This window comes from Halorubrum miltondacostae, assembly GCF_041379815.1.
GTDB lineage: Archaea > Halobacteriota > Halobacteria > Halobacteriales > Haloferacaceae > Halorubrum > Halorubrum miltondacostae.
Genome location: NZ_JBEDNY010000005.1, coordinates 169,323 through 226,993, shown reverse-complemented (window position 1 = coordinate 226,993; position 57,671 = coordinate 169,323). Strand labels below are relative to the sequence as shown.

The following is a 57,671-nucleotide window of genomic DNA, read 5'->3' as shown; positions in this document are numbered from 1 at the left end:
ACAGTTGATGGGCTCCAGTTGCGTGTTCTCGTCTGGAACGCGGCTGCAATCATGATGGCAATCGGTATTACTGGACTCGTCCTGCGAGCGCTTCAGAATCGACACTTATCCACCCACGGATGGCTCCGTAGTGGGGTCCTCTTTGCGCACGTTCTCGACGCAACGACCACGGGAATCGGACTCGAGCGCCTCGGGACGATCGAACGGAACCCGATCTCCGCGGCAATCATTCAGTTTGGAGACGGCGTCGGCCCATCCGGTGCCGTGCTCTTTCTTTTTGTGAAAATAACGGCTGCCATGCTCGTCTTAGCCGCTCTCGACACAAACAGAGACCAGCTAAGCCGAGAGTCAGTGGGCCTACTTGTCATCGCCGCTGGTGCCGGTCTCGTTCCTGCCGTCCACAATCTCACCCTGTTCGCGCTCACGATCTCCTAAGCGATTCCCTCCACGATCACTCCACGACAATAGTCGAGACACAACCACGCGTTCCTTCGGCAAGAGCATAATTAAGACGGAGGCTATTCGGCGGAGAGGTACACACTTCATTGTGACAATGGAGCGCCCAAGGAGCTGATAAACAATGACTACGGCGTTTGGGCCGTGGTTTCGTCAGCAGTCGGGAGCTCATCACGCTTGTGTGGTTGCTCGTAATCGAGTCCTGGGCCGATCGGTGTAATCACCCCTTGGTAGTAGCCGTCGTCTTTGATGTGCTCCATCCGCACCGTCTCTACAAAACCTGGCGTCTGATAGAGATCACGCAGGTACGGCCAGAGGTTGTCGTACTGGTGGAGATACTGCTTGTTACACTTGAACGCCGTGTGATAGCACTCGTCGAACCGAATGAGCGTCGGGAACAGTCGCACGTCGGCGAGCGTGAGCCGGTCGCCGGCGAGGTACCGCTGGTCGGCCAGCACCTCATTCCAGTGGTCCAGGGCGTCAAAGACGTCGGTGACGGCCTCGTTGTAGGCGGCCTGTGACTCCGCGAAGCCGGCCCGGTAGACGCCGTTATTGATGGAATCGTAGATCGAATCGATGATTCGATCGATCTCGTCACGGTATCCGTCGGGATAGAGGTCACGTCCCTCGTCGCCGTAGTCGCCAAACTCGGTGGCGAACATCTGCATGATCTCGATCGATTCGTTGTTGACGATGGTCTCGTGCTTTCGGTCCCACAGCACTGGCACAGTCACACGGCCGGTGTACTCGGGATCGCCCGCGACGTACACGTCCCGGAGATACGTACATCCATTAACCGTATCGGGTGTACACCCCTCCTTTTCGGGCGTGAACTCCCACCCATCGTCTTCGCGCCACGGATCAACGATGTCCATCGAAACAACGTCGGTCAGGCCAGCAAGTTGGCGCACGAGCGCAGCACCGTGTGCCCACGGACAGTTCCGCGCGATGTACAGGTGGTACCGATCAGTCGCCGGTTGGAAGCGGCTCTCAGGGGAGTCCTGAATCCAGTCACGGAACGAAGTTTCCGTGCGATCGAACGCACCACTCTCGTCGGTGTATGGTTCGATATCCGTCTTCCACTCGCCGTCGACGAGCATGTTCCGGCCCATAGCTCGGTATACGGGCTTCTCGCTTACAGTCTTGCCGCCCAGGCCCACCCACCGAACACAGCCGACGAATACCGCTCCCAGCGCAGTTAGATAAATTCGGAGTTCTGTGGACCGTTCGTGATGTGGACCTCGAACGGCTGTGTACTGACGTCGTCCTGTTCGACGAGGTGCCAGTACGTCTCGGCCATCTCGTCGGGGTCAAGGAACGTCTCTTCACCTCGGTCCGGGAAGCGCTCGCGGACGCCCGGCGTGTCAATCTGGCCGTCGATGACTACGTGGGCGACGTGGATACCCTCCGGACCGAACTCCTGGGCGATATCCATCGCCATCCCGCGGGCGGCGAACTTTGCGGCCGTGAACCCGATCGCGCCACCGAGGCTCCGCACCGCGGAGGTCGCACCCGTGAAAATAACCATCCCGCCACCGCTCTCAAGCATATCGCCGACAGCCTCTTGTGAGCAGACAAACGCACCGCGGCCATTGACCGCCCACGCCTCTTCGAACTCATCGACGCTCGTGTCCATGAGGCCCGTCCAGGAGGCGGCACTCGCGTGATTCACGAGAACGTCGATTGAGCCGAACTCCTCTCGGACCGTCTCGAACCCATCTTGGATCTGCTCGATGTCCGTCAGATCCGTCTGGACGGCAAGTCCCTCGCCGGGGTCTGGCAGATCGGTGGCGAGTTCCTCGATGTAATCTGCTGACCGCGCAAAGAGTGCGACCTGACACCCCTCGTCTGCGAATTTTCGGGCAAGCGATGCGCCGAGTCCCGGACCGACACCCGCAATAACAGCTGTTCGGGTCACACGTCCCACAGAGGGGAATCGTGTACACAACAGTGGTGGTATCGGTAACTGAGGATTTTACAAACCATCGTCGGCGAGCACTCGTTACGAGGGCCGGACGAGTCAAGACCCGAGGCGAGACTCTACCGATTGAATTCTGTTGAGACCTTATTATCCCAACGCTCGGGATTCCTCCGCCTTCAGACGGAGGAGGATGTCAATCATCAACACGTCGACGGCGAGCAAAAGTTCATTTCGGGTATCTTCGAAGCTACGTCTTCGAGTGTTCTGTTCCGACGACTGACTCCATCTCAGCGATGGTTGAGACCCTAACTAGCTGACCCCAATATCCTTGGCTGGTCCCGCGAACACGAAAAATATGACCGACTCGCCCGGTTCAAGTTCATCTCCGCTTTTTGACGCGAAAGAATTCGATGAGCCATCCGTTTTCACACCGGAAGCGCTGCTGGAGAACGCTCGACGGCAAAAGGATCTTCCGGAACGCTCAGTGCCTGATATCTGTCTCCTTGATCCGGATGGAGATATTGTGCGCCAACTGAAAGCCACCGGAGAAGCATATAAAGACGAGACTTGGCCCGGCTACCACACTGACCTCTATCGGTTCGATCGGAACGGTAGAGAGTTTGGTATTGTCGGATGCGCTGTCGGTGCGTCATTCGCTGTTCTCGTTGCGGAACAACTGTTCGCCGCTGGCTGTCGATTTCTCGTGAGTGTAACCTCTTCGGGACAGATTGTCCCGAAGGATGACCCACCGTACTTTGTTCTCATTAGCCGTGCGCTCCGCGACGAGGGAACGAGCCATCATTATCGTTCAACGAACAGCTATGCGACCCTCAATGACAAACTCAGCACTCCGGTTGAAGAAGCGTGTGAAGCTGTATCGCGTCCCGTGTACATGGGGACGACGTGGACGACAGATGCGCCGTTTCGCGAAACAGAGGCTGCGATTGAACGTGCGAGATCGGAAGGAATTCTTGCCGTTGAGATGGAAGCAGCGGCGTTGTACACATTTGCGGAGGTTCGAGAGGTGCCAGTCGTTTGTTTCGCCCATGTAACCAATCAGATGGGACAGACTGAGGAGGATTTCGAGAAAGGGGAAGCAGCTGGAAGTCGTGATGCGTTAGAAGTGATTGATGCGGCCGCTACCGCCTGGCAGTCCTTGGATTAATTGAAAATCCACCAGACAGCGAGTTATTTTATTACGAAATATATAAAGTGTATTTTATGTTTATATGTCTTCTCTGTACTGAATTCACCCGGAGTAGTAGTACTCGCCGTTGCGTTTCTGCTGGCTGTCGAGCTGTGAGCCAGGTTTGTTGATTCGGGGACGCCCCGTGCGCTCGTCCCGGCGAAACGTAATATCCAGGTCGGCGAGGAAGTCGTTCATTCCGTCGCGCATCTCTTGGGGCGGTGACGCCCGACCGCGCTCGGCCGGCTCGCCGTCGAACACCATCAACCGGTCGGCCAGCAGGTCAATCATGTAGATATCGTGGTCGATCACCATCACCGTCGCGTCGTGGTTCTCGGCGTACCGGCGGATTGCGGTCGTCGCCCGCACACGCTGCTCGACGTCAAGGTGTGCGGACGGTTCGTCGAGCAGGTAGAGGTCAGCGTCGTCGGAAAGACAGGCCGCGATGGCGACGCGTTGACGCTCCCCACCTGAGAGGTCCGTAAGATTCTGCTCCATAATTCGCTCCAACTGGAGCGGCTGCGCGATTTCGGTGTTCCAGTAGGAGGAGCCGAACTGATCCGCAATCGACGAGAGGAAGGCGTCGACACGCATCGGCTGGTCAATCTCAACGTACTGCGGCTTGTAGGAGATGTCGAGGGCGAAATCGAGTTCTCCTTCGTCGGGCGCGAGATCACCGGTTAACAGCTTCGCGAGCGTGGATTTGCCAATTCCGTTCGGGCCGACAGCGCCCAGCACTTCGGAGTGGTTAATTTCGCCACCCTCGACCCGGAGTTCGAACTCGCCGTCACCGTACGACTTCCGCAGGTCTGGGTACTCGACCAGCGTCTCACTGCGTGAGGTCACCCGCGGCGCGTGCTCCTCGAATGTAATTGCGGAGGGCCGGATCCGCATGTTCTCGTTGTCGAGGTACCCTTTCAGGTACTCGTTGATCCCGTTCCGAACCGACTTCGGGTCCGTGATGACCCCGTACGCGCCGGGCTCGCCGTACGCGACGTGGAGGGTGTCCGCCAACAGGTCAAGGATGGCGAGGTCGTGCTCGACGACGAGCATCGAGCGGTCACCAGTGTCATCGTCCGCCAGTTCTCCGATAAGCCGGGCGACAACCATCCGCTGGCCGATGTCGAGATACGGTGTAATCTCGTCGAGGAAGTAGAAGTCGGCGTCGCGGGCAAGACACGCCGCGATCGCGACGCGCTGGAGTTCACCGCCCGAGATGGAGTCGATGTCTTGGTCCATCACCGGGCCGATATTGAGTCGGTCAATCAGTTCGTCAAGCGCCCCGCGCTCGTCGGTCCGCTCTAACAGCTCACGGGTGTTGCCGTCGAACTGCTTCGGAATCTGATCGACATACTGGGGCTTCCGAGAGACGCTCACATCGCCGTCGCGCAGCGACTCAAGATAGTTCTGGAGACCGGTACCGCGGAAGCGGTCAAGCACTCGGTCCCAGTCACCGTCGCGCTCGTGGTCGCCGAGGTTCGGGACCATCTCGCCGGCGAGTCCGTGGACCGCGGTCGACTTCCCGATTCCGTTCGGTCCGAGGATACCGGTGACGTTGCCCGGCTCGGGCGTCGGCAGTCCATACAGCGAGAACGCGTTCTCACCGTAGCGGTGGACCGGCTCTTCATCAAGTTCGGAGGGAAGATTGATGATTTCGATCGCGTCGAACGGGCACTTATCGACACAAATACCGCAAGTCTCGCCGAGACAGATCTCCTCGGAGATACGGATCTGGCCCGGATCCCCCTCAACTGTGTCCTCGCCACGCTCGGTGATACACTCCTTGCCCGTTCGGTTTGGGGGGCAGTAGTTGGCGCACTCGTAGCTACACCGGTCGGGCTGGCACCGATCAAGGTCGACCACGGCGATACTATCGTCCGCCATCTTACGCCACCAGTGGGACGTCAGGTGTCTCGGGCACGGTACCACTGTTGAGCCCCAGCGAGAACAACAGCAGCGCGAGGGAGCGGTTGTCCGTGACGCTGAAGTCGCTAACGCCGATCCTCATCAGACCGCAGATCGTCGTAACGACCACGCTGGGCGCGTGGCTTGGTATTTCCAAGTCGTTGCTCACACTAGCGGATGCGGGAACACACATGAAAAGCCGTTCGTTCCACCCGACAGCCGTCACGTCTTTTTCCTGATGTGTGGGCTCTCAAGTCGCGCCGATTACAAAATCAAACGCAGCGGGGTCCCGCAACCGGATGGACGTTTCCCGCCTAATGCGAACTGATCTTAATTAACCAACAGTCTATTCGGATCACCTCTTTTTGTTGGTTAAGACAGATAGTCACGACCCAACTGCTGTTACGGGAGCTCTTCTGTTACGTCGACGAGCTCCTCCTCAGTCTGCCAGCGATACAGTCGCTCCTCCCGCTCGAATAGCTCGAAGACGCCGTCCTGCATCCAGCCGAAAGGGTGTTCCTCGCCCTCGTATACCCGTTTGAGGACGTGACTTTTCGCAAAGAACTCGGTCGTGCCGACGAGGAGACCCTGCTCGACAAGAAAATCACTTGGCTCCTTCTCAGCGACACCGACGAGGTAGGTCACGGTGTCGGCGATCAGGCAGAACTTCTGGATGCTGTTGTCCCACTCCCCACGGATGTCGACCATTCGGAAGGCGTAGGCGTCCTGCCGACGGTTGAGGCGATCGACTACAAGATTCAGTCGGCGAATCGGCTCCCGGTCGTAGTTTCCGAGGACAAAGTACGAACGCTCGTTTTCGTAGACAGGAGTCAGTTCGCTCAGGGTGTGGAGGATCTCCTCGTTATCCGCTAACGAGATCTCTTCGTCGTCGAGTTGGTCCTTCGCACTGGTGAGGACCTCTTCAGGGACGGGCGGCTCCTCATCGGACATACTCGACTCCTCTCAGCGTTGTGCGATATGGTTTATGGAGTAAATCACCTACTCAATCGAGTGTGGTTTACTTCAGAGTGATTTACTCAAGGGTAAACTACTTGCCGCCAGGCCGTGTATCGTCTCGTATGAGCACCGATCTGGGAACTGCTGAGGGGATGGAATCTCGTGAACTCGTCCACTTCGTCACTCAGCAGACGCGGTTCACGCTGGTCACCAACATCCTCCAACACCCCGACCAGCTGCCCTCGATGTACGAGCTTGAGGAGCTCAACCCTAGTGTGAGCGAGGCCACCGTCTATAAGCACGTCCAGAAGCTCATCGACGCCGGTATCGTCAAGGAGGTCGCTCTGGATGACGACCAGCGCCGGCAGGGCTACCCCTGGAAGTTCTACGGCCTCACGGCAGAGGGGCGGGAGTTCCTAGAGGAACACAACCTGCTCGCCGCAGAGAAGACCCTCCAGCAGATCTACGACACCATCTCAAATAAGCCCGAAAAGATGGTCAAGTACGAGAATTCCCCTCGCCCGGACGACGCGTAACCCTTACAGAATTAGCTCCGTCTCAGTACTCGATCATCATTCGATTTCGTACTCACCCGCTAGCTCCTGGAACTCGTCCCACGCCGGGAGCCGGTCGTCATCAACCTCGCCGTGCGTCTCGAGGTAGCGGAGCAAGGCGTCGATTTCGTCTTCGAGGCCATACTTCGCCGCCTGCTCTCGGAGGTCCGCCTCGTTGATCTCGACGTGGCTGAGCAGGAGGAGACAGTACTTACGGAGAATCGAGGAGAAAGCCTCGCGCTTTAGCGCGGGGATGAATCCGACAAATGCGCCAGAAACCACGTTCGGCATTTTCAACGGATGTTTTATGTGTTCGACTCTTGTATCGATAATTAACCGAGGCGGCCTGCCCGCCCACCTAATCGGACAATATCGGGATTGCCCTGGTCTCGCACAGACAGCACCCTTTCTGTTTGCGAGCTTGGGGTGCTGTCAACAAAAGTATCTCTGAATCCCACGCCGGGATAGGAGTAACGGCTGGTTGGCACAGCCAGTAGCCGTCCTTTGAGGCGACTACAAACCGTAAACATCCCAATCCAGCGGTGCGGTGCCGTGGGAATCTTCGCCCTTTAGGGCGGAGAGGATGTCAAGGTAGCGGCTGCCGTCGTCGATCAATAGCGTGTGACAGCAGAGCTCCGCCGGCGATACGACGTCGAGTTCCTCGAAGTAGACGTAGTAGCGGTGGCCAGTAAGCAGGAACTGGAGGTCGAAGGCCGCGAATCGAGCGAGGCCGGTTTCGTGGAACGCCTTTGCGTCGATTTCCGTTTCAGCCTGGGCAAGGAATTCGTCGTAGTCCTCCCAGAGAATCGTGCCCTTCGGGGCGACGGCTTCGAGGCGGTGACGATGTAGATGGTGTGCGAGTTCACGGGCGAACTCGTGGAGATGGTCGAAATCGGCGTTGAAGTCATAGTGACTGTCGTCCGTCCCGACGAGACCACGGTCACGAAACCGCTTGAGGACGCGGTTGACCGTGTTACGGTAGTTGTCACTCCGGTCGGCGATCTCGGAGACCGTCCGCGGCTGGTCGAGGTAGTACAGCACCTCGAGTGCCTTCCCGGTCAGCAGCTCGGGGAACTCGATATGGGAGTGCTGGCGGACGAGGTCCCGATAGAGTTCGACGGCGCGAGCATCCGACGGGACGACCCGTTTTCGACGGCCATCGCGTTCCGTGTAGACGAGCCCCTTCTCGACGAGGTCACCTACGGCACGAGAGAGGTAACTCTCGCTGTGGTCGAGCTTCGTCGCGAGTTCGGAGATCGTGTCGCCGCGGTCGACCCTGGCGAGGACCTCGAGTTCGATGCGCCGGAGCACGATGTAACATAGTACGAAACTACTTTATAAAGAAGTTTCAAGTAGTGTTACAGACAGCGGTGTGAGACCCGTCTCCGTCGAATTAACCAACAAAAGTACGAATTCGCGGGTCTGTTGGTTAACACGAGAGTACCCGATGTCCTACGAACCCCCGACCCCACCGACGACCCTCGCGACGGAGATTGTCAACACGCTCAACGAGTCGGACCCGGAGCAGCTCCGAGACGTTGCTACGTACGCAGAAGCACTCGCCGAGCACAAGGAACGAGAGGCCCGTCTCGAGGAGTCGGCAGATCAAGAGGAGGGCGAAGAGCGACTAGACGATCTTCCGGACGACGTCCCGGCCAAAGCGACGATCACGATCAAGGAGATCAACGATAATCGCTACTACTACTGGCAGTGGCGGGAAGGCGATTCGGTGACGTCGAAGTGCAAAGGGCCGGTAAATCCCGACGAGTAGCTGAATCGCGTCCCAGTAGAGTGACGAGTGATTCGGGGAGACACCCTATTTATGGAGTGAACAAAAGGAACGGTCAGCGTTCGGGTCGCGGCGCAGTTTTGTAGCGTTCGATATCGTCGGTCTTCTCCACACGGTCGTAGAGTTCACAGACTGACATCCTCCCACGGCTAAAGCCGTGGGGTTCCCCCACTGGGGGTTGAATCTACGAGTAGCGGGAGGTTCGCAGGTTCGTCGTCACGTTGGACGATGACCTGCGTTTCGGGCTGTGCCAGTACAGCCCCCGCCTCGGACAGCGGTTTCGAGAACTTGCCCAAGGCTCGTTTACCGATGTTCAGCGCACCATTCTTATCCGCGTTGTCGTCCAGTCCACACTCTTGACAGTTGAAGCGTCCCTGCGTCTCACGGACACCCTCGCAGGCACAGCGGTTACACGTCTTCGACGTGTCGTACTCCTCAATCAACTTCACGTCGACACCCGCGTCGTGGGCTTTGTACTCGATGTAGTTGAGTAGGCGGGCGAACGGCATCTTGTGGGTCTTATCGTTCACGTACCGTCCTTTGTCGTTGTCTTCGCGAATCCCGCCAAGATCGCCCACGGCAATGACCGCGTTCCGCTCCTCGGCGTCCGCCACGATTTGGCGAGCAATCTTGTGGAGGCGATCGTCTACCTTTCGCGATTCCGCGTCGCCGATACGCTCAACCACCTGCTGTCCCTGTCGAGGTTTCGCCTTCCCAATGGACTTCCGCAACTGATTGTAGTGTTCACGGATATGGCGAATCTCCTCGCCGTAGAACGTGGTATTGCGGTCGGAGAGAAACGCACAGGTGGCGACCCACCGTGCGCCCATATCGATAGCCAGCACGTCGTCGTACTCGTCAGCCACGGTCACAGACCGTTTGACGACGAGATGGACGTACCAGTCACCGTCACGGCGCACTAACTCGCTGTCCCGAATGTCGCCCTCGCGGACGAGTTGTTCGTCCTTTCGAGGGACGTGGGCGGGACACCAGATAGAGTTGCCTCGTCCATGTTCGGGATCGTAGACAGGGACTTTGACCCACCACGACGAGAGAACTGTCTCTTCGTCGTGAGCCACGTCGAACACGTCGTTGCGGAGTACGACGGGCTGTTCGGTATCTGGGTTCGGGTCTTTCTGTCGCTGGACTTTCGACGCCTGCTGGTCGGTCGCAGAGTAGAGGTCAGCGTCTCCACCGTGAACCGCCGTCTGGAACGCCTCACACTCACGAGCGAGCAGGTCGTCTTTCCTGTTGGTCAGCGAGTGGAGTTTGACTCGCACCGTGGTCGAGACGTTCCGTTGCATGACTACTCACCTGCTTGGGCGTCGATATACTCCTCGATGACCTCGCTGGATACATCGCCCGCACTTGAGACGAAGTACGAGCGCGTCCACAGCGACGGCAAGCCGAAATCGAACTCATCCCGGAGTCGGCGCGAGGAGTAGCCCTTGACCTGTTGTATTATTTTGTTCGGGGCGAGCGTCGGGTCGCCCGTGACGAACAGGTGTACGTGGTCGGGACGAATCGCCAACTCCAGTATTTCCAAGCCAAGTTCGTCGGCTTTCTCCTCAATGAGTTCTTCGAGACGGTCGCGTACCTCTCCCGTTAGCACCGATTTACGGTACTTCGGACACCAGACGAAGTGGTACTGAAGTTTGTGGATGTTGGTACGTTCTCTGTCGAACCCACGAGGCATCGTCAGTATATAGAAAGTACTCATCTAAAGATATTACGCAAGCATCCAACCCCAACCGTGGCTATGAACGTGGATTGGTTCCCAGTTGTTGGCTTCATCCCACCCCTGAAGGGGTGGGCTTTCGCCTCGCTACCGCTGTAACAAGGAAGCCCACGCTTCAGCCGTGAGAGGAATCCGACGGAGTGTATCCTGCGCCCGGAGGAGCGTGTGCTCTTTGAGGAATCGTCGACCACTCTGGCTAGTCCCGTAGCTCTTGTACAGAAGGAGTGTTGCCGACGGCCCTCTCAGAAGAATGCTTCCTCAAGGATGCCGGCACCAACGAGCTGCTGAAGGTGTTGACGAATCGTTGTCTGGTTCTTGCCCGGGTTGAGGTAATCGAGTTCTTTCAGCGTTGGCGGTTCCGACGGATGCCCGAAGTAGAGGTGTTTCCGACACCCCCCGGTTTTCACGAGTGTTGTGTTGAGATGTACCGGTTGGTTGGACACCCCCCACTTTTCATGAGAGTTCTATTGCCGCGTACCGGTTTATCAGACATGCCCCCCAGTTTTCACGAGAGTTCTAGTGAGAATCGAGGCGATGTAGAGAAGATCATGGGTGCTGTGGGGATTTTCTGCGCAGTACTCGGTTGCCAGTGAAACGCGTCGGCTATTCTCGTGTCCGTTGAGGGAAACACTCGTGTCGAGTTGTCTGTCTCTACCCCCTCCCCCCACTTTTCATGAGAGTTGAACAGAGGGAGAAGGCGAGTGAAAAGATGTCTGACGTTCTCTTACTACTCCTCTACAGCTCAATTAACCGCTGTAGTAGCCATGCGGGTATGGTTGCGAGTGTTGTATAATAAAGGTTCGCCTCCGTACAGCACATTTTCTTCCCCCTCCCATCCTATTTTCTACAAACACTCGTGAAAAGTGGGGGGAGGGGGTTCGTAATCTCCACGGTTCGAGCCACCTGAAGCACCGTGAGGTGTGTCATGCTCATATACTGTGTCAGTTTCTCGTGAAGGCGTGGTAGGCTCTCGTGAAACCGATGAGACTCATGAAGGTGTGGTTTTAAGTAATATCGTACTAACAGTTTGAGCAATAATGGGGCTGGAACGGTTTACACCCGATTCTACAATTTTTGCCGATGAAGCGGTGCTTCGAGACGGGTACCGCCCAGAGAAACTCATTGAGCGGGATAACGAGCTGGAACAGTACCAATCCGCGTTGAAGCCCGTGATTAACGGTGCGCCACCGAAGAATCTGTTTCTATATGGGCAGACAGGCGTAGGGAAGACGTTGTCCTCGCGAATGATTATCGAGCGGCTCGACGCAGATCAGGAAGATCTGGACGACGTGGAAGTGTCTTTCGTTGAGCTAAACTGTAAGTCACTCAATTCGAGTTACCAGGTGGCCGCGAATCTCATTAACAAGTTCCGAGAACCGGAAGACCAGATCAAACCGACCGGGTATCCGTCTGGTATGATTTTCACGATGCTGTTCGAGGAACTGGAGAAGCTTGATGCCACACACTGTCTAGTGGTGCTCGACGAAATAGATGCCATCGGGAATGATGACGACATTCTGTATAAGCTTCCGCGAGCGAACGACAATGGGAATGTTGCGAACACGGCTGTGGGGGTTATTGGAATCTCGAACGACTTCACGTTCCGCGACAACCTCTCTGCGCGTGTGAAGGACTCGTTGTGTGATGAGGAGATCCATTTCCCACCGTATGATGCTAATGAGCTCGGGAATATTTTGAAGCAGCGAGCGTCGGAGGCGTTCCACAATACGACTGTTCAGGAGCGTGACGATGGCGAATTTGAGCTGTCGTCCGAAATTTTGGAGGATGATGTGATCCCGCTATGTGCGGCGTTCGCTGCGCAGGACTCGGGGAGTGCTCGGCAGGCGTTGAAATTGTTATATAAAGCGGGGGATATGGCTCGCGATGAGGGGAGTGAACGTATCTCTGAAGGGCACGTGCGGAACGCCGATGAGGTGGTGGAGCGAGATAAGGTTCGAGAGGAACTATCGCGCTTGCCGACGCAGTCCAAGCTGACGTTGTACGGTCTGTTGTTGTTGGAAGAGGAGGATGTGTTGCCGGCGAAACGTAACCGTATCTATGAGCGGTATGTGTTGGCAGCGAAGCGTATTGATGCGGAAGTGCGGACAGACAGAACGATTCACGACCGGCTGAGTCAGTTAACGCTGAAGGGGTTTCTTGATGTTCGCGAGCAGAACAAGGGGCCGAAAGGAGGGAGTTATTACGAGTATGAGTTTTCGATTCGTGCGGATCTCGTGCGTGATGTGTTACAGGAGGATGGGCGGATGCAGGAACTGTTCGAAGGGACGGACGGATCGATGACGTTAGATTCGTTTTAGGATACAGCACGCGAGTCGATCGGAGGATCTGCCACCGCTCGTTTCGTGTCGATAAACCCCGCGAGCGAACACGTTGATTGCCTTGTGGCACTCGAACCGGCCGAAATTCGAATTGCTGAACCATTGACAACCGAAGCAGGTGACGAGGATCCACTTCAGCGCTCTCGACCACCCCTCGAGTTCCGTTAATCGGTCCTCGTCGGGGTGGTCCCATTCCTTCTCGCGACGGATGGCCGTATTAATCTCGTCACATGCGTCGATGAGCCACTGTAGCACATCGACGAGATAGCCCCGGTCGTCGCAGATCGAATACCCGGGGCCAGAGACATCGTCGCGGTCGCTGTGGCAGTCACACCGGATAGGGTCCGACAAGACTGGATCCCGGTGAGCAAGTTCCCGATCGGTGCCCATGCGAGCTCTTGAACGGGTTTTTTCGAGCGCGACACGAGGTCGAGGACACCGTCGGGGTTCGTTTCCCCGTAAAAGAACGTGCTCGACTCGTCGATGATCGCCCGATCGAGGATGTTGTATCGCGCCGCGGAGTGACCGACGCGGCCGTACTCGAGTACGTTGACCGGCTCGCGAGATGCTGATAATCGACGTTCGGCCACCGACTCAGTGAAAGTCGTCGACGCCGGCGTCCGTCGCCATCTCATATAGGGCCGGGACGATCTCGCTCGTCGAGCAGACCAAGACGCCCGGATCGTGTGCGTCGATCGGACCGCTGCTGGCGAACAGCAGGCGGCCTTGTGTGCGGTGTTGGACTTCTACTCAACGCTCATACTGTTGGCCAGTGTCTCAACAGGTGAGAGATAGCTCAGGAACCGCTGTTCCAGTACACACACGCCAAGGCCGGCCTCGCCGAGAAAGTCGTGCTTCGGCCGACCGACGACACCGAGACGTACCCCTCGGACTGGAAGTACACGCTCCACCTGGGCACTCTCGACGACCCACACTCGTCCGGTACGACAACTCCCACGAGGATACGAAAGGCCACGAACACCACACCGCAGCCGGCGATCTTGACGACGTCGATTTCCCCGGAATGGAGGACCGGCTTGTGTAGTTCTGGGCGAGCGCAGACGAGTACTGGGACGCCGTCTGCGGCAAGCCGCCCCGGCCTTACTGACCGAATACCAACACACGATACCCCGACCATACTACACTCCACATCACCGTCGGCGACCGAGAACAGCTCTGTGAGGACGGGCTCCAGTTCGTACAAGATGTTGAGGACGACGATCTCGACGAACAGGACGGAAAGGCAACACTTCAATTCGGCACCTACGACGACTTCGTCGACAGTCTCACACCACCGTGTCTTGAGCTCATCCGGGCGATCGCGGAAGAGGCGCCCGAGAGCATGCGCGAGGCAGCGCGTCTCGTCGAGCGTGACGTGTCTAATGTCCACTCAGACCTGAATCAGCTGGAAGTTCTGGGCATCCTCACGCTCGAAGAGGGTGGGCCCAGTGGTGCGATTCAACCCGTCGTTCCGTTCGACCGCATCGAGGTCCATATCGACTACCCGCTTATCGATAGCGGCGACGCCGATGGTACTCCTCCAAGCGCGTAGTCACCACTCACTACTCTCCGAGTGTGCTATGAGACTCTCGTGCGATGGTTATCCACGACCCGCAATCACGCTGCTGCCCCGGAACAGTACTTTCACTCCGCTCGCCCGAATTATAAGACACACAATCTCTAATTTTGAGGAGAGAGAGCACCGCTGAGTCGGCTTCAACAACCGGATCGTCTCCGAAACAGTGTCACACGCTCTCTTCCCCCCAAAGTAGCCCGTGAACTCGTGAGAATGACTCCTAATGACCCAGAGACGGTCCGTGGCGACTGCTCGTTCTGCGGTGAGACAGTCACAGGCCGGCACGTAATCATCTACTATGAGACCGCTGGCGGTAACACAGGCGTGTGGGCTGAATGTCCTCGCTGTGGCGAAATCGTTGACCCCACTGATGCTCAGTAAACAGATCATCCAGCAGATCGTCAGGCTTGAGCCGTCATCGACAACGCTCCATAAGTGCCGTCGCTGTGGGTACAGCGTGGAGAAGGACGTCGATGAGTGTCCACAGTGTGGCTCTCAAGAAATTGCGGCCTACGATCTCGAGTAATGGCTGAAGTGGTCACGGTTGGGAAAGAATTCAGTACCTTATGTATCACCCGAACACTAACGTGACTCCAATTGTTACATAAGGCATGAAGCAGCCGTCACCACCCACCTCACTCCCAAAGTATCTCGCAGAGGGGCTCCCCAAACAGGATACAGAGACACTCCATGAGATACAGAACTACGTTGAGGCGCTCATTGAGTATCGCGACCAGTCGGTAGACACCGACGAGCTTCCCGAGACCGCCGAACCCGTTGACGGGTCCGATAGCGCAGGAAGCGGGACCGTCGTCAAAGAGAAAGTCACCTGTGGTGATGACGGCTGTAAGTGCGCCAGCGGGAATCCCGCGGATATGCACGGTCCGTATCTCTATCGCTACTATCGTGAGAACGGCACGATGAAATCGGAGTACGTCGGTAAGCCAGAAAGTGAGTAGCAGTGAGTCGAGACTACCAGAACTTCACCGACGTCGACCAACAGACATCGGCAATAAATCGACGCTACACCACCGGTGAGTCGCGTTCGACGATACTAGCAAACGCGACGTTCTCTTGGACTTGCTCGATCTCGACCGACAGCTCATCACCCGGTTGTCCGCCGGGGACGATCACGACGTAGCCGCGTTCAACCTTCGCAATGCCGTCACCTTGATCACCCGTCGCTTCGATGGTCACGTCGCGGACTTCACCCTCATCTACGGGAGGACCGTCCGACATCGGAGTTGGTTCTTGAGCAGTCGATTGGAGTTGATCTTGCTGGGCGTTCTGTTCTGTCAAGGATTCCGACGCCAGAATTGCGATGCGATACGTTTCGTCAGCAGCGAGCGCGTCATGCTCGACCTCACTTGCCGGGATTTCCACGACATATGACCCATCGCGTTCTTCGATTTGAGCACTGAACAGAGAGCGAAGCGAATCAGAGATTTCGATCATCGAGTATCGTAGAGTAGCGAAGGCGCTGTAGGTAAATCCCGCGTGTTACACCACCCGTTCTCGGCTACCTCTCAGTTACCGGGCAGGTGATTTGGTTCTGATAAAATATTCAGAAAAGGACATATCTAATATGGGTTCTAGTCCTTACAGACCTGTTACGCGTCGCCACCACCTTCCTCGAGAAGGAACTTTTTGACCGTCTCAAACTTGGTAGTGCTGTAGATCGGGACTCCTGAAACGACAATTTCCCGGATGTCGTCGGTATACGTGGGAATCGCTTGGGCCGCTTCAACGTCGATGTCGTACGCATACCTATTGCCGTCGAACTCGGCGTCTTCGAGGTCGCGACCAACAGCGTTCGCCTCTCGTTGGGTTGGAGCTCGGTCGTCCGTCGTGAGCACCCAGAGGTCGATGTCGCTGCGCCGATCGGCTTCGCCACGGGCCACACTTCCGTACAGAACGATCCCGATGACGCCGTCGAGACGGCCAGTGAGTTCGTCGACGGCGGCCTTCACGGGCTTGTGGAACTCTGGTTGCGGTATTCGGAAGAGAGGGTCGTCCGGTATAGCAAGTCGTTCTCGATTGATCCGAACGAGCCGCTGGTTATTGTCGGGGTGTTCAACCACTAATCCGTTCTCGACGAGGGTGTTGAGCGCTCTCCGAACCGTTTGTTGGGAATGGCCAATCTGATCAGCCACCTCGCGCTGTGAGAACTGCTTGAATCGGTGATTCGTTAAAAATAGCAAGATGTCGTTCGTTGCCTTGCTTTTGAATAAATCCGCGTCTGAGGCGGGTATTGGAACCGATATGGACACGCCCTGTGTAGGGTTCGATTTCGTCTCATGGCCCATGTGCCATACTGCGGCTCACAACTTTATATATTTTATATAAATATCAGCTATAGTTGATAACAACCGCTTTGTTGAAATCCTCAGTAGTTGATGGTTTTGCTCCCTTAATCGCTCAGTATAGAGAGTACAGTCAGCAGTCAGACATCGTAGATTTCACGCGCTCACCAGAGAATCAGCCACGCTAGCGTAGAGATATTTATCCAACAGACGGTGTAATTAGATGCGCAGTGACTCACAGCGTGGCAAGCGACAAACCTTATTCGGTCTTGGGCAATTCCACGACGAAGACCGAGCCTTCGGGGTCATTGTCTTCGACCCACACCTCACCACCGTAATCCGTCACAAGTGTTGCGACCAGATACAGCCCCATCCCACTCCCTGCGCTTTCCAAGCCACGTTCGCCCTTTGCGAAAATATCGTCTTTCTGCCCGTCGGGGACGCCGGGGCCGTTGTCCGCAATCTGGATAGTCGCTATGTCGTCTTGTTCGGTTACCGAGGTTGTCACCTCTGCCACCGCCTTATCATTGTGCTGTATCGCGTTCTTCAGCAGGTTCCGAAAGACCGAGGAAAGCATGTCGTTGGCGTTAATAGTCACAGAGGAAACCGTTGTCTCAAGGGACACAGCGGCGTTCGGATATGAGGATTGTACTTCGCTCACCTCGTTTTCCAAGATAGCGCGAAGATTGACCTGCTGACCTTCTTTTGTGGTCGAGAGCATTACGTCGGCTATCTCCCGCGCTGTTCGTGTGAGTTCGATAGCGTGGTCGGCACTGTCCTGTATTGTGGTGATGTACCCTTTCACTTCCTCGTCTTCGCACTCTTCGACAAGCAGGTCGGCATAAGCAGTGACGAGTTGTAGATCGTTGCGAACATCGTGGCGAAGGACTTGGTTCAGGATTTCGAGGTTGTCGCGTTGGTCTTCAAGTTCCTGTTCGTATTCTCTCAGCTCGGTGATGTCCCGTGCGTATCCGAAAACGGCTTCTTCACCAATTTCAGGCGTTTTGAACGGTATTCTGCTTGTCTGGAAAATATGTTTCTCAGTGGCAAGACTCGTCACTTCTTCTTCGAACATCGCAGATTCACCGGATTCAATTACCTCAATATCTCGCTGACGGAGCGTTTCATACTGGTCAGACTCGGGAAAGAACTCCGGTTCTGGTTTCCCCTCAATCTCTTCGGGGATTGTTCCGAGTAACTCGGCATTCGCTTCGTTCGAAAGCAGTATCTCGTCGTCCCGGTTTTTGACGAAGATAGGGTCGGGAATAAGATCGATTATTTGTCGCAGTTCATCGCGGGTTCTCTCAAGCGCTTTCTCATACTGCTTTTCTTCTGAAATGTCTTGTACATACGCGACGAGTCGGCCTTCTTCAAGTTCTACGGCCTCAAAGATTATGTCTACCGTATGGCCGTTTTTGTGACGTATCTGTCCTTCAGTCCGCATATGTCCGGTCTCGCGGACTTCAGTAAACGAAGGGATTTCTTCGGGGTCGTCCTGTTCAGGGGCTAAATCAGCGACCGACATGTCAAGCAGTTCATGCCGCGAATAACCGACCATATCACCGGCAGCTTCATTCACATCCACGTATTCGCCGTGTTCATTAACTTCGAATATGCCGATGGGTGCTTTCTCAACGTGGGCATGATACGACGAGTTATCGCTCGATGAAGTCATGCGCCTGACTATTTCCGAGACCGATTAAAATGCGACGGAAAGTAACGCCGGTCAGCTATTCGCTCCCAATTCGGCCATGAACGGGCGTCTCGACACCTCTCCTCTGACTCCGAGGGTACCAATACTGACAGCAACCGACACGCGTTGGCGATATCTGGAATAGCTTCTTGTAAGATACGCAAGCGCGTTCTATCGGCTAATTCGGCTGTAGATACACGAAATAAACGTCGCGGCAACTCTTCTACGGCGCCCTGTCCGGATACACTATCTAGCCAGTTCTCGTGGCTAGTCTCTCCTTTCCCATTGGGTACTGTCAGAGAGTTTTCTCTCAGTTTCAGCTGTGACAGTATTCTTCCAAACTCTGGCTATCCACCAGTTGAACGAGTATGGAATGATGTGCCGGAGTCAAAACTGGTGAGTTCAGTGATACGCTGCTCCAGTTCTTCGATCTCGGCTTGGAGCTCGGTTGTGTCTTCGTCGGCTCCAGCCAACTGGTCTTTGAGCCCTTGGAGACGGCTTTCCTTCATCTCGTCGTCGACGTCTGCTTTCCGAACATACTCACTCTCCTTGATGTCATACACATCAGATTCAGAGAGTGACGTTACTACACGCTGAACAGGCGCAATACCACGGCCTTCAGGCCGTGGATACGCGCCGTCACTCGACGACACTTTTCATCGACACCTGTATAGTCCGAGTTTCCAATCCAAACGTTCAATTTCCAAGAATCACTACACAGTAGTAAGGTCAGGTCGGAACGGAGCGGATTCCGAACGACCTTCGGAGGCGGCCACGCCGCCAACTCAATGAGACAGTATCCGAAACGCCGGCGCGGTGAACACGAATGCTTGAAGAGTTCGCCTGTGCCCGTCGGCTTGAGCAAGCCCGACGATACCTCCGAATCCGTCAAAGCGTCAACGACTCTCTGCTGGCAAAAACAACAGATGGGAGTCAACGACGCCAAGGATAGGAGTAACAGCGGTTTGGCACCGTCAGTCAGCCACCGACCACGATGGCTGGGTTAGACGCGGACTCCCGTGAAGTGGCGGCGTCCATGGTTGCAAACCTGAAACTCCCACCGCTCGGGAATCCTCCGCGTTAACGCGGAGGAGGGTGTCAATTTGTGCCACGCTATGTCGTGTGAATCAGCAGAGGACCCTCCACCGTTTCCGGAGCTTTCAGTGGAAGAATCGATCGGCCTTAGCTAACAAATCAGAACAAAAATACCGCGTTGTTGGGGAAGGCTAGAGTAGGCGCATTCGCTCTCTTTCTGCGATTGTCGGATGTCTGGGGGTACTTAGACCCTCCACCGTTTCCGGAGCTTTTCGGCAACGAGATATGGTTCTATTTAGCCTCTCAGAAAAGCTCGTTCAATAGTCGGAGATATCCGACTGAAGCAGATTGTTATCGTCAGCTGTCGACTGGATGATGTTCGCGAGTTCTTCGAAACGTGTCGTATCGAGGAGGACTTCAAGTACTGATTTCAACGGGACATCAAGCTCGTATTCGTGATACCGACCAGCTGAGAGCCCCTCGTTCCGTTCAAACAGGTTGATCAGTCCGAGCATATTCATATCCGAGAGGTGGTCACGGACACGACGTTCACTCACGCTATCAGCGTCGAGACGGCTACAGATTTTCACGTATCGCTCGTAGAGATCACGGGACCGAACAGGAACTTCATCGAGCGCCTGGTGGTACGCAAGCGCACAGAGGACAGCATGCCCTTGGGTCGTGAGTTCCTGCATCCCCTCGTAGAGTTGGTTCTTTTCGAGTTCGTCTTGCGCCTCACGGACGTGCTCCTCAGTTACTGTGTCGGAATCAGCCGCTTGGGTAAGCTCGCCAGCTTCACGAAGTAGTCGGATTGCCTGTCGAGCTGATCCAGTATCTTGAGCAGCAAATGCCGCACAGAGCGGGACAGCATCATCGGATAACACATCGTCGTGGAACGCTTTCTCGGCACGTGGGTTGAGGATCGAGCGGAGCTGATTCGCGTCGTATGGTGGGAAGAGGATCTCTTTTTCGGCGAGCGTGTCCTTGACTTTTGGCGAGAGATTGTCCCTGAACTGAAAGTCGTTACTGATGCCGACAATCACTGGACGAACATCGTCGACGTAGCCGTTCGATCGTGCACGAGGGAGCCCGTAGAGGATGTCGTCGGAGTTGCCGATATTGTCGATCTCGTCAAGAACGATCACGACAGTACCACCCAGCGCATCGAGTTCTTCATAGAGAATATCGAACACTCGTTGCTGGGAGTAGCCGGTAGCACTGATACGGTCTTTATCCTGGCTGTTACGGAGCTCGTTGACTAAGGCGACAGCAACTTGGTAGGACGAGGAGAGGTTCTCGCAGCTGACCCAAACCGTCGAGAGATGGACATCGTCGTATTCGGCAGTATCGTTCTCCAGATGCGACAGCATATACTTGGTCGCGACGGTCTTTCCCGTGCCTGTCTTCCCGTACAAGAAGATGTTCGACGTCGGGCGGTTATCGATGATCGGCTGGAGAGCACGCTGATATTTCTCGAGTTCCTCGTCCCGTTCACGGATATCCTCGGGCTCGTAGGAATCGTCGAGGGGTTCGGCGTCAGCGAACACCTGGCGATCCCGCTGGAACATTCCCATGATAGTCTGCCACACGGGAAATATCATAAAACCACCGTTTCCGTAGCTTCCGGAGCGTCCGGAGCTCACCTACTTATAAGCAATACACACACCACCACTTCCGGAGCTACGATCCTTTATATAACACAGTCACTCCACCGTTTCCGAAGCTATCGATAACTCGTATAAATCCGATCGAGAAATACCATTACTAGAGACCAAAGATTTAATACAATTTCCTTAGAACAATATCCGCATCAGGGTTAATATAAATTTACAGATTAGAGATATGTTTTATTGGAGAAAACAGAAGTCTATTGATCGACGACAGTACCGGTTAATATTGCCGCTTCTTTTGTGGTCCCCTTCTTTTCTCGTGGATAGCTTCGGAAATGGTGGTGTGAGGGTTCACCTTCTTGTCCCGCCAACAAAAGCTCCGGAAACGATGGTGTGTATACTCTCGTCTTCGAGCTGCGGGAGAGACTACGTCGAACTCACAACGTAACTCTCGTCAACGACGCCCATTCCATATCAACACGAATCACGTATCACGTATAGCTCCGGAAACGGTGGAGGGGTGAATCAAAAATTAAATCCACTCTTTCCGCTGCTCTCAACACCCGACAATCGCCTGTTTCAGCCGATTTAACCGAGGATTGCTCCGGAAATATCGGAGGGTATCTTCAGTCTCAGCAGACCTCTCGGAGAATTGCTCGCTCAAAGTGGAGTGTGGGTGGTCCCGACTGGCGTCTTATTTGTTGGACGCCCTGTCCTGACGACGAACTGGCCTCGACAGGTCAGACAGTAGATTGTACGGAATCGCGTCGGTGGTTATACTTGAATACTTGAACGGGTGGTGTGTAAGGTCGACAATTAGAACGGCTGTCTGGTCATCGGAGACAATTGAAGACGTGGTGTGTGAGATCGGTTGGGACTTCAGCGTCGATCGCTGTCGGCGTACAGCTCGAAACACTCGAAGCACCGGAGGGTGAGGACAGAAACAAGCGAGGTACCGTCGCGGAGGCCGGTGGTCTACTCCTCTCTTCTCGGTGGTTGAACGATATCTCCGAGTGATCGAACCAATTGGATCCCGTTCTCGTAGTCAGTCGTCACCCGATACCCTTCTTCATCCTGCTCAACGGCCCCTACGCTTGGATGCGCGAGCAGTTGGAGGGCGGATCGAACCTCTTCGGTGGTTGGGATATCGTTTGAGTCCTCCATGCCTACAACGATCCACCGGACGTCCTCCGCTGTCTCCACGGCTCCGTCGGCACGCTCGAGAGCTCGGATGACCGCAAGCAGGGTTTCTCCAGCATCGATCCGGTCTTGGATGTACTCATCGAGGAGGTCGAGTCTGTCGTCTTGGAAGGCCCCTGAGCGTGTCAAGAGGGCCAGTATCTCCTCGGGTGGGACGGCATACTCGTTCCGGCGATCGAGGAGCTCGACGAGGTCGTCGACGGCGATTGTTGTCAGCTCGGTCGTCTCGGCATTATCGATCACTTTCGGGGCGAAGCCTGGAGCAACCACGATGGCGTGATCGGCTCCACGCTGTCGTCGGTGTTTGTCGACGTTGGTGACCTCTAGTGAGTTGACCCGCCCATTCCCTCGGGCCTTCACTTCGACAACGACGTGTTCGGGAGATCGGATCTCCACGTCGGTGTCACCCCCTCCTTCGATCCAGTCGGCGGCACAGCCCAGCCGAGAGAAGGCCTTTGCAACGAGTTTCTCAAACTCCTCGTGGGCGTTCCCATCTGTGCTGGCCGCCTGGAGCTGGTCGGCGAGATCGGGGGTTGGTCCGTCGTCTTCATCGTCGACCGGGTGAACACGTTCGCCGGCGTCGGTCAGGTCGGCAACGGCGGTCTCGACTGACTCCTCGCCAGAGAGTTGGTTGAGTCGCTTGTCAGCGACCCGGGTGAATCCCTGTGGGCGGTAGGTCTTGTCATAGCCAACGAGTTCGTTGAATTCCTCAATGTCGACGTCGACTTCCTCAATATCGGTGAGGAAAGTCATGTACTCCCACGGGCTTTCCTCGTTCCAGCGACCGTGTTCAACGTTCTCTCTCCAGAGATACTCCGCAAGGTCGGGGTCGTGTCGGAGTTGGAGGACTTGCCCCCTCGCGACGAACGCGCTATCATGGTAGACGAGCGCGATGTCGTTGCGTTCGACGTTCCGCCATGTCCCGTCTACTGAGGTCCCCCAGACGTGGACGAGATCGTCGTCAGATGTTGTCTGAAACAGTTCGAGATCTTCGTCATTGAGGTAAGACTCAATATCCTCGATTGGGTGCCCATCTTGGATGAACTGTTTGTAGTCCTCAAACGCGTCGTCGCGACCAGCGGGGAGGATCACGATTCCGGTCATGGCTGAGTGGAAATCATCGGTGGGGAGCAAATAGCTGGCTACAACTGGCTCTATTGAAACTCTCAGGAAATGGCATATTCTCTCTGATTCGCTCACTACAACGGGCCCATCAGTCGTTCAGCATCTCGAAAAATTCCCTCGGTGTGACGATGTCGATTCCATAGAACGACTTAATGTCGAGAAGGTGTTAATTACGGAAGAACGGCCTGTAACTACCGGTCAATACACATTGATTAGCGACAGCTGTTTGTGAGGCGAAGCTGCCTGAAGAAGAGATCTTATTATCGCATGAAGCACCAGCATCTTGCTAGATTGAACTATCGAGAAGTCACCATATCACCGCTCTTTGGTACAACTCCGGCACTTGAGCCCATCTAAAATTGTTTGAAGCGGGTTGCGTTCAGTGAGTTCCCGTTCACACGACGAACATCGAGCAGTATCGTCTACACCAATCCCACTCCCGTATCCGAGAGTTACCGTTTGACATTTGCTACCGTCGATGAGCTCAAGATCGATTTCACCTCGCTCGTACTCTACTTCAGTCAGAGTGAGCGGTGTGACCTGTACGTCGAGTGAGTGTCGCTCTCGGATGTCTCGTTGTCGCTCAGGGAACCCACTATTACGGCGCTCCTGTAACTCGTTGAGCGTCTCGTCGAGTTCCTTGTACTCCGATTTGAGTTCTTTCCGTTCTCGCAGCGCTTGAACGCGTGAATCGCCGTCTCCTGTGTTGATTTTTTCACTCAGATCGTTGATTTTCGACGACAGATTCGAGTGTTCTTCCTGTAGCTCCTGGATACGCTGTTGTTGCATTTGGCGGTACTCTTCAACTTCTGAATCTGCCGCACGCGAGGCTTCTTGATGAATGTCGTCAAGCTGCCCCTGTACGCTCTCCAGCAATAGTTCCCGGGCTGTTTCGAGGAGGGGCCGCACATCTGTCTTGGTCAGCCGTACAGCGCCACTAGTGGCCGTCTCGGTCTCTACTGTAGTGGTATTGAGGAATGTCTCTGCCAGTTTTGGAAGGCCCTCCTCTGACCGCGTGTCTACAGCGACGGCGCGGAGAAGCTCCTGCTGGTATTCACTGACGGTCTCGATACCAACACGAAAGAGAACCACGATGGCCGTACGGTCGTAGTACGGAGTGAACTGCGCACCCTGTACCTCGACAGAGCTGTTTTGGATCCACTCCGGAATCTCGATGTCAGATTCACCCTCTATCGACAGTTTGCCAGAAGGCGACCGTTCACCCGCCTCCCGGAGTAGCTGTTGAAAGAACGCACTCTCCGGATTCAGCCGTTTCGTTCTATCACTATCATCGTCATCGTCTGGAGTACCCTCCCCCCGGATGAGCGTGTGTCTCCCGTGGGTGATCTTGGTGTCTATGTCATCGGGTACCGACACCAGCCAGCGATCGTCACTTCGCTCGATGGAACAGCCGATAGATCGGAGATACCGTTCTGTGAACTGCTCTACCACAGACTGCGTAACAGAAATCGAAGCGTCAGTCATCGCTCTCCCCCAGGTCGAATCCTTCGAACACGCCGCTATTGAACTCCTCAAGTTTGTCGGCGAGCTCACGCTGTTCTTGGAGGTCAACTGCCATCGCATCGAAGTCGTTCTCAAGATCGACTTCTGAATTTGCGGCCACCAACCGTTCGAAGATCTCGTCTTCGAAGCTTGTCCCCGACTCTTCCAAGCGGCTCAGTATTGAGCTCAGTTCTCCGACGCTCTGCTGGAAGAGATCGATCTTGTGGTACAATCGTTCCAGTACGTACTCTTCGACCGTATCTTTCAACGCCATATTGAAGATGAATACGTCTCGCTTCTGGCCGATCCGGTGTACGCGTCCGATACGTTGTTCAACACGCATCGGATTCCACGGCAAGTCTAAATTGACTAATATATTACAAAACTGTAGGTTGCGGCCTTCACTCATAGCGTCGGTTGAGACGAGGATTCCTCCCTCTTCTTCGAAGTCCTCGACAATTTGCTCCTTCTCGCTGCTCGAGTGCCCACCGTGGAATGCGTGTACTGTGTATCCCTCCGAGGCGAGTCTGTCGAGAATCTGCTGTTGGGTTGCTCGGAACTGGGTGAAGACGATGACTCTCCCCATCTCAACGTTGTCGCGAGCTTCTTCGACGATATCCAAGAGTCGTTCCTGTTTGGTCACGGTATCGATCTCATCGATCAGATCTAAGATCGACTCCAGTTCGTCAGCGTGCGTGAGCTCCGACTGGTCGTAGAGTCGCTTCTCGATGGTCTTCTTGAGCGCGACCGGGCTGCTGACAACCTCCTTCTGAAGGAGCATTAGTACGAGCTTCTGACCTTGGTCCTGGCTGTACGCCCCTCTGACGTAGTCGGAGACTGCCTGGTAGAGTTCTCGTTCCTCCGGGGTGGGATCGAACGTTCGTGTGTCGATAGTCCGGTCGGTGAAGTCAATATCCGTGTCTTCCCGCCGGTTTCGGATCATCACCTTGTTCAGGCGGTCCTGTAGTTCGTCTCGATTCACCAGTGTCTCCTGATTGCTGTTGACGAAGTAGTGGTGGAAGACATCACGGGTGCCGAACAGTCCAGGACGGAGTAGCGAGACCACATTGTACAGGTCCGTAAGTTCGTTCTGTATCGGCGTCGCGGTCAAAAAGAACGCATAGTTGTACGAGAGCCGGTCAATCAGGTCGTAGCGGTCCGTCTCATCGTTTTTGACGTAGTGGGCCTCGTCAAGTACCAGAACGTCCCAGTCGCGGTCAAGGACGGTTTGACGATGTCGCTCACTCTTTGCAGTGTCAATGCTCGCAATGATGTAGTCGTGTGCGCCGAAGTCTTCGAACTCGTCGTCATAGTTACAGACAAAGCCGAGTCCGAACTTCTCACGGAGTTCTGCCTGCCACTGCTTGGCCAGTTGTGCGGGAGTGAGGATGAGGACGGATTCGTCCGTTTCACGGAAATGCATCTCTTTGAGGATCATTCCGACCTCTATGGTCTTCCCGAGCCCGACCTCGTCTGCGAGGAGGGCCTTCCCGTCCATCTCGAAGAGGGCGCGGTAGGCTGCATCAACCTGATGTTCAAGTAACTTGACGGAGTTTTCGTCCAGTTCTTTCAGTGACCGAAGCTCGGAGTCCGGTTGGCCGGCTTGGAGACGAACAGCTTGGATACTCTGGATATGTTCTTCCTCAGCATCGTCCTCAGACAGCGAATCCAGAAGATCGTCCGTAGATTCGTGTGTGACCTCGACATCGACGAGGTCGTACCCGCTCATACATTCGTAGAAGCAGGTGTGAGTGAAATACATTTGGTGACCGACAATCACCGATCAGCACGCACTACTGTTGTCGCGTCTCGGCCATGTTCACGGGACCATAGTATTTATTGGGTGCCACGGTGCTGTGTTTAAATATCAAGATGGCACAGACGGGATCCTTACCAACCACTCTCGAAGACACGGTGACCCTCAGCCGTGAGCTTCGGGAAGAGGGCCAGATCGACGGGCAAGTAAAACTCTACAACGTTGACGACGACGACGAATTCGAGTCTGATGCAGACCTCTTCTTCGAACGTACATTGATGACACAGGGTCTCCGAGAAGCCCTCTCTATTCTTCGCGATTCCCTCACTGGTGACGACCCGCGGGGAACGCACATCCTCTATGGTCCGTACGGCAGTGGGAAGTCTCACCAGATGGTAGCGCTCTACCACTGTTTCGATGATCCTGCGGCAGCAGGCAGGTGGGTAAGTAATTCCATCGAAGGATTTGACACCGCGCTTCCGGATTCGGCCACACCAATCACAGTAGCGATGCAGAACGAACAGTACGAGTACCTCTGGGAACCGTTCTTCGAGGCCCTCGATTATGATCCAGGGACGTTTGAATCGGGTGGATATCCCGATATGCAGACGATTCAGGAGGCCGTCGGTGACAACACAGTCGCGTTTTTTGTGGACGAACTGGAAGACTGGTTCGACACGCTGCAGGGTGACCGCAAGAGTGCGAACAAGGCGTTCCTCCAGTCGCTACTCGAATCAACCGCGCTCTCGGGCCTCGAACTCTACACAATCGTCTCAGTGCTCCGTGAGGGATCCGAGGTTCACGACATTCTGAATCGGGAACAGGCGGTCGAGGTCAACATGAATAACCAGGTGGACAAGCGCGAAGTCCTTCGCCACCGCCTGATCGACTCCGTAGACGAGAGTGCTGCCCGCGAGATCGTCAATGGGTACTTCGACGCATACGATCAGGCGGAGGGCCATGTCGATCTGCCCGACGACCTGCTATCGGAGATGCACGACCTCTATCCGTTCCACCCAGTGCTTCTGGACGCGCTTGAGACGCGCTACTACGCCGACGAGGGGAACCAGAACACGCGGGGGATGATCTACCTCTTCTCTAAAGTTCTCTTGCAGATGCAGGGTCAGACGGACCTGATCACTCACGGAGACATTGATGCCATCGAGTTCGAAGACGAACTGGCGAAGATCAACTATGAACGCCTGAATGCTGCCACCGGAGATATCAAGAGTCGTGTTGACACGGATGAAGTGCCTCACGGTCGCCGCATTCTGAACACGATTCTACTCTACTCTCTGAAGCCGAGCGAAGGCGAGGGCGCAGAGGTTTCGGAGATCGTGATGGGTACTTACCAGACGGGTGACCTCGTCTCTGACGTCGTCCTCAACCTCGAACGATTGCACGGCGTCGCGTGGCACCTCCACAAGCTGAATGGGAAGTACGCGATCCGGGACCGACAAAACCCCAACGCGCTCATCCGGAACGCAGCCGTGGACGTGTCGGAGACGGCGGCGAAGGCCGAGATCGCGGACTTCATCACCGATATCTTCGGATCGAACGCGCACCCGGTCGGATTCCGGACCAACGATATGCGGGACATTCCGGACGACCGTGAGGTGAAGGTCGTCGTGAAGGACGGCCAGTGGACCCAAGCGGAGGTGAAGAAGGTCATCACGAACGACGGTCGCGGCCGCGAGTGGCGCAACACGCTCGTGTTCGTCCAGCCCTCGGGAGACAAGGCCATCGAGTCGGGTACACGGTACATCGACAAGGCACGATATATTGAGGGCGCGCGGCAGGTACTCGCCGACGAGTCTCTCGACGACGAAATCCGCACGTCGATTCGCAGTATGAAGGAGCAGGAGGAGAATGAACTCCGTGAGGAACTCCAACTCCTGTACGGCGATGTGATCGACGGGGACAATCTGATGGACGACGACGAGTGGGCGAAAGTGGAGCCGATGGACCTCGATGTCTTCGTCCTCGACGAGGCGGAACTCGACGCCTCGAATATTGCGGACTCTGCGGCAGCTGACCCATTCGACCTCCAGTCGCACGTCTGGGACATTGCCGAGGACCTGCTGGAACGACGGGGAGAAATATCGGTCGAGGATATCTACGAACAGTTCCTCCGTGACCCGGAACTCCCGATTCCAGGCAGCGCCAACGACGTGTTGAACGCGACTGTCGAAGCGCTCGACGGCAAGCCGGTGCTCGCCCGTGACACCGGCGGGTTCCGCGACGACCTTACCGGAAGCTCGCTGGACACTGTACTCGTTCAGCAGGACGACGTGGACGTGTGGGGTGTCGATGACGCCGAGCAGGAACTCCGCCAGCGCTTCGGGAGCGGAACGACTGCGCTCGACATCGGCGACTTCGAGCTGGAGCTCGTTGAGGACGGCGAGATCTGGATCGACGGCGACAGCCACGACGTCGTGATGCGGGCTATCGGTCGGCTCGCCCGGGAGGACCAGTACGTCATCGTGAAAGGGAACGAGATTCTCGACAAGCCGCAGTCCGACGCGACGCTCCGCGATGTCGGCGGGGCGGAGGTCGTCGGTGCATCGTCCCTCGTGGACCGTATCGAGAAGAATATTGACGACGATGGGTACGCGAATCTCGACACGATAATCGGGGAGGTTCGGTCAGATGAAGCAGTGTTCCTGCCACCGCACGAGACCGAATCGGTCGCTCGTGAGGCGGTCAACGAGTTCCTCGTTGATGACTACGTGCTGGAGGCCGGTGGTCGGTACCTCGGAGCGCTCGGCGACCGCGACCCGACGACGGTGAAGATCGTCCCGACGGTGTCGGACCGGATCGGCGATCAGATCCTGTCGTACATTGAAGACTTGGATCCGGGCGACCAGTTCACGGTCAACAAGGTCACTGACCGGTTCGACAGCAGCGTCACCGAGTACATGGTACGGACGTATCTGCTGGAGAATATCGGGAAAGACGAGGAGCCAGAGTACGTGGTCAACACGACCGGCTCGGAGAAAGCGTCCGACTGGGTGCCCGGCTATCCGTTCCGGAAGGCCGACACGGAAGCCGATACGTGGCGCTTCGAGTTCAACGGAGACGACGTCGCTGCGATGCGGAGCAAGTGGCGGAACAACCACCAAACTGGAAGCGTGGAGTACGGCGACGTCACGTTCATGCTGCCGGAGAGGGAGGGTGTTCCCGGTGCTCTTCAGGGAACCGCCGACGTCGAGCGGACACAGGTTAGCTTGACGTTGCGGTCCGAGCAGGACTACACGAAGGTACAGGATCTCTTCGAGCGTATGCCAGAGGAGGCGTCGAGCCTGAAGATCGAGATCAGCTTCCAGAAGTAACGTCCGAATCCTGCTCGTGAATTAGAGGTGGTTTTCCGAAGTGATTTTACCATCACTGTGCCGGACAGGCTAGTCGTCGGTGTTCTGGTAGAGTCGGAGACCAGCCACGACACAGCCGACTAGCGTGATACCCTCCCAGATTAGGATGTCAACGGCACCAATCGTCACGAGCCGACGAAACGAGTTGATCCCCCAAAGTGCGGTTGTCCTGCGAAGCGCGACGGATCCGACGGCTTTCAGAGCTTCGAGCGGTGCAACGCCGAGCAGAGCGGATCCACCAATAGTGATGATCAGCAAGAGGAGCCACTGCTGACGGCCAAATTGGAAGAAGTTGCCCGCAGCCTTGCTGAGGTAAGTATTTGTTATATATCGTATCGTACCGATAACCCCGACCATTCCTTATTGCTTTGTGACAAATGGTAATCGCATAAACCTTCTCCTGAAAGTGTACAGAACTGGAATGTATGTTGTCGGTTTGGGTCACGTAGTGTGGTAGTCCTTCGGCATCGGTCACGGCCTTGCTCAACTATTTCCCAGTACCAGTGATGAAGCGTGAAGAGCAGAACCGGTGAAGATCTAACGAGATCGAATGGACCGATACTGTACCCTCCTCCAGCTTAGATGAGTTGCCGAATCAAATCGTGTGGGAGACTACCAATATGCCCCTTTTTAGAATCGTCGCTGTACTCCACTTCCGGAACGTCCTCACCACGACTTCTCCGTTCTGTTATGCCTTTACGAATGAATCATTAAAAATATTCTCACTCACAAAGTGTCGATCCACATCATACGCGAGTTTTCGGCGTAGTCCATTCGAGATTTCTCATCCGTTCGTGCCAATTCTGATTACCCTGATTTACTGCTCTAACTGCTCTGGTCGGCGAATTAGGCGAATTCGAATCGGGTTGTGGTGCTACAGACGCAGAGTGCCCGATTGACCAGCAATCCCCCTAAGGCCAGATGTTTAAAAGTGAATAATGGTTGTACTTCTTCGCAGTAAACCCATGCAGATAGAGACAATCGAGCGAGCGAAAAAAATCGACGAATCGAAACAGATAATCGCCGAGATCGAAGAGCGGGTGGGGTTCAAACTGAGTAACCCTCGGTATGCCCTGTCCGTTGCCAGTAAAAACCTCCAATCCGACTCGATGTATATCGATCAGATGGTAGGGGCGATGAGCGAAGCAGCCGGGTATGCGATTGATCATGGTCACGATGCCCTCGCATCAAAAGCCATTCAGAGCACTACTGAACTCGAAGAAACAGTGTCCGAAGACGAATAAGCAGCTCCTGACCGCTACGGGATTCGTCCTCATTTGTAGTACAACCTGGTGTATTAATCTCGATGAGCCACCGCGACAGAGAACGCACACTTATGGGGTTCCTGCATAATCGCTTCTATATACTGAATAATGTCTGAGCAATCTGGATCTTCACAGGGCCGGCAGGAGCGGACGGAACTCCCCATCGAACGCGGGTTCCCCATCGAGCGTATAAACGAGATTGCCGAGAAGGAGGGCCGGGCGAAGATGTACTACCGCCCTGTCTACACGATGCACAAGTGGTGGGCGCGACGCCTGGGCTGCGTCTTCCGCGCTATTTCGCTCTACACCCTGCTGGACGATCCGGAGAAGATCTCGGTGTTCGAGCCTGGCCACGAGGGAAGTACGCTGGCGTCCTACGGCGACGACGCCAACGGTGAGTCCGACCTTGATATCGCATCGCTGCTCGAACGCGTGGACATGACCGACCCGGAGAGCCTTTGGGAGCTCTATCCGAAGGACGTCCGCGTCGAAGACAAGAAGATTCTCGACCCGTTCATGGGTGGCGGCACGTCGCTCGTCGAGGCGTCGCGCTTCGGCGCAGAGGTTGTTGGTAACGACCTGAATCCGGTCGCGTGGTTCGTCACGAAGAAGGAACTCGAAGCCGGCCAGACCGACGTCGAAGAGCTCGAAGAAGCCTTTGAACAGGTGAAGGAGGACGTCGCCGACGAGATTACGCAGTACTACAAGACGCCCTGTCCGAACGGTGACCACGAAGCCGACGTGATGTACAACTTCTGGGTGAAGGAGTTGGACTGCGTCTCCTGTGGGCACACGGTTCCACTGTTCAAGGACTATCGCGTGGCGAAAGGGCGCTACGAAAACGACGATAAGTACAACGTTTTATGCCCTGACTGTGGTGCTGTGACGCTGGTGGATGACTGGCAGTCAGAATCTGTTTGTAACGACTGTGGACACGGGTTCGTCCCGAAGGAAGGGAACGTTTCGCGGGGAGGGAAGTACAACTGTCCTGATTGCGGACAGAAGTACGGGATTGTAGATGCTATTGAGGAACAGGGCAAGCCAGACCTCCGGCTCTACGCGGTCGAGTATTATTGTGGACACTGCGATGATGCAGGCGAGAAGAAGAGTGCTTACAAAGGATACAAGCAGGCAGAAATAGCCGATCAAGAACTCTTTGAGGAGGCCAAGGAGGAGTGGAAAGACAACGAACACCTCCATGATTATGTCCCTAACGAGGATATTCCTGAAGGGGCGATTACCGCGGCTTCATCGGTAAGTGGAAACGATCTTTTCCAGCACGGATATACGAAATGGACTGAATTCCAGAATGACCGCCAACTCCTTTCTCTTGCCAAGCTACTCTCAGCCATTGACGATATCGACAATGACAACGCTAGCGAATTTCTTTTAACGGCGGTTACGGACGCCCTCCGAACTAATAGTACGTTTTGTTCCTATGACGCCGGTCGGAATGGGATGGATCACATCTTCCGCAACAATTCGTTTGCCCCAGCTATGTATCCTGCTGAGAATAATGTCTGGGGTACTAAGTTCGGTAGAGGGAGTTTTCTATCCTCCTGGGATATGGTCTTGAAGGGCGTAGAATACGCTAACAACCCAACTGAAAGGACGATTCAGGATGGGGAAACGACCGAATCAGAGCCATTTGCACACACCTTTGGTGACGATTTTAGACTTCACCGAGGGGATATGCGAAATCTCGATTACGAAAATGAATTTGACGCTGTCATCACCGACCCTCCCTACTACGATAATATCATCTATTCGGAGGTCGCTGACTACTTCTACGTCTGGCAGAAGATTCTCCTTGAAGACAAATACCCTGGATTCGACCAGAATAAAACGCCGCGTGCAGAGTCCATCGTCACGAATCCATACTTAAACAAGACCGCCGAAGACTTCGAGTCTGAACTCGGGCAGGCATTCTCAGTCATCAAGCGGGCACTCAAAGAGGATGGCACGCTTGCTTTCACATATCACCACAGTGATTCCGAGTCATGGGGCGAACTCCTCGAATCGCTCTGTAATGTCGGCTTCGAGGTGACAGCAACGTACCCAATTAGTGCAGACATTAACAAATTCATCTCCGGCGAAGCTGTATCCTTCGACATCGTCGTCGTCGCCCGTCCCCTTGACGACACGGAGCCCGCCTCGTGGAACTCCCTCCGACGCGACATCTACCGCACGGCCCGTCGTACCCGCCAGCAGCTCGAAGAGAACCGCGAGCTGTCTCGCGGTGATATCGGTGTAATGGAGATGGGGGCGTGTTTCCGCGAGTACTCCAAGCACCACGGGAAGGTGCAGCGCGACGGAGAGATTATGTCCGCGAAGGAGGTCGTCCAGAAGATCTACGGCATCATCCAGGAGGCCAGCGATATCGGTGTTGAGGACGTATTCATCGACCTCCTTGACACGTCGAACGTCTCCTACGACGACGTCAACAAGCTCTGCCGCGGGACGAACGCCACGCCGGAGGAGCTCAAGGAGATGCGCCTGTACAACCAGGACGACGGCTTCGAGCTCGGCACTTGGGACAACGAGAAGCGCCAAGCGTACATCCAGGAGCGCGTCAACGGCGACGGCGGCGACCACCTCTCGAACCTCGACAAGCTCCAGTTCCTCCGCTACCGCTACGAGAAGGGGCAGGCGGTCCAGAACTATGTCGAGAAGTGGGACGTGGATGACGACCTGCGTGAACTCGCCGGCCGACTCGCCGACGTAACCGGCGACGACACGTACACGCGCGTGCTCGGGGATCGAGACATTACGAGCTACTAACCATGGCAGGACCAGGCCAAATCCCCGGACGATACAACATCATCGTCGAAGGGGAGTACGACGTGTTCGACCACCAGATGCCGGTCGAGGAGTTCATCAAGCGTCTCGAAGACGACGACGTGCCAGACATGGTCAGCGTCGTCGGACTGAGTGACGCGTTCGAGGACAGCGACCTGGCAGACGAACTCGCTCGTGCAATGGATCGACGAGCGAACGACTTGGAGTATCAAAGCCCAACCGTTCAGTTCGTCGTCGAAGGATCGTTCCACCGAAGCGGGAAGACCTACGATCTACGGTACAACGACGCGCTTCACTCACTACAACAGGTTTTCGGCCCGCAACTCGAACGGAAAAAAGAAGGAGACTGGCTCGTCGCACCGTTCTAGTCGGCAGTCTGTCTTAACCCAAAACTGTTCTTTACCGGTACTGATTAGATGCTTCAGGTTAGAGTTGAAACAAATGGGTGTCTTTGAAGTCGAACCGCAGAAGTTCCCCGACCGGGTGAGCTTCAACCACTACCTAGCGGAGCATTACGACACCCTCATCGAAAACGATCTCTACGTTATTGCCGGTCTGACTGAATACTCCCGAGAAGATTTTCTCGACCTGCTTAGAAACGACGGCTACGAGATCGTTGAGAACTACGGAGGTATTCAAAAGATCCGCTGTGACTACGGCGGTGATCGGCCCGCGGAATTCTACTTCTCTTACGACGTTGAACATAACGTCATTCTGTTCTACACGGACATGCGGAAGACGGAGGAGGTAGAGAACACTATCGAGCCATTCCTAGAAAACAAGCCTGGTGTTCACTACCTGTACATTAGTCCGAGCCTCCTCCAAGACATCCGGGAGAAGATTGTTTCAGAGGATCCCGCTACTGAGATCACCGAGTTCGTAGCCAAGCGGACAGAACGCACTGATACAAGCGCTCGATTCCGGCCGGAGGCGTGGCGCACAATCAATTACTACGGCAGAGATGGACTTGAGAGTCTTCGTGAGATGGAAGAACACTACGGGGTGCTCCCACGTATTATGGAATTCAACGTCCCCGGAGATCTTTGCTTCCGGATCAATCACGAGGGGGTATTCAAACTCAAGAGTGGTAGCCTGAAACGCCTCTTCAAGCACATTGAAACCTGTATCGAAGAAGCGCTCAAGGTGAAGCAGGCGTACGAGCGCACCGACTTCGAGATGATTACAGCTTCTCCCCAGCTCGAAGTCCCCACCTCCGAACCAGCGGCAATCTCTCTGAATAACCGGATCCGATACCACGAGCTTGACGGATTGAAGAATAGCATGCGGGATCGGGACTACGTGCTTGTTGGGTCGTACTCCGAGGAGGGATCGCTGTATTTCACCACCGAGGTTATCGACCAAGTCAAAAACAGCACGTTCCGGATCAAAGCGAACGAGGACCAAATCAGAATCTTCCCACAGGATGAAAGCGACCTCGGTACCTTCTACCGGTTTTATGAGTTCATCCAAGACAGCGTCGATGAGAGCGCCGAACTAGCACCAGCATAGCGCATGACGGTCGATGAGTTGGACGATGAAGAGGTCCGCGAGCAATACGCGATCATCATCGACCGCGTTCCCTCTTACAAGAAACGAAAAGCAGAGTACGAAGATGAACTCCAGAGTGATGACGAGGTATTTGAGAACGCGAGAAAGGAGGTTGAGGCAGGGATTCGAAACGCTCGAAAACACGATAATCTCCTTACGTCTACAATCTCGGCGTTTCTCCCGAATGGTCCCATTCAACAACAGACAGGCTGGACGTTTCGTGGTGCAGAACCACTGTCTGAGTATAACGAGCCGAATGCTGATGCTATCTTCTGTAATCCTGACCGGAACCTCGCGCTCATAGTCGAATGTAAGACCAGTCTCTCTTCACCGGGGAACGCTCTAACCCAAATATATGACGCAGCTGACGCGGTCCGGGAATACCGCGATGAACTTTCAGAGAACATCGGGATGCAGATTGAGCAGCTCGAAACAGCAATTTGTGTTCCCGGCTACCTTGACGAACAATTAGCGCAACGAATTGAGCACGAGGAGCAGAACGGTGACGCCCAGGAACAGGTCTACGTGTGGAGATGGCACTACCTGAAGGAGGGTGAACGGATTGATCTCTTCACCAGTTTTGACAACCGAACTCGTTCCGAGGCTACGCACGACAGTGAACTCACTCAGGTTCTGAACCCAGGAATCGAAATCACAAAGCAGAGGCAGGCGACACCATCGTTCTTCCCGTCTTCGCACACTTTCCACATTATGGAAGCGGCGCTCTCACAGCTTCTAAAGAAGCGAATTAGAAACGAAGGTCCGCTGAGAGAATTCACCAACACAGAGTTACACAACATCCTAACATCTCAGCGGCATCTCCCCCATTACAACGCAAACGAGATTGGTACACGGATTTACGATGGCCTGATGGAGCGACTAGAGTCGGATAATCTGATTACGACCATCGATCAAGAAGAAACCGAACTAACAGCGGGTGATACGTTCTATCGCTACCGAGTACGAGGCCGTTCCGTCGAAACCGTACTGAAGAATCTACAAGAGAAGTACCAAACAAAAGCGATTGACCGGAAGATCGAGATCAAGGCCATGAGGAAAGTTATCGATGAATTTGATGAAGACCAGAGTTCATTAGGAGACTTCGGGTAAGCGTGGGTAAATCACTACAGAAGCTTCAACGGCCCTTCTTTCTCGACTTCCCCGGTATCGCGCTTGAGGAAGTATAGATCAATCCAGTCTCGGCCACCCTCCTCGTAGAATACCGGAAGACAGGTCCACGTGTACTCGTTACGCCTTTCACACCGAGTCTCGATCTGGTCCCGCGTCCAGTCCCCGTCCTGCTCCAGATGGTATCGGTTCCGCACGTTGTACGAGTACTCGTCTGCGGCAGCCTTCACGAGCTTGAGCGAGAAGTCTCGAAGGTCTTGGAAGGCGAATGGCCCGTTCACGTCTGCGGCTTCGCTCAGGTCGCTCTCGTCCACACCATCCAGACAGAGCTCGTTCTCCGCGATGGCGCGGAAGGGCTCAAGCTCGGGATGGATCTCTTGGAGAACACTGTGGAGATACTCGTGGACGACCTCGTCGTACTTCTCTAGCGAGAAGTCGCCCGTGGGGGAGACGATCTCCAGTTCTGCCCCCGTCTGTGTCACGCGTCGGCGTCGCGGTTCGAGCAATGGACACAGGAACGCGAGTCTGTCGGCGTGAAGGAGATAGGCGTAGCTGAACAGCCGCGACCGTGACGGCGACTCCTTGACTGGATCGTGTCCCTCAGCGTAGTACTTGGAGTCGAGGACGGCGATCGTCTTCTCACCCTCCTGTAGCGCGTGGTCGGGCTCGTGGTAGATCTGGTTCTCTCCCTCGAACGGATTGACCGACGGCGACCGCGCGGGTGTGACGTTGGCGACCGAATCGAAGTGGTCGTACGATTTGATGTAGTTGAGCTTGCGCTCGATGACTACCTGGGAGTACTGTTCGAACAGCGACTCCATGTTCAGCACGTAGTCCACGACCAGTTCTCGTGGGCCGTCCTTGAGTTGCTGGCCGAGCGACGACGACAACACCGCTTTTGCGACGTCGAACGCCTTCCGGTAGTACTGACGTTGCTTCGGTAGATCACCGAGGGTGATGCGTCGATATTCGTCGATACGGCCCAGCCCGCTGTCAACGCCCATTCCCTCCAGTCGTTCGACTTCTCGGTGTACTTCCGAGAAGATGCGGTCGTACCCGGGATGCTCGTACTCCGAGGCGTTCTGTCGGAACAGTCGGAGTAGGGTTTTGCCCGCATAGTGGAGCAGCGAGTTCGCCGCGTTGTTGTACTCCGTTTCGTTCCGGATCCAGTTCGGTTCGATGGTTCCCCGGGCGTGATTCAGGAGGGTCTGTTCGACGTCGATCTCTCCACGCCCTTCCAGACTGTTGGTCCGGCGGAGGATCAGGTCCCGGATGTACCCGTTGCGCTGGATCGTCTCCAATCCTTCCAAGTAGTTGATCGCCATCACGACCAGCACGTCGTCGAGTTCGATGTCGTCGGAGAGGAAGTCCTGAAGCGGGATCCCGTGGTAGTCGATCGATCGGTTCTGGTCGTACACTGTAAGGAGCATGTCGAAGATCGGTCCCCAGTCGATTTTTGGGGAGATCGTCACCTTCGACGACGGAGTGAGACTGACAGCCCCGACGATATCGGTCGCGGAGACGTGGATGACATCACCGCCATCGCCCTCTACGGTCACCGTGATGACGTCGTACTGCTGCTCGGAATCGAGAGCATCCTGGCGCTTCGTGAACACACCGGGGCTCTCCTGCGTGAAAGACGCGCGACGAAGCTGATCAGTGATGGACGACGGACACCCCTCTATCCGGATCTCCCCCCGTTCGGGGACATCGAACGTATCCCGCCCGTACTGATAGACTTCATCGATACTACTCATTACTCGTAGGAACCCATCTGGCGACGCTCCTGTTCGAGTTCGCGCTCCGCAAGCTCAGCCGCCGGAGAGAGGTCGAACTCCTCGAATTCATCGTTCAGTGCCCGGTAGTGTTCTGCGATACGCTCCACCTGTGGGAATGCCGCGGAGTTCAACAGCCGGGGTACGATGTAGGTTCGGAATGCTTGCCCGACGGAGTCGGTCTGATCGTACTCGTACTCCCCTCCGTCTCGACAGGCGACGCCGACGAAGACGGCGGCATCACGGTAGTGCATCGGACCGAACCGCATGATCGCGCCCTGTGCTGTGGACTCGTTGCCGTGGTTGATTCCCTCGTAGTCCCGCTCGAAGAGACGGAGCAGTTCTGCGTCATCGATATCGGTCTGTCCGGTGACGTGCGTGTCGAGCCAGTCTTTGAACAGCTGCCGCCGTTTGTCCTCCTCGTACTCGTCCAGTTCGATCATGGCGAACCGGCGAGTGATCGCGTTGTCGAGTTCGTTCACCGTCCGGTCCGACATGTTCATCGTACAGATGATGTTCACCCGCTTGTCGAGTTCGATGGTTTCCCCTTCATCTGTCTCGAAGATCGTCTGGTGCGGGTTCTCGATCGCGGTATAGAGCGGCCCGAATATCTTCGAGATGTCGGCACGCGTGATCTCGTCTAGGATAACCCCGTATTCGACATCGAACCTTCGAGCACGCTGAACTCCCTCGGAGACACAGCCGAGTTTGGTCCGATAGCTGAGCGATTCACCCCTATAGTCAGGGCTAATCCCGCCGATAATGTCCGACGGCGTCCACGAGGGCGTCGCAGTATGGAGAGAGTATCCAATGCCCGTTTCTCGTGCCAATTGTTTCGCAAACGTCGTCTTTCCGGTTCCTGTCGGTCCGTAGAGTACAACAGGTTTCCCAGCTTCGAGCGCGACCTTGGCGTTCCGCATGACATCCTCAGGGACAAGGATGTCTCCGGGAGTCTCGTCTCCACGGAGACTCACAAGGCGCTTCAGTCGATCCGAAGCGAGGCGCGACTCCAGAACTGCCTGCCGGACCTTTCCAAGTCCTCGTTTACCATCGTGGGCTATATCGAGTTCTTGCTCTTCAATGAGGTATTGGAGGACTTCCTCGCTCGCAGCGTTCTCGATTCTTTCGACGACATCGTCCTCAACACGCCGAAGAATACCTATCTCATCCTTAGCATCTTCCAGCGTGTACGGTTCGTCCGACGAATTACCCATTTTCAGATAGGTGTGGTCCAGCATATATAAAATCCATCTCATTTTCTTGGGTTTCTCCTCGGCTCAAACTCTCTAGAATGTCTTCTAGTATCCGGAGTGAGCCGATCAGCCTGTAGCATCCACGTTGATTATGAACACTAAGCGGTGGGGCCGGCTTGTCTAATTCTACGTTTGAAGACCACAGTGATGAATCGAATCAAAAGGTAGTGGTATACACGGAACCGCAGTAACCCCCACTTGTTTAATACAGTAGCGCGTCCTCGAAAACGTGAGCGAAAACGGACCCCCAGACGCAGCAATCTACGCCCGGGTTTCGACATCGGACCAGGATGTCTCTCGGCAACTCGACGAAGCTCACGAACATCTGGACAGTCTCGGTATCAAAGATGTCGAAGAGTATCCCGAAATCGTCTCTGGTGCCGCCGACACAGACACTCGCGAGGTGTACAACCGACTCCTCGATGATGTCGAGACGGGACAGTTCGACCTCGTGGTCGTTCACGAAATCAGCCGACTTTCTCGGCTCGGTCCGACTGAGATTCATGAGTTCATTCAACACTGCTTGGAACATGACACTGGCGTCGAGGCCCTCGATGTTGGCCTGAATATTCACGTCGACGACGGCGAACTCCAGCAGACGATATACAGCATGGTCGCTCGGTTGATGGGCGACCTCGCCCAGATAGAACACCAGCAAAAACTCCAGCGGATACGATCGGGCGTCCGCGCCGCACAGTCCGCCGGAAAGTGGACCGGGAGGCCGCCAGCAGGGTTCGTCGTTGAGGACGGCTACCTCCGCGTTGATCCGGCCGAGTTCCTACATGTCCGCGAGGCAGTCGCCAGCGTCGACCGCGGCGAAGCTTTCGCGACGGTCGCCAACGACACCGGCATCGCTGAGTCGACGCTCCGGAGCCTCCATCAAGATCGGCGCGACCTCTACCTCAGCGGCGAGGCCGAAGACGAGCGCGTCGACGACGCACTCACCGACGTCCGCCCGCTGGAGGATGTGCGGACCGAAGATCCCAAGCTCGAAGAGCTGCGTGAACGCGTCGAACGGCTGGAGGATGTCACCGATATTGACCCCCACTGACACACATTCCACCTCCTCAATCCCGAGTCGTGCGTACGTGTCGAATTGGCTCTGTTAAAATCCTCAACCGGTGCTCTGTCCTCAGCGATTTGGTGAATACAGGGCGAATCGGCCGTGTACTATCCATCAACTAGGTGGGTCCGCCAACAGTGTGAGCACGTAACAATCCTATCCAGCGACGTCGTCAACTGATGGCTGTATATAATCTAACTCACGGAGCCGATCGAGCAGCTCATCGTCGGAGACTGCTTCGCTGACTGCCACACTCAGGTCTTCGTTACGCTGTTCAAGTACACTGAGAAGTTGTCTCGCAGTCCTAAGTTTGTAACTTGCGTCCGGGTTGTCTATATCTTCTTGAACCTCTCCTAACAGCTCCTCTACTGTCCTGAGCACATCCACTACCATGAGCTAACTACGAGAATGGGTATTATATAGATTACTTGCCATTCTCAGAATACCCTGTGAGACGAAGTTTCTACATTTAACACAAACCGAAAACCTATCATCGCCTGTGAACTTTAACCGGGCCGATTAACCAACAAAACTGCCATTGTCTACCTCTGTTGGTTAACATCTGAGAGTACGAATGTCTCTGTGATGGGCCTTTATCGACCGGTCTGTTGGTTAGAAATCGTCAGAGGGTATAGTACTCAGGATGACATTCTAATCCTCGAACAATAGACACGGGCGATCAACGGTGAAACCTCTCGACTGCGTGCTGATAGGCCCACGAACCGGCACTCGGCGAGCGAAGGGCTTTGTTCGGTGACACCGAAGTGTACCACATGAGTAGAGCCGTTTCCGTCGCCACGGCGTTTCTCGTCGGTGTCTGTGTATTTGCGTGGCTCGCAGGGCCAGTGTTGGAGGCCCGCTTCGGTGCTGAGGCGTTGTTGGCCGCCTACGGGGCCGTGGCCGCTGGAACTGCGGCCACGACGTATGTGCTCGTCCGTCGGGTCGACGCCCGGCTTTCGAGAAAGGGAGCTAGCGGCGGCGAACCGACTACCTCCAACGAGGTCGACACGACCGACAACGATGGGCGGAACACGAACGCTGGCGACGACAAGACACTGACCGTCCGGCTCGACGATCTGGACGATCTTGACGTAGAACGAGAGGTTCGACAGCTGAAGGCCGAACGCTCTGCCGGTGACGAGGACTGACGGGCCGTTTATCGACTCACCATGAGACGCTCGATACTACTACGCGAAACGCTTCGGTATCAAGACGAGTTATCGACTCTCCAAACAAAGTATTGCGACGACCTCAACGCAAATCCGGCCGTACGGCTGCTGTATATCGTGGTGAGCTTGTTGTTACGGAAAATCGATGAGAAAGCTCCATACGGAGGATGTCAAGGCCCACCCAGACGGGTTGGAGGTTGAAGACATGGACAAGCCTCTTGACCTCCTCCCGCGCCTGAAGACGCGGGAATCCCACCACGGGATTTCAGGCCGAGCGTCAGCTTGACCCTACGGTTTCAAGACGTATACGTTCCAAGCGTCGCTTGCTGGACTTCAGCATCGGCGTGGCTGTCTTGTGGCGCGGTCAAACGCGCCCCATCCTCAGCCGAGTCATCGTCGTTCGAGTGTTCTCTGGAACGACTCTCTCCTTGATTCAACTAGGGTAATTGATTAGAATAGGATGTATATATGTAATGTATCCTTGAGCGCGGGGTATGTGCCACATACATAATTGTATTTGTCGCGTTCAGCGAACAGGAATGATACGACGACGCAACACCGAACCGTTAGCTACCATTCGCCGTCCAGAGTACACCGGCAAAAACAGATGTATACCTTGTACAGTCGTAAACCTCATCATCGCGGCCGGAGTGGCGGGTGCGACAGGGTTTGTTTCCCTCCCTCTAGGAATTGCCGTCGCAATGGTCTCGATCGCCGCCATCTATTTGCGTGGCTACCTTGTTCCTGAAACTCCTGAACTCACGAAGCGGTACCTACCCGAGTACATACTTACATTATTTGGGAAGGCTGACGCTCCTGTACCCTCTACAGACGTGGCATTCGACACGGTCACGTTCCTTGAGCGTAACGGAGTTATCGAGGATATGGGTGATGACGTTGCCCTTACGCCCGAATTTAAACGTCAACTTGGCGCTACAGCACTTGAAATCGACATCACTACAGGGATGACGGCAGCCGCAGCAGACCTGCTTGATGTCAACCCCGATCGCGTGTCGTTCGTCGGTGAGGATGGGTCGTGGCGGGTTTTGGTGGATAAGTCGATACGCGGGCGGTGGGAGTCACGAGCAGCGTTCGTCGCCGACCTCGCTGCCTATCAAGAGCTCTCAACATGGACCGATGAGTGGGCGTTGGTTCCAGAGGCTGCCCGCGGACAGACGCTCTCAGCGATCCGGGCGTGCCTCGATTTCTGTCCAACGTGTGGGGGTACGATACAACTCGGCACTGAGCTGGTAAGTTCCTGCTGCCGCGAGTATGAAGTGGTCGCTGCGACCTGTACTGAGTGTAACGCCCGGCTCTTCGAAATGAACGCACACGCGGTCGAGACCGCTGAATAGTTTGTACGCGGAGTCAAGGAGAAAGTCTCGCGTTTTACTGCGGGGATGATATCAATAGAGTCCTCGATTACTATGTGCCAGCAGTCGGCGCTGCGGCATGGTCAGTTATTTTTGAACAGCCGGGCACGGAGGTGTTCGCCACGTCCCGATATACGGAGCCGTGCGGCAAACAACTGGTAAATCGTTGAGAGAGCAAATAGACATAAAAAGAGCGTCGCCGGAACTAAGGGGCTGATTCCGCCGATTTCCGGCGGTAAAGCGTGTGCTGTGACCGTAAAAAAGAGTCCTAGAATACCCAACGCTCGATAGTACTCTCCCCAAGTCACACCTAGGCCTGTAGTAACATCCATATATCGCCTGACCTGCCTTGCTTCCGGACACGCTGACACAACCTTCCGGTCAGAATCGTACTCAACGAGGCCGAGTTCGTGCATCTTCGGGAGGTGGGTCTGGTGGAGTGTGTTAGTGACACTCTTTCGAAGTGGTCGCGGCGCAGGGTGGTATCCGGCTTCAGCCGCGGCGATTGTCTCGGAGAGTTCACGTAGCGACATCGGTTCTGTTTGACCCCACAACTCAGTGAGCGCCTCGCGCCGCCGAGAATTGCTCAGGACTTGATACACTTCTACCTCTGGAAGGACAGTCCGTTGAAACATTAGCAGCAACCACGTATCATCAGCGCATATGTATGTATTACTTACCGTTTGCTCTCAGAGTGGCACGCTCGCCATACCGAAGTCCTCGCAGCGGTATACAGTTCCTGCTCAACCAGTATGACTTACGGACCAGACCGGTATGGCCAGCCTGAACACTGGTAGGTGATTAGTGCTGAGCCCCTCTTTAGCGGTAACGAAACACTTCAAAAAAGCGTTTTAGGGCCTAAGACCTTCAATCAACGCATGACTAATACCGAATCCAGTCTGGTGTGAGGTAGCCCAATTGGACTGGCGGCCTGCGGTGGGTCGTCGCCCGATGGGAACCCAGACCAATGACAGACGACAACAACCCGAAACTGTACGACCTTTCCCGCCGCCGTGTGCTCGCTGGCCTCGGAGCTGTCGGCATCGCTTCCGCAGGAGCAGGTGTCGGCACTTCTGCGTTCTTCAGCGATCAGGAGGACTTCGAAGGGAATGAACTGACTGCGGGCACGCTGGACATGCTTGTGGACTGGGAGGAACACTACTATGACGGCTCGGACGGCCGAGACCTCGTTGAGCTCGTTCCTGAGGACGAGATCGACATCCTCGACGACAATCAGTACATCCTCCCCGCGGTCGACAACCCAGACGCTCGCGCGGTGGCGGTCCGGTTCCTGGGCGACGGTACCTTCCAGGAGAACAAGGACGCCTTCTGGGACGCCACCTCAATCGAGGCGCTCCCGGACAGCGACAACGACGGCATCCAAGATGAGTTCGACGACTCGCAGGTCTGTAACGGCGAGGCCGGCCTGACAGACGTCGGCAACGCGGACGCCCAGGAGCGTGAGGAGGGTCTCTACTCACCCAACCGGACGAGCAACGACGTGACGGCCCCCGGCGATCCGCTGATCAACCTAGACGATGTCAAGCCCGGCGACTTCGGTGAAGTCACCTTCTCGTTCCACCTGTGTGACAACCCCGGCTACGTCTGGATGAACGGTATGCTGAACGACGAGTTCACAGGCGAGGGGATCCTCACCGAGCCTGAGCGCAACGACCCCGACGAGATCGATGGCGTCGTTGAACTCCTCGACGAGATGCAGGTCCGGATCTGGTACGACCCGGACTGTGACAACCAGGTCGAGCGGCGTGGTGAGGTCGACATTATGCTCGCAATCGACACCTCCGGCTCGATCACAGGGCAGGAGCAGACCGATCTCGAGGACGGCGTCGCAGCTTTCGTGGACGCCCTCCCGACAGACGGCTCCGCACAGGTCGGCGCGGTCAGCTTCGGCGGCGGTAGCGTGACGGGGCTTTCGAGCCTTGGCGCACCCGACAGCTTCAGCCTCTCAGGTCTCAGCTACGGCGGTAACACCCCAATGCCCGGAGCGATCGACATCGCGGATCAGGTGCTTGACGACCAAGGTCGGCCGGACGCCCTCCCCGTCGTGGTGGTCGTCACCGACGGCGGCCCGAACTACGGCGAGAGCGTCTCGGACCCCAGCTACAGCGCCAGCGTGGGCGGTTCCTCGTACTCCGCACCGCGTGGTCCAGGCTTCTCTGCCGACGACAGCAGTTCCGGCTACGACAACAACGACTCCACGAGCTCGACGGTCACGGAAGGCGAGCAGGACGAAACCGCTCTGGTCGCCGACGCCGTCAAGGCCGGTGCCGACGGCTCCCGGATCGCGGTGCTCAACATCTCACCCGGTACCACGGAACTCGGCGGTGGGCGCGACCTGAGCGACTACCTCGAGGACGAGATCGCGAGCTCGGGCTTCTACAACGAGATTCCCGTCAGCAACTTTGCCCAGGTGGCCGACGACATCGCCGCTGAGGTCGTCGTCCAAGAGGAGGTTTTCTTCAACGGTAGCCTCCGGACGGCGCTTTCGGCGCTCTCTGACAACGAGGGCCGCGGCGTGCCGCTGGACGGCGACCGCACGACGACCTTCGACGAGCTGGCCGACCCCGAGGACGACCCGAACCGCGACCCGTTCACGGGCGCGGGCGTCACCCACTGCGTTGGTTTCCAGTGGTGGCTCCCGGTTAACCACGCGAACCAGATCCAGGGCGATATGGCCGGCTTTGACATCGGGTTCTACGCCGAGCAGTCCCGGCACAACACCGGCGTCGGGATGATCCCCGAGGACGAAGACGCCACGGCGGAATTGGAGAGCTGATCGGGTAACATCGTTTCCCATCGGCTCATCTCCACCGCACGGTCGCGCCATGGGGCGCGGCGACGCAGCCGTCCGTCCACACGAGCGGCGGTTGGGTCGAGACCCGGATCAGACGCGGACCGGCCGCGGGCTGACACAGCGGTTCGAGACCGCTGCCGGGGGTTTGCTTCAACGAGTACTACAATGACACGCGACACTCACACCAACGACCAACCATTCACCCTCAGTCGCCGGTCTGTGCTCGCTGGTCTCGGAATGACTGGCGTCGCCGCGGGGGGTGCTGGTTTCGGGACGACAGCGTACCTCAACGACACCGAACAGTTTGCTGGTAACTCTGTCACCGCCGGTGAGTTTGACCTTCAGGTTGATTGGCAGGTTACATACGACGGCCCTGACGGCCCCGTCTACGTTGATGCTTCGCCTGATGAGTTCATTAACGACCCCGAAGATCCCACACGTCTGTTGGAGAGCGATGATATCCTCAACAGCGGGAGTTTCATCGAAGGGAGTGATAGCATTCGGGATCCAATCTTCACACGCGAGGAAATCGCTCTCCGAGCAGGATTCAGTAGCGGTCTTGACTCACTCTCAGATACTCAGCGCACAGCCGTCGAGACACGGTTTCGCGAGCAGTTTGTTGATCGGCCGGTTGAGCCCGACCCCGCTTCGGTAGTACTTGACCCAGAGACATTCGGAGATCTAAAACCCGGAGATCAAATCACACTGGATATTAGCCTTCATCTGTTCGACAATCCAGGGTATCTTTGGCTGACTGGCGCGCTTGGTCATGCCGATGAGGGGAAAATTACGGAGCCTGAGGCGGGCGACCCGGATGAAGATCAAAACCGAGACGGAACACGCAAAGCGGGCGACGACGCGGAGCCGACTGTCGAACTGCTTGACGCGCTCCGCGTGACCGCTTGGTACGAGTCCACGGGCAATGCGACCCGTGACCAGAATGAACAGGTGTTTTTGAGCGGGAACGAGGATCCTACGGCGAACCCCACGCTTCGAGAGTTTCTGAATCTCGTCTCGACCGGTAACGGGATTCCTCTTGATGGCGATCCATCAACAGGCTACAACGAGGTTGTCGACGGTTCCTCCGCACTAGGAGCCGACCCAGCTCGCGAACCGTTTGCGAACTCAACGACGCGATACCTTGGGCTGGCATTCACGCTTCCAGATGGCCAGTCAAACGAGATACAAGACGATTCAGTGGTGTTTGATGTCGGTGTCTACGCTGAACAGGCTCGACATAACACCGGTGGCGGCTCTCGGCCGGACCTCTCGGTCTTGAACGCCCGAGCGAATGAATCAGCAAACCCCGGTCCGTATGGGCTGGTGTTCGACATCCGTAACAACCTGAGTGAGTCGGTGGTGGTGACCGATCTGACGGTCACGCCTGCCGATTCTGCGATTGTCGCGCTGAGCGACAACGTCAACAACACAACCATTCCGGCGGGCTATGAGGTTTACATTGATTCGACGACACCTGGCTACACCGATGTTCCAGGTGGAATCGACTTGCCGGAAACGGTCACCCTCGGGAGCGACGGCTACTCCGACAGTGCGGACCGCGAACCGTCACTCACGCCGGATGAAACCGCACAAGTAACGCTGTTCTCGTTCCGCGACTCGAACGGCGGTGGAGTCGAAATGAACGGACAACGAGTGGTACTGACACTCACTTACCGTGGGGAGACAACCGGACGGACCGGGGCCGTGACACGGTCGGTGGTCGGATGAACGAGCGGCGGCTGGTGCTACGTCGGTTCAAGGCCAGAAGCAACAATGGCCCCAACGACCGCAGGGATCTCGATCCCGCGGCCGGTCGTACTACCGGCCAACTCAACGGTATTATGGCCATACCGGACCGGCAATGGGTCCATACATATGACCTGCTCCGCTGTACTGGGTACAAGAATACAAATTCTGTAGACCGACCCGGCGTATCCGGGAAACCAAACATATGCCATTCACACGTCGACAACTATTAGGCGGAATCGGTGCTGGGGCTCTCGCAGTTGGTGGAGTTTCACTTAGCCAACCGTCGCCACGGTTTTCCGCATACACCTACGCCGCACCAAATGCTGACACCGACGATCAACGTCTCCGCGTCGCGTGGTACGAGACGTATAACGGCGCGCTCGTCGGGAGTACCACCGGCGACGGGAACGAAACGAATACCGATGCGGTACTCGACCCTGGTCAGTCACCTAGATACGTCGAAGAGGCGTCCTTCGTGACCGATATCTCAGGACCGGTTGTCTCTATAGGAAACGTCCTCCCAGGAGACACTGGCACGCTCGTGGTCGGGCTGGAGGTCGTGGAGACTGAGCCGTCAGAGTCGCTTGACATCTGGGTTGCCGGATCGATCACTAACACGGACGAAAACGGAATCAACGAGCCGGAGCGGACAGACGACGACAACACATCAAATCGCGGCGAGCTTAGTGACGACGCCGTCGTCGACATCTGGCTTGACGGCTCACCGCTCCGTGGGTGTAATGGGGTGAAAAACTTCGAGGAATCACTAGAGTCACCACTGGTGGCGCGGTCGTCGTTTACCGATGCGTTCGCGCCAACCACCGACATCGGCAGCCCTGATGGTGCGCTCGCAATCCAGTGCCTTGATCCGGGCTCACTCCGATGCGTCGCACTCCGGTGGGAGCTCCCCACCAATGTCAGCAATCGTTCCCAAGGTGATGCCCTCAGATTCAAATTCGCTTTCGCGGGGGGGCCCTGCAGCGGCGACAGCCCGTTCCGTGTTGGAGGCTCCGAATGACGGTCAGTCGTCGCCGTGTGCTGGCAGCACTCGCCGCTACCGGTGGGGTCAGCGGCTTCGTCTGGACCGCCTCTGGATCCGGGACTACTGCGGTGTTGGGAGACGACGAGAAGTTCGAAGCGGCGCTTACCGCAGGCACTGTTGACCTGACGATCGAATACGAAATATTGGCTGGTCCGGGTGCCGACACCGCCGAGCGCTACGGTATCGCCGACGGGCCACGCGTCCGGATCCCGATTGAGACACTCGGTGCCAACGGGATGTCCGGCCGGGCGCTGTTCACTTTCTCGCTCCCGCAACGCGGTCAGGCAGTGAACAACCCCGCGGCGCTGTGGCTCGCAACTGACTGCCCCGCTCCGGCGGCAACTGATCTGGGAGAAGCGCTTCAATTGGATCTATCGTACGCTGACTGTGAGACCGGCGCGCGGCTCGATCCAATCGCGAGTGGCTCCCTCAGAGAAGTCGCTACAGCACTCCGTGGCGGTCGACAAATCGATGGCGATCCCACTACCAGAGGGGTTGACTGCCTAACCGACCGAGTGTGTCTGCTCGCGGAGTACGAACTTGTCGACTACATCGGCTCGGAGACTGTCGACCTCCCGCTATGGGCGTCGGCCACACAGTGTCGGCACACCACCCCGACGAATCCCTTCGCCGGTATCGACACTGGCCCCTGTCTGCCTGCCGAGGACTGTACGTGCTGCCAGACACTTGGAAAGCTAGAACTTGAAAATGGAAGTCAGCCTGGGATCGGTAATAGCCAGATCGAACCCGGCATCTACGCGTTCACTGAGGGCAACTCTGAGTACGAACTCGACGTGTACCAGACCGTCGACAAAGACGATAGCGCCGAAACCGTCGGGGTTGGATTTCGACTCAAAAACCGGCCAGACCGCAATGGGGCTGTCCCAGAGCTCTGTACAGTCTGGCTGAAAGGTGGGCCGGGGGCCAAATCCTACAACCGTGGCGATAGTGCTCGTACGGACACCGTAGGACTCACCGGCAGTGATGCCGACGGAATAGTGTACGCACCTGACGGCACAGCAATCAGTCATATTCTGGTCTGTATCTGTACGAACGATCCAGAGGCGGACTGTTCGGGGTGCAGCGATCCGTCTCTTACGCCGGGGAGCAACGGCAACGGTCGAGGCTCAAAAGACCGTGGTGACAACTCTGGAAATCCTGGCAAGTCGAAATCTTCAGGCAAACCAGATGATCCTGACATGCGCGGCCGCAGCGGTTCGCCCACGGCCCCATCAGGAGGTGACCAATGACTCAGTTGCCGCGGCCGTCGATGCGAGTCACTAGCACATTGCTCGTGACGATTGTTCTCGTCGCGGCGATCTCGCCCTTTGCGGTCTTCGCCGTCCCGCAAATTATCGGTGCCGATGAGAGCTATGTTGTTCTCTCCGGAAGTATGGAGCCAGTGCTGTCACCTGGCGACGTGGTGATCGTCGACTCCTCTGGTCCAGTTCAAAACGGCGACGTGATCACCTACAGAAGTCCTGGCGACAGCGTCCCGACTACACATCGTGTCGTCGGCGAAGTTGATAGCAGATACGAAACAAAGGGCGACGCAAACGAGGAGGCCGACACAGGCACGGTCGCCCCTGAGGCGATCATCGGACAGGTCGTCCTCACACTCCCGCTTATCGGTCATATAATCCTGTGGGCGAACACACCCGTAGGGTACGTCTTGCTGGTCATCAGTCCGCTGGTGTTACTTGGCCTGAACGAACTCCTCGTGTGGGCCCGGAAAGAACCAGACGAGCGCACCAATAAAACAGGCAAGCACGACAAAGAGCTGGCGTCGGTATCGCTTGATGAAGACGCAGACGCTCCAAGTGTGTTGGACGATCCAGACGCTACGGATGTTGACGAGGCTGACGACTGGGAATTCCCAGCCGTCGCCGACACTAGTTCGGAACCGGAATCGGACAACACCGTCACTATCGCCGCGGTCGACCTGAAGCTGACGTTGCTAGCGATGAGTGCGTTACTTACATACGCTGGGTGGAACATCTATCAAGAGTTCTCGCTGACTGCGGCCCCAACCCCGATTTCGGTTGGGGCGTTTACTGCGGGACTCCTCGGGCTCCTGTTCACCGGGTGGGTGACTCTCACCACGTGGCAGACAGCCCGCGCAGCGCGCTCGAAACTGGAACCGGAGCCTGAACCGACGACCGCAGCCCCTGCCTCGGCTCCCACCCTAGCAGACGGCAGCGGGGAAGCGGAGGTGAATGATGAATAAGACGTTTGCGGTCATCTGCGCACTAGTCGTCGTGTTTGCGTCGATTTCAGCCGGAGTGTCGGTCGCAATGCTGTCCGACAAGGAGTCAGTTTCACTCGGGTTCAGCGCCGACGTTCCGGCTCCCGATCCGGTCGTGCTTGGTGACAATATGACCGAATCGGTTAACGCCTCAATAGACGAAGTCACAAGTATTGAAAAAGTCTCTGAGAATGGGCCAGTCACAACCACAACGAATGGCATGGCCGATCCTCCGGCACCCGACAGTAACGAATCGTTGGGTAGTGGACCACCGGACAGAAACGACGATGGGGCGAATAGAAACGCCACAGGTGACGAGCAGGTCTCTGATCTCCCTGCCCCAGGCGAAAGCACGAACAGCACCAACACGTCTGCGACTCTATCCGGTTCCACTACCGATGAGTCGCTGACTGACGACGGGCAAACCAGTCCGTCCGACCAAAATTCGACTCCGTCCGAGGAATCGAACGACACCCACTCCGGCACGGAAGCGAACCAGCTGTCGGACAGTGACTCGCATAACCCGCCTTCCTCTGACGCGGGTGACGATTCCAAGGCGGCTGATACCTCCGACGGGGAGGCGGCTGATACCTCCGACGGGGAGGCGGCTGATAATGACACTGGTTCCGACTCTGACGGGGCCAACATCGGGTCTGGTTCGGACGATATCAACGACCCTTCGGATGGAGCGGACTCAACAGACCAGTGACCTCTTGTGGGAGGCGGCAGTTACCTGATCTCCCCGGGATGGCCCCTGGTGCGCCGGGGCAGAACGCTATCGTGATCATCAGTTACAGCGGTAGCGAGGCATTTCGGGGAAAGCTCGAGGGGCTCTAGTCAAGTCAAAAGTGGACTGATGTGCTGAAGGGTTCGATCCTCCACCGACTCGGCTCTGTCAAGATTCCCAACCGGTGAGATATTCTTTGAGCTGTGTTGAATACACAGTGCGGCTTCGTACAGGATTATCTTCCAACTCGATCAGAGTGAAATGGTTAACGCAGAATATCTATGTAGCATAGCCAACCGGTAGCCCAATCGGTTTATGAGGCCTCATTAATCGTGATTTCCGATAGATATCCGTCGTACATCTTGGGAACCGCAGGATTCCGGTAGACTCAGTCCCGCCACGGTGTGATTCACAGCTTCTGTTACACAGGGTGGTGAAACCACGCTACAGGCGTTTTACTGTTTTTACCATGTCGAGGGGGGTTCACTATTATACAGACTAGAAGGCGAATACACCCATCTTTAGGCGGGTCATGAAGCCGACATGGTGGGAAGCAATCCACTAGCCGAACATCTGTACCGAGTTTCACATACCGAGGTTTAATTGACAGGCCACTGTATATGAAGGTAGGAATTGGTCGGAACGGAGCGGATTCCGAACCGTCCTTCGGAGGCGGCCTGTCCGCCCACGTAACGAGGTAGTATCGAAAAAAGCAGTCGGTGAACGCCACATTCCTGAAGGGTGTGTCTGTGCCGACTGCTCAAAGCTCGCACTACGATACCCCCAACTCTGCTGATGCCTGTCAGCGTCCCCGTGGCAAAAATAACACTGGGAAGCCGTACACGGTCGAGGATAGGGGTACCGGCGGCTTGGCACCGCCAGCAGTCCGCCACATCGACGCTGTGGGACTATCCGTGCCCGAAAGGTGTGACAGTCCGGTGATTAGACTGTAAACCTGAAACTCCCACCGCTCGGGATTCCTCCGAGTGAACGCGGAGGAGAATGTCAGATGGGTTTGGTGTCTCAAACATAACAATCTCACACCGTCGACAGGTTTTCTATGGTAAGAGCCACGAGCAACACTAACAGGGCAAGGAGAAGCAGCACGGTGAGTTTCGCTCCGGGGGGAGCACAGCCCGCGCAGAACTGTGCGCGACGACTCCGGAGACCCTCTCCCGACCAGCTTGGAGCCACTACATTCACGCCCTGCCCGCGGAGCCAGACGGGTCTGGCGACTGACCGAGACCCGACCGCGCCGACAGCGGCCACCGCGCCGCCCCCGATCGTGGCGATGACGACGTTGACGACCGTACAGGGGAGACACTGGTTCGCGCCGACGTACTCCGGCTGTCGGAGGCAACCGACGGCGGCGCGCGCGGGTTTTCGGAGGCGGCCCACGACCGTTTCTCGTGACGCGTTCATACCCCTCGGACGGTCCGCACCGACCTATGTATGGGCCGCCTACCGCATCCAATGCGGACCCTCCGGGCCACAAATTTGTTACAGTGCCCGGACAAATATCGCTGCGTCACCGCGCTGAACTGTGTCGAAGATACAAATAACGCCCGAAGTACGGCAAGTGTGTACACTTCTGTTCGGGCAAATCTTCTGGGACCGACCCTGGAGATTACAATGCGAAGTGATATATCCTCCCCGGGTAATCGTACTCTCATTCGGCATACATGACCTATGATACCACAACTCACCAAGCAAGCGGCGTCGTCGGACACCAACGGTGAGCGCCCCTCACGCGACGAGGTCTTCACCGCGCTGAGCAATCGGCGTCGTCGCAACGTGATCAAGTATCTGAAGATGAACGGCACCGAGTCACGCGTTCGCGACATCGCCGAGCAGCTGGCCGCTTGGGAAAACGACATCGAGATCTCGGCAGTGACGTACAAGCAGCGCAAGCGCGTCTACACCGCACTCCACCAGTCGCACCTGCCGAAGTTGGCGGCGAGCGGGTTCATCGACTACGAGTCTGATCGAGGGGTGGTGTCACTCACCGAGGAGAGCCGGGAGCTAGAAGTGTACCTGGAGATCGTCTCGGAAAATGAGATCCTCTGGAGCGAGTACTACGCCGGACTCGCGGTCGTGTGCGGGCTGGTGGCGGTGGCAGGATGGGCCGGCACCGCCCCCTTCGCCGTGGTCTCCGGATACGTGTACGCGGCGCTCTTCGCGCTCCTGTTCGGCGCGTCCGGGCTCGTCCACCGGACGTCAACGAAGCGAAACCGACTTGGATGACAACCCTCTCTCTCCCGCGGACCCAGCCGCGCTGACACTGGCAGGGTTTCAGCCGCGCACGGTAGGCGTGCGGACATATCTTAATGGGGATCGGGGGGTTCCTCAATCTTAAGCCGGGGACAGACGCGGACGACGCCCAGCTGGTCGACGACGGGCTCGACCCGTCGATCTCACAGAAGTCTTCCCACGGCTCTGCTGAATCCGATGACGGCATGGCATAACGGTCTCTGGAGGCGCGATAATCTCGCTTTTCGTCGTCAAAAAGCTAGATTGATCCACCCAGCAATCTCGATCTTCTTTTTATTAAGAGTCTCTCTCTGAATTCTCCCGGGAGTGTTCCTGAACCGAGTACAAAGTGGCCCGATCTCGACGCCTTCTGCGGATTCAACGGAGCACTTAGCACCATATATAACCAGATCAGTAGTGTTTCAAAACTCGAATGAAGAAATTGCGACATGTACGATCTCACTGGCTTTCAGCGCGATCTGCTGTACGTAGTTGCCGGACTTGATGATCCCCACGGACTCGCGATCGAAGGCGAACCCGAGGACTACTACAAAAAGGAGATTCATCATGGTCGGCTCTATCCCGACCTCAACATACTCGTTGAAAGAGGACTCATCCAAAAAAGTCAGCAGGACCAGAGGACCAAAGAGTACAGTACTACTCGCCGGGGCATCAGAGAGATCGAAGCTCGGACTGAGTGGGAAGCCGAGTATATTGACCACGACGGGTGATCGAACCGCTGCGTTCGGGGACTGTTTGGCTTTAGTATTTCCCGCTCTTCTCGCGTGAGCTTCACTTAGCATCACTAGACATCGTAAAAAGAGCATTTTAGATTAATATTACAATCAAGCTTAAGATTAGCTCACGCCGTTTCAATTTCCTAATTATACTTGGAATTCGACCAATCACCTAGTCATTGAGGGTCACCTACTGTTTTTCAATGAAGTGTCCAAAGATGGGATCGAGAATCTGTCGGAGAAGGGTGTCAGCCGGGCAGTATCTCAGACAGTCAACGGACAGTTTCCTAGGTCTCGTCGATGACGACTCCGACGACGAGTAGTACCGCATTAGCCACATCTGAGTGTATCCTCACAGCCGTCAGAGCGATTGCTGGATGTTGCCGTCATGAGAGTTCTCTGTTCCTTTGGTTTTGTTAGGGTTTCTCCTAACACTTATCGGAATAGCATGCGTCGACACGTATGTGGATGAGCGATGATGTCACCGTACTCGAAGACGAGATCGAGGCCTACACCGACGGCACCGTCGCGCGGGTACGCGTGCTCTCGGTCTCAACCACGGACAGATTCGAGGTGGGATCAAATACGCCTACCACTACGGCGAAGCCGGCGCGGACGAGCCGATCATCCGGTTTGACAACCACCACGGTGTCCACGAACTCCACCTCAAGGGCAAGACCTTCGAAATTGACTACCCTAGCCTTGCGGAGATCTTCCGCGCGTGGCGGGCAGCACTCCCAGAGGAGAAGCGCGACGACTGGTAGCCGGTTCGAGTACGGTGACCGACGTACTGACCCCGACCAACCCCAACCGACGACCCCACACCTCACTACTCATGACCCAGACACTCCACGTTCAGATCAGGTCCGCCGGCCGTAGCGGTCTCAAAGAGCGCCTCGAAGCGATCGACGCCGGCGAGGACGTCGAACCGAGCGAGCCGACGCTCTCGATTGAAGACCTCGAAACGTTCGGCCGCGTCTTCCGGTCGACCAACCTTGAGCTCTTGGAAGCAATCGTCGAACACGAGCCCGGAAGCATCCGCGAGCTCGCACGCCTCGTTGACCGGAACCCGCCAGAGGTCTTGGAGAACGTGAACGAGCTGGCCGACTACGGTCTCCTCGAACTCGAAGAGGATGGCCGGGCCAAGCGGCCAGTCGTGTGGTACGACAAGATTGACGCCGACATCCCACTCACGAGTGGGTCGGGACAGGGGCGCAAGGCGAACGCCTGACCCACCGAGGAGACACGATGGGCGACGACGTCAATCCCGAGGATCCGCGTCCCGATGGTCACTACTACGTCGACCGGAACGCAGAGTGGTACTACGTCGACGACGACCTCGCGGGGACGGTCGCCCTCGGACCAGCAACCGACGGCGAGCCAGGTGACGATTGGATGCTCACGCTCTCGGCCGTGATGCCGGACGGTGATCCCGATGCGGCCGAGCGTGTCGCCGTTCGCCTCACGCCGTGGGCGCTCCACGAGCTCTACATCGAGGCGCGGAACCTCTCACCTGACGCCCGCCAGGCAGGTCACAGTGCCGAGTGCGGGCTCTGCGGTGAGCAGGTTCCACTTGACCGGGCGTGGCCGGACAACCGGAAGCGACCGTGTCACCCGGATTGCTACGCCGACGCGTTCGGTGCGCCGCCCTGGTACGATGGACAGTAGCCGGGTGTCGACAGGGCGTCAAGGATGAGCGGGAACAGGCTTCTCGCCGCCGCCGGCACGACCGTACTGTGGGTCCTCTCCGGAGTACTCCTGTTCGAGGTCACCAGTTGGGCGTCGGCCTTCGAGCTCGCAGTCTTTGGCCCGTTCTTCGACCTCACATCGTTGCTTGATGTCTGGCTACTGGCTGGGGCTATTATCGGTGTCACCGACGTCGCCATCCTCTGGGACATGGCTACTGGGTGGTGAGGACGAAACACCGACGCCCGCCCTAGTACCCGGCTGGCAGCCGTTTGTCCGGAAGAAGCTGTCAGACTAACCTTAAAATTAAGATTAAGATTAATTCGTTTGGGTGAAATACTCTCCTAAGGCGTGGACACGAATGCCAGTATCTACAAATCAGTCATCTAAGAACAATTTCTAGGAGCCTCTATACAGTCCGACGCAACTGCCACAAGATATTAGTTCTCGGTTCACGTATCATGAATTACGATGGTGGTAACAAACGCCCCCGCTGCGGACGAGAACGGCTCGAAAGAGGGCACCGCACGCTCCTTTATCGCAGCCTCAGAGATACTGGTGAATCCCGATATCGCCAGAGTCTATACTGACATCCTGCTGAATCAGCCTACTACGAACAGCAGTATCGAGCGTAGACTCGATCTGGCCGGAAGTACAACCTCAATGCGGGTTGGAAAGCTCAAAAACTTAGATATTGTCGAGGATGTCAGTAGTGGGAAAGAGAGCCAGCTCCGGACTGATTCACTATTTCTCCCCGTTGGAGAGGGAGAGACGCGGATACTGTTTGACCCGCTTACGATCGCCGCTTACGGTGCAAGCGGCGAGGTCAGTGAGATCGAACTCTTCGTTGATCGGCACGGCAAGGCGAAGCTGCTGATGGCGGTTGAGCAGACACGGGCATATCTCAGTGGCGAGGTGACTCGTCGTGGAGCAGCAGACCGCCTCAATGTTGATGAGATCGAGGCTATCAGCATCACGCAGGCGCTGGAGCCGATCATTGCCCTGTTTGTCGAAGCAGGGCTCATGGATG

53 protein-coding genes and 6 pseudogenes (2 of these 59 cut by a window edge) are annotated in these 57,671 nt (G+C 56.2%); 33 read left to right on the top strand and 26 right to left on the bottom strand.

The window, feature by feature from the left end:
* Positions 1-435 carry the 3' portion of a DUF63 family protein gene (locus ABNG04_RS14485; protein ID WP_371163093.1) on the top strand. 339 nt of this gene lie to the left of the window's left edge, so the window shows 435 of its 774 coding nt (coding positions 340-774); its start codon lies beyond the left edge, outside the window; its stop codon occupies positions 433-435.
* A 149-nt stretch (positions 436-584) separates the two neighbouring features.
* Here the strand turns inward: ABNG04_RS14485 and ABNG04_RS14480 are convergent, their stop codons facing one another.
* Both ABNG04_RS14480 and ABNG04_RS14475 read right to left on the bottom strand, forming a co-directional pair.
* Entirely contained in the window at positions 585-1,556 is a 972-nt protein-coding gene (locus tag ABNG04_RS14480; RefSeq protein ID WP_371163092.1) for a glutathione S-transferase family protein, read from the bottom strand.
* 98 nt (positions 1,557-1,654) lie between these two features.
* Positions 1,655-2,374: an SDR family NAD(P)-dependent oxidoreductase gene (locus ABNG04_RS14475; protein WP_371163115.1), complete on the bottom strand. Its 720-nt coding sequence runs from the start codon at positions 2,372-2,374 to the stop codon at positions 1,655-1,657.
* A 358-nt stretch (positions 2,375-2,732) separates the two neighbouring features.
* On the opposite strand from ABNG04_RS14475, the gene ABNG04_RS14470 reads away from it, so the two are divergent.
* The gene (locus ABNG04_RS14470; RefSeq protein ID WP_371163091.1) at positions 2,733-3,542 is read left to right on the top strand and encodes a nucleoside phosphorylase; all 810 of its coding nucleotides are present in this window, start codon (positions 2,733-2,735) and stop codon (positions 3,540-3,542) included.
* 84 nt (positions 3,543-3,626) lie between these two features.
* Here the strand turns inward: ABNG04_RS14470 and ABNG04_RS14465 are convergent, their stop codons facing one another.
* The 3 genes from ABNG04_RS14465 to ABNG04_RS14455 form a co-directional block, all read right to left on the bottom strand.
* Positions 3,627-5,447 (bottom strand): ribosome biogenesis/translation initiation ATPase RLI, encoded by a 1,821-nt coding sequence (locus ABNG04_RS14465; protein ID WP_371163090.1) that lies wholly within the window; start codon positions 5,445-5,447, stop codon positions 3,627-3,629.
* Position 5,448: 1 nt separating this feature from the next.
* Positions 5,449-5,637 carry a hypothetical protein gene (locus tag ABNG04_RS14460; RefSeq protein ID WP_371163089.1) on the bottom strand — a complete coding sequence of 63 codons (189 nt, stop codon included), beginning with the start codon at positions 5,635-5,637 and terminating at the stop codon, positions 5,449-5,451.
* 233 nt (positions 5,638-5,870) lie between these two features.
* Complete coding sequence (locus ABNG04_RS14455; RefSeq protein WP_371163088.1) at positions 5,871-6,419, bottom strand: DUF8170 family protein; 549 nt, start codon at positions 6,417-6,419, stop codon at positions 5,871-5,873.
* Positions 6,420-6,547: 128 nt separating this feature from the next.
* Here ABNG04_RS14455 and ABNG04_RS14450 point away from each other — a divergent pair, with 128 nt between their 5' ends.
* Positions 6,548-6,961, top strand: a complete 414-nt coding sequence (locus ABNG04_RS14450) for a PadR family transcriptional regulator (RefSeq protein WP_371163087.1) — start codon at positions 6,548-6,550, stop codon at positions 6,959-6,961.
* A gap of 36 nt (positions 6,962-6,997) precedes the next feature.
* On the opposite strand, the gene ABNG04_RS14445 is transcribed toward ABNG04_RS14450, so the two are convergent.
* Together ABNG04_RS14445 and ABNG04_RS14440 are read right to left on the bottom strand one after the other, a co-directional pair.
* On the bottom strand, positions 6,998-7,270 hold the full coding sequence (locus ABNG04_RS14445; RefSeq protein WP_371163086.1) for a regulatory protein RecX: 273 nt from the start codon (positions 7,268-7,270) through the stop codon (positions 6,998-7,000).
* Positions 7,271-7,492: 222 nt separating this feature from the next.
* Positions 7,493-8,290, bottom strand: coding sequence for a MarR family transcriptional regulator (locus ABNG04_RS14440; RefSeq protein ID WP_371163085.1), 798 nt, complete (start codon positions 8,288-8,290; stop codon positions 7,493-7,495).
* 136 nt (positions 8,291-8,426) lie between these two features.
* Here ABNG04_RS14440 and ABNG04_RS14435 point away from each other — a divergent pair, with 136 nt between their 5' ends.
* Complete coding sequence (locus tag ABNG04_RS14435) at positions 8,427-8,750, top strand: DUF6788 family protein (RefSeq protein WP_371163084.1); 324 nt, start codon at positions 8,427-8,429, stop codon at positions 8,748-8,750.
* A gap of 167 nt (positions 8,751-8,917) precedes the next feature.
* Here ABNG04_RS14435 and ABNG04_RS14430 read toward each other — a convergent pair whose 3' ends face one another.
* The 3 genes from ABNG04_RS14430 to ABNG04_RS14420 all read right to left on the bottom strand — a co-directional run bounded on the left by ABNG04_RS14430 (position 8,918) and on the right by ABNG04_RS14420 (position 10,913).
* Positions 8,918-10,072, bottom strand: coding sequence for an RNA-guided endonuclease InsQ/TnpB family protein (locus ABNG04_RS14430; protein ID WP_371163083.1), 1,155 nt, complete (start codon positions 10,070-10,072; stop codon positions 8,918-8,920).
* A gap of 2 nt (positions 10,073-10,074) precedes the next feature.
* Entirely contained in the window at positions 10,075-10,464 is a 390-nt protein-coding gene (gene tnpA, locus ABNG04_RS14425; RefSeq protein ID WP_371163082.1) for an IS200/IS605 family transposase, read from the bottom strand.
* 284 nt (positions 10,465-10,748) lie between these two features.
* A complete protein-coding gene (locus ABNG04_RS14420; protein ID WP_371163114.1) occupies positions 10,749-10,913 on the bottom strand; it encodes a helix-turn-helix domain-containing protein in 165 nt (54 codons plus the stop codon).
* A gap of 630 nt (positions 10,914-11,543) precedes the next feature.
* Between ABNG04_RS14420 and ABNG04_RS14415 the strand changes: the two genes are divergently transcribed.
* The gene (locus tag ABNG04_RS14415) at positions 11,544-12,824 is read left to right on the top strand and encodes a Cdc6/Cdc18 family protein (protein WP_371163081.1); all 1,281 of its coding nucleotides are present in this window, start codon (positions 11,544-11,546) and stop codon (positions 12,822-12,824) included.
* A 54-nt stretch (positions 12,825-12,878) separates the two neighbouring features.
* Here the strand turns inward: ABNG04_RS14415 and ABNG04_RS14410 are convergent.
* Positions 12,879-13,565 (bottom strand): annotated as a pseudogene (locus ABNG04_RS14410) (type B DNA-directed DNA polymerase); the annotation flags it as partial.
* Between the two features lie 71 nt (positions 13,566-13,636).
* On the opposite strand from ABNG04_RS14410, the pseudogene ABNG04_RS14405 reads away from it, so the two are divergent.
* The 4 genes and pseudogenes from ABNG04_RS14405 (at position 13,637) to ABNG04_RS14395 (ending at position 15,380) form a co-directional block, all read left to right on the top strand.
* A pseudogene (locus ABNG04_RS14405) lies at positions 13,637-13,953 on the top strand (toxin-antitoxin system TumE family protein).
* A 42-nt stretch (positions 13,954-13,995) separates the two neighbouring features.
* A complete protein-coding gene (locus tag ABNG04_RS14400; RefSeq protein WP_371163113.1) occupies positions 13,996-14,397 on the top strand; it encodes an HVO_A0114 family putative DNA-binding protein in 402 nt (133 codons plus the stop codon).
* 237 nt (positions 14,398-14,634) lie between these two features.
* Positions 14,635-14,802, top strand: coding sequence for a DUF7837 family putative zinc-binding protein (locus tag ABNG04_RS18075; RefSeq protein ID WP_445972123.1), 168 nt, complete (start codon positions 14,635-14,637; stop codon positions 14,800-14,802).
* A gap of 230 nt (positions 14,803-15,032) precedes the next feature.
* Entirely contained in the window at positions 15,033-15,380 is a 348-nt protein-coding gene (locus ABNG04_RS14395) for a DUF6788 family protein (protein ID WP_371163080.1), read from the top strand.
* A gap of 64 nt (positions 15,381-15,444) precedes the next feature.
* On the opposite strand, the gene ABNG04_RS14390 is transcribed toward ABNG04_RS14395, so the two are convergent.
* The 8 genes and pseudogenes from ABNG04_RS14390 to ABNG04_RS14355 all read right to left on the bottom strand — a co-directional run bounded on the left by ABNG04_RS14390 (position 15,445) and on the right by ABNG04_RS14355 (position 26,619).
* On the bottom strand, positions 15,445-15,876 hold the full coding sequence (locus tag ABNG04_RS14390; RefSeq protein ID WP_371163079.1) for a TRAM domain-containing protein: 432 nt from the start codon (positions 15,874-15,876) through the stop codon (positions 15,445-15,447).
* Between the two features lie 155 nt (positions 15,877-16,031).
* A complete protein-coding gene (locus ABNG04_RS14385; RefSeq protein ID WP_371163078.1) occupies positions 16,032-16,727 on the bottom strand; it encodes a nucleotidyltransferase domain-containing protein in 696 nt (231 codons plus the stop codon).
* A 256-nt stretch (positions 16,728-16,983) separates the two neighbouring features.
* Positions 16,984-18,399 (bottom strand): PAS domain S-box protein, encoded by a 1,416-nt coding sequence (locus ABNG04_RS14380; protein WP_371163077.1) that lies wholly within the window; start codon positions 18,397-18,399, stop codon positions 16,984-16,986.
* A gap of 365 nt (positions 18,400-18,764) precedes the next feature.
* Positions 18,765-19,004 (bottom strand): annotated as a pseudogene (locus tag ABNG04_RS14375) (DUF7983 family protein); the annotation flags it as partial.
* A 765-nt stretch (positions 19,005-19,769) separates the two neighbouring features.
* The gene (locus tag ABNG04_RS14370) at positions 19,770-21,026 is read right to left on the bottom strand and encodes a Cdc6/Cdc18 family protein (RefSeq protein ID WP_371163076.1); all 1,257 of its coding nucleotides are present in this window, start codon (positions 21,024-21,026) and stop codon (positions 19,770-19,772) included.
* 1,011 nt (positions 21,027-22,037) lie between these two features.
* Positions 22,038-23,366: a restriction endonuclease gene (locus ABNG04_RS14365; RefSeq protein WP_371163075.1), complete on the bottom strand. Its 1,329-nt coding sequence runs from the start codon at positions 23,364-23,366 to the stop codon at positions 22,038-22,040.
* 336 nt (positions 23,367-23,702) lie between these two features.
* Complete coding sequence (locus ABNG04_RS14360; protein ID WP_371163074.1) at positions 23,703-24,872, bottom strand: hypothetical protein; 1,170 nt, start codon at positions 24,870-24,872, stop codon at positions 23,703-23,705.
* Positions 24,865-26,619 carry a DEAD/DEAH box helicase gene (locus ABNG04_RS14355; RefSeq protein ID WP_371163073.1) on the bottom strand — a complete coding sequence of 585 codons (1,755 nt, stop codon included), beginning with the start codon at positions 26,617-26,619 and terminating at the stop codon, positions 24,865-24,867. The genes ABNG04_RS14360 and ABNG04_RS14355 overlap by 8 nt, the downstream gene beginning before the upstream one ends.
* A gap of 143 nt (positions 26,620-26,762) precedes the next feature.
* Between ABNG04_RS14355 and ABNG04_RS14350 the strand changes: the two genes are divergently transcribed.
* Positions 26,763-29,978: a DUF499 family protein gene (locus tag ABNG04_RS14350; protein WP_371163072.1), complete on the top strand. Its 3,216-nt coding sequence runs from the start codon at positions 26,763-26,765 to the stop codon at positions 29,976-29,978.
* A gap of 69 nt (positions 29,979-30,047) precedes the next feature.
* Here the strand turns inward: ABNG04_RS14350 and ABNG04_RS14345 are convergent, their stop codons facing one another.
* Positions 30,048-30,374 (bottom strand): hypothetical protein, encoded by a 327-nt coding sequence (locus tag ABNG04_RS14345; protein ID WP_371163071.1) that lies wholly within the window; start codon positions 30,372-30,374, stop codon positions 30,048-30,050.
* Between the two features lie 608 nt (positions 30,375-30,982).
* Between ABNG04_RS14345 and ABNG04_RS14340 the strand changes: the two genes are divergently transcribed.
* From ABNG04_RS14340 to ABNG04_RS14320, 5 genes are all read left to right on the top strand, one after another.
* Positions 30,983-31,261 (top strand): hypothetical protein, encoded by a 279-nt coding sequence (locus ABNG04_RS14340; RefSeq protein WP_371163070.1) that lies wholly within the window; start codon positions 30,983-30,985, stop codon positions 31,259-31,261.
* A 129-nt stretch (positions 31,262-31,390) separates the two neighbouring features.
* Complete coding sequence (locus ABNG04_RS14335; RefSeq protein WP_371163069.1) at positions 31,391-34,063, top strand: DUF1156 domain-containing protein; 2,673 nt, start codon at positions 31,391-31,393, stop codon at positions 34,061-34,063.
* A gap of 2 nt (positions 34,064-34,065) precedes the next feature.
* Entirely contained in the window at positions 34,066-34,449 is a 384-nt protein-coding gene (locus tag ABNG04_RS14330; protein WP_371163068.1) for a DUF8076 family protein, read from the top strand.
* A 73-nt stretch (positions 34,450-34,522) separates the two neighbouring features.
* Positions 34,523-35,590 (top strand): hypothetical protein, encoded by a 1,068-nt coding sequence (locus ABNG04_RS14325; RefSeq protein WP_371163067.1) that lies wholly within the window; start codon positions 34,523-34,525, stop codon positions 35,588-35,590.
* Between the two features lie 3 nt (positions 35,591-35,593).
* The gene (locus ABNG04_RS14320; protein ID WP_371163066.1) at positions 35,594-36,739 is read left to right on the top strand and encodes a hypothetical protein; all 1,146 of its coding nucleotides are present in this window, start codon (positions 35,594-35,596) and stop codon (positions 36,737-36,739) included.
* A gap of 14 nt (positions 36,740-36,753) precedes the next feature.
* Here ABNG04_RS14320 and ABNG04_RS14315 read toward each other — a convergent pair whose 3' ends face one another.
* Positions 36,754-38,514 (bottom strand): 5-methylcytosine restriction system specificity protein McrC, encoded by a 1,761-nt coding sequence (locus ABNG04_RS14315; protein WP_371163065.1) that lies wholly within the window; start codon positions 38,512-38,514, stop codon positions 36,754-36,756.
* On the bottom strand, positions 38,514-39,746 hold the full coding sequence (locus ABNG04_RS14310; RefSeq protein ID WP_371163112.1) for an AAA family ATPase: 1,233 nt from the start codon (positions 39,744-39,746) through the stop codon (positions 38,514-38,516). Before ABNG04_RS14310 ends, ABNG04_RS14315 begins: the two co-directional genes overlap by 1 nt.
* Before the next feature lie 268 nt (positions 39,747-40,014).
* Here ABNG04_RS14310 and ABNG04_RS14305 point away from each other — a divergent pair, with 268 nt between their 5' ends.
* Complete coding sequence (locus ABNG04_RS14305; RefSeq protein ID WP_371163064.1) at positions 40,015-40,836, top strand: recombinase family protein; 822 nt, start codon at positions 40,015-40,017, stop codon at positions 40,834-40,836.
* A 168-nt stretch (positions 40,837-41,004) separates the two neighbouring features.
* Here ABNG04_RS14305 and ABNG04_RS14300 read toward each other — a convergent pair whose 3' ends face one another.
* Complete coding sequence (locus tag ABNG04_RS14300) at positions 41,005-41,241, bottom strand: hypothetical protein (RefSeq protein WP_371163063.1); 237 nt, start codon at positions 41,239-41,241, stop codon at positions 41,005-41,007.
* Positions 41,242-41,621: 380 nt separating this feature from the next.
* Here ABNG04_RS14300 and ABNG04_RS14295 point away from each other — a divergent pair, with 380 nt between their 5' ends.
* Positions 41,622-41,996, top strand: coding sequence for a hypothetical protein (locus ABNG04_RS14295; RefSeq protein WP_371163062.1), 375 nt, complete (start codon positions 41,622-41,624; stop codon positions 41,994-41,996).
* Positions 41,995-42,161, top strand: a pseudogene (locus ABNG04_RS14290) (ISH3 family transposase); the annotation flags it as partial. The gene ABNG04_RS14295 and the pseudogene ABNG04_RS14290, both read left to right, overlap by 2 nt.
* Positions 42,162-42,313: 152 nt before the next feature.
* Here ABNG04_RS14290 and ABNG04_RS14285 read toward each other — a convergent pair.
* A pseudogene (locus ABNG04_RS14285) lies at positions 42,314-42,445 on the bottom strand (RNA-guided endonuclease TnpB family protein); the annotation flags it as partial.
* Between the two features lie 66 nt (positions 42,446-42,511).
* Here ABNG04_RS14285 and ABNG04_RS14280 point away from each other — a divergent pair.
* The gene (locus ABNG04_RS14280) at positions 42,512-43,372 is read left to right on the top strand and encodes a DUF8054 domain-containing protein (RefSeq protein WP_510963764.1); all 861 of its coding nucleotides are present in this window, start codon (positions 42,512-42,514) and stop codon (positions 43,370-43,372) included.
* Between the two features lie 101 nt (positions 43,373-43,473).
* Here the strand turns inward: ABNG04_RS14280 and ABNG04_RS18070 are convergent, their stop codons facing one another.
* Positions 43,474-44,025 carry a DUF7344 domain-containing protein gene (locus ABNG04_RS18070; RefSeq protein ID WP_445972122.1) on the bottom strand — a complete coding sequence of 184 codons (552 nt, stop codon included), beginning with the start codon at positions 44,023-44,025 and terminating at the stop codon, positions 43,474-43,476.
* Between the two features lie 332 nt (positions 44,026-44,357).
* Between ABNG04_RS18070 and ABNG04_RS14275 the strand changes: the two genes are divergently transcribed.
* The 6 genes from ABNG04_RS14275 to ABNG04_RS14250 all read left to right on the top strand — a co-directional run bounded on the left by ABNG04_RS14275 (position 44,358) and on the right by ABNG04_RS14250 (position 51,950).
* The gene (locus ABNG04_RS14275) at positions 44,358-46,187 is read left to right on the top strand and encodes a VWA domain-containing protein (protein ID WP_371163060.1); all 1,830 of its coding nucleotides are present in this window, start codon (positions 44,358-44,360) and stop codon (positions 46,185-46,187) included.
* A gap of 183 nt (positions 46,188-46,370) precedes the next feature.
* Positions 46,371-47,933, top strand: a complete 1,563-nt coding sequence (locus ABNG04_RS14270) for a SipW-dependent-type signal peptide-containing protein (protein ID WP_371163059.1) — start codon at positions 46,371-46,373, stop codon at positions 47,931-47,933.
* Between the two features lie 223 nt (positions 47,934-48,156).
* The gene (locus tag ABNG04_RS14265) at positions 48,157-48,972 is read left to right on the top strand and encodes a hypothetical protein (protein WP_371163058.1); all 816 of its coding nucleotides are present in this window, start codon (positions 48,157-48,159) and stop codon (positions 48,970-48,972) included.
* A 17-nt stretch (positions 48,973-48,989) separates the two neighbouring features.
* Positions 48,990-50,246: a hypothetical protein gene (locus ABNG04_RS14260; protein WP_371163057.1), complete on the top strand. Its 1,257-nt coding sequence runs from the start codon at positions 48,990-48,992 to the stop codon at positions 50,244-50,246.
* Positions 50,243-51,223, top strand: coding sequence for a signal peptidase I (locus ABNG04_RS14255; RefSeq protein ID WP_371163056.1), 981 nt, complete (start codon positions 50,243-50,245; stop codon positions 51,221-51,223). Before ABNG04_RS14260 ends, ABNG04_RS14255 begins: the two co-directional genes overlap by 4 nt.
* On the top strand, positions 51,216-51,950 hold the full coding sequence (locus ABNG04_RS14250) for a prolipoprotein diacylglyceryl transferase (RefSeq protein ID WP_371163055.1): 735 nt from the start codon (positions 51,216-51,218) through the stop codon (positions 51,948-51,950). Before ABNG04_RS14255 ends, ABNG04_RS14250 begins: the two co-directional genes overlap by 8 nt.
* Positions 51,951-53,006: 1,056 nt before the next feature.
* On the opposite strand, the gene ABNG04_RS14245 is transcribed toward ABNG04_RS14250, so the two are convergent.
* On the bottom strand, positions 53,007-53,390 hold the full coding sequence (locus ABNG04_RS14245; protein ID WP_371163054.1) for a DUF8054 domain-containing protein: 384 nt from the start codon (positions 53,388-53,390) through the stop codon (positions 53,007-53,009).
* 267 nt (positions 53,391-53,657) lie between these two features.
* Between ABNG04_RS14245 and ABNG04_RS14240 the strand changes: the two genes are divergently transcribed.
* From ABNG04_RS14240 to ABNG04_RS14205, 8 genes and pseudogenes are all read left to right on the top strand, one after another.
* Complete coding sequence (locus ABNG04_RS14240; protein WP_371163053.1) at positions 53,658-54,212, top strand: DUF7344 domain-containing protein; 555 nt, start codon at positions 53,658-53,660, stop codon at positions 54,210-54,212.
* Positions 54,213-54,295: 83 nt separating this feature from the next.
* Positions 54,296-54,433, top strand: coding sequence for a hypothetical protein (locus ABNG04_RS14235; protein WP_371163116.1), 138 nt, complete (start codon positions 54,296-54,298; stop codon positions 54,431-54,433).
* Between the two features lie 234 nt (positions 54,434-54,667).
* A complete protein-coding gene (locus ABNG04_RS14230) occupies positions 54,668-54,949 on the top strand; it encodes a helix-turn-helix transcriptional regulator (protein ID WP_371163052.1) in 282 nt (93 codons plus the stop codon).
* A gap of 474 nt (positions 54,950-55,423) precedes the next feature.
* Positions 55,424-55,719: pseudogene (locus ABNG04_RS14225) on the top strand (toxin-antitoxin system TumE family protein).
* A 71-nt stretch (positions 55,720-55,790) separates the two neighbouring features.
* On the top strand, positions 55,791-56,186 hold the full coding sequence (locus tag ABNG04_RS14220; protein WP_371163051.1) for an HVO_A0114 family putative DNA-binding protein: 396 nt from the start codon (positions 55,791-55,793) through the stop codon (positions 56,184-56,186).
* Positions 56,187-56,203: 17 nt separating this feature from the next.
* Entirely contained in the window at positions 56,204-56,623 is a 420-nt protein-coding gene (locus ABNG04_RS14215; RefSeq protein WP_371163050.1) for a DUF8161 domain-containing protein, read from the top strand.
* A gap of 24 nt (positions 56,624-56,647) precedes the next feature.
* A complete protein-coding gene (locus tag ABNG04_RS14210; protein WP_371163049.1) occupies positions 56,648-56,869 on the top strand; it encodes a hypothetical protein in 222 nt (73 codons plus the stop codon).
* 243 nt (positions 56,870-57,112) lie between these two features.
* On the top strand, positions 57,113-57,671 hold the 5' portion of the coding sequence (locus ABNG04_RS14205) for a DUF7437 domain-containing protein (RefSeq protein ID WP_371163048.1). It continues 68 nt past the right edge of the window; 559 of the gene's 627 nt are visible here — the first part of the coding sequence; its start codon is at positions 57,113-57,115; its stop codon lies beyond the right edge, outside the window.

Coding starts and splice junctions, on each gene's coding strand:
- ABNG04_RS14480 (WP_371163092.1), bottom strand. CDS start 1,556: ATGCTCGTCGACGGCGAGTGGAAGACGGATATCGAACCATACACCGAC.
- ABNG04_RS14470 (WP_371163091.1), top strand. CDS start 2,733: ATGACCGACTCGCCCGGTTCAAGTTCATCTCCGCTTTTTGACGCGAAA.
- ABNG04_RS14465 (WP_371163090.1), bottom strand. CDS start 5,447: ATGGCGGACGATAGTATCGCCGTGGTCGACCTTGATCGGTGCCAGCCC.
- ABNG04_RS14455 (WP_371163088.1), bottom strand. CDS start 6,419: ATGTCCGATGAGGAGCCGCCCGTCCCTGAAGAGGTCCTCACCAGTGCG.
- ABNG04_RS14450 (WP_371163087.1), top strand. CDS start 6,548: ATGAGCACCGATCTGGGAACTGCTGAGGGGATGGAATCTCGTGAACTC.
- ABNG04_RS14445 (WP_371163086.1), bottom strand. CDS start 7,270: ATGCCGAACGTGGTTTCTGGCGCATTTGTCGGATTCATCCCCGCGCTA.
- ABNG04_RS14435 (WP_371163084.1), top strand. CDS start 8,427: ATGTCCTACGAACCCCCGACCCCACCGACGACCCTCGCGACGGAGATT.
- ABNG04_RS14430 (WP_371163083.1), bottom strand. CDS start 10,072: ATGCAACGGAACGTCTCGACCACGGTGCGAGTCAAACTCCACTCGCTG.
- tnpA (WP_371163082.1), bottom strand. CDS start 10,464: ATGCCTCGTGGGTTCGACAGAGAACGTACCAACATCCACAAACTTCAG.
- ABNG04_RS14415 (WP_371163081.1), top strand. CDS start 11,544: ATGGGGCTGGAACGGTTTACACCCGATTCTACAATTTTTGCCGATGAA.
- ABNG04_RS18075 (WP_445972123.1), top strand. CDS start 14,635: ATGACTCCTAATGACCCAGAGACGGTCCGTGGCGACTGCTCGTTCTGC.
- ABNG04_RS14395 (WP_371163080.1), top strand. CDS start 15,033: ATGAAGCAGCCGTCACCACCCACCTCACTCCCAAAGTATCTCGCAGAG.
- ABNG04_RS14390 (WP_371163079.1), bottom strand. CDS start 15,876: ATGATCGAAATCTCTGATTCGCTTCGCTCTCTGTTCAGTGCTCAAATC.
- ABNG04_RS14385 (WP_371163078.1), bottom strand. CDS start 16,727: ATGGGCCATGAGACGAAATCGAACCCTACACAGGGCGTGTCCATATCG.
- ABNG04_RS14380 (WP_371163077.1), bottom strand. CDS start 18,399: ATGACTTCATCGAGCGATAACTCGTCGTATCATGCCCACGTTGAGAAA.
- ABNG04_RS14370 (WP_371163076.1), bottom strand. CDS start 21,026: ATGGGAATGTTCCAGCGGGATCGCCAGGTGTTCGCTGACGCCGAACCC.
- ABNG04_RS14365 (WP_371163075.1), bottom strand. CDS start 23,366: ATGACCGGAATCGTGATCCTCCCCGCTGGTCGCGACGACGCGTTTGAG.
- ABNG04_RS14360 (WP_371163074.1), bottom strand. CDS start 24,872: ATGACTGACGCTTCGATTTCTGTTACGCAGTCTGTGGTAGAGCAGTTC.
- ABNG04_RS14355 (WP_371163073.1), bottom strand. CDS start 26,619: ATGAGCGGGTACGACCTCGTCGATGTCGAGGTCACACACGAATCTACG.
- ABNG04_RS14350 (WP_371163072.1), top strand. CDS start 26,763: ATGGCACAGACGGGATCCTTACCAACCACTCTCGAAGACACGGTGACC.
- ABNG04_RS14345 (WP_371163071.1), bottom strand. CDS start 30,374: ATGGTCGGGGTTATCGGTACGATACGATATATAACAAATACTTACCTC.
- ABNG04_RS14340 (WP_371163070.1), top strand. CDS start 30,983: ATGCAGATAGAGACAATCGAGCGAGCGAAAAAAATCGACGAATCGAAA.
- ABNG04_RS14335 (WP_371163069.1), top strand. CDS start 31,391: ATGTCTGAGCAATCTGGATCTTCACAGGGCCGGCAGGAGCGGACGGAA.
- ABNG04_RS14330 (WP_371163068.1), top strand. CDS start 34,066: ATGGCAGGACCAGGCCAAATCCCCGGACGATACAACATCATCGTCGAA.
- ABNG04_RS14325 (WP_371163067.1), top strand. CDS start 34,523: ATGGGTGTCTTTGAAGTCGAACCGCAGAAGTTCCCCGACCGGGTGAGC.
- ABNG04_RS14320 (WP_371163066.1), top strand. CDS start 35,594: ATGACGGTCGATGAGTTGGACGATGAAGAGGTCCGCGAGCAATACGCG.
- ABNG04_RS14315 (WP_371163065.1), bottom strand. CDS start 38,514: ATGAGTAGTATCGATGAAGTCTATCAGTACGGGCGGGATACGTTCGAT.
- ABNG04_RS14310 (WP_371163112.1), bottom strand. CDS start 39,746: ATGGGTAATTCGTCGGACGAACCGTACACGCTGGAAGATGCTAAGGAT.
- ABNG04_RS14300 (WP_371163063.1), bottom strand. CDS start 41,241: ATGGTAGTGGATGTGCTCAGGACAGTAGAGGAGCTGTTAGGAGAGGTT.
- ABNG04_RS14295 (WP_371163062.1), top strand. CDS start 41,622: ATGAGTAGAGCCGTTTCCGTCGCCACGGCGTTTCTCGTCGGTGTCTGT.
- ABNG04_RS14280 (WP_510963764.1), top strand. CDS start 42,512: ATGTGCCACATACATAATTGTATTTGTCGCGTTCAGCGAACAGGAATG.
- ABNG04_RS18070 (WP_445972122.1), bottom strand. CDS start 44,025: ATGTTTCAACGGACTGTCCTTCCAGAGGTAGAAGTGTATCAAGTCCTG.
- ABNG04_RS14275 (WP_371163060.1), top strand. CDS start 44,358: ATGACAGACGACAACAACCCGAAACTGTACGACCTTTCCCGCCGCCGT.
- ABNG04_RS14270 (WP_371163059.1), top strand. CDS start 46,371: ATGACACGCGACACTCACACCAACGACCAACCATTCACCCTCAGTCGC.
- ABNG04_RS14265 (WP_371163058.1), top strand. CDS start 48,157: ATGCCATTCACACGTCGACAACTATTAGGCGGAATCGGTGCTGGGGCT.
- ABNG04_RS14255 (WP_371163056.1), top strand. CDS start 50,243: ATGACTCAGTTGCCGCGGCCGTCGATGCGAGTCACTAGCACATTGCTC.
- ABNG04_RS14250 (WP_371163055.1), top strand. CDS start 51,216: ATGAATAAGACGTTTGCGGTCATCTGCGCACTAGTCGTCGTGTTTGCG.
- ABNG04_RS14245 (WP_371163054.1), bottom strand. CDS start 53,390: ATGAACGCGTCACGAGAAACGGTCGTGGGCCGCCTCCGAAAACCCGCG.
- ABNG04_RS14240 (WP_371163053.1), top strand. CDS start 53,658: ATGATACCACAACTCACCAAGCAAGCGGCGTCGTCGGACACCAACGGT.
- ABNG04_RS14235 (WP_371163116.1), top strand. CDS start 54,296: ATGGGGATCGGGGGGTTCCTCAATCTTAAGCCGGGGACAGACGCGGAC.
- ABNG04_RS14230 (WP_371163052.1), top strand. CDS start 54,668: ATGTACGATCTCACTGGCTTTCAGCGCGATCTGCTGTACGTAGTTGCC.
- ABNG04_RS14220 (WP_371163051.1), top strand. CDS start 55,791: ATGACCCAGACACTCCACGTTCAGATCAGGTCCGCCGGCCGTAGCGGT.
- ABNG04_RS14215 (WP_371163050.1), top strand. CDS start 56,204: ATGGGCGACGACGTCAATCCCGAGGATCCGCGTCCCGATGGTCACTAC.
- ABNG04_RS14210 (WP_371163049.1), top strand. CDS start 56,648: ATGAGCGGGAACAGGCTTCTCGCCGCCGCCGGCACGACCGTACTGTGG.